The organism is Thiothrix winogradskyi (assembly GCF_021650935.1).
Taxonomy (GTDB): domain Bacteria; phylum Pseudomonadota; class Gammaproteobacteria; order Thiotrichales; family Thiotrichaceae; genus Thiothrix; species Thiothrix winogradskyi.
In genome coordinates, this window is sequence record NZ_CP091244.1 from 2,104,170 (window position 1) to 2,157,843 (window position 53,674).

General features: G+C 52.7%; 64 protein-coding genes (2 of these 64 only partly in view). 45 read left to right on the plus strand and 19 right to left on the minus strand.

Annotated features, from left to right (window positions below; translation table 11 throughout):
- A protein-coding gene (locus tag L2Y54_RS10735; protein WP_236501889.1) for a dienelactone hydrolase family protein crosses the window boundary here: on the plus strand, positions 1 to 728 show its 3' portion. The gene continues 52 nt to the left of window position 1, outside the view; the window shows 728 of its 780 coding nt (coding positions 53-780); the start codon falls outside the window, past its left edge; the stop codon is at positions 726 to 728.
- A gap of 3 nt (positions 729 to 731) precedes the next feature.
- Here the strand turns inward: L2Y54_RS10735 and L2Y54_RS10740 are convergent, their stop codons facing one another.
- Complete coding sequence (locus tag L2Y54_RS10740) at positions 732 to 1,466, minus strand: formylglycine-generating enzyme family protein (RefSeq protein WP_236501891.1); 735 nt, start codon at positions 1,464 to 1,466, stop codon at positions 732 to 734.
- Between the two features lie 95 nt (positions 1,467 to 1,561).
- Here L2Y54_RS10740 and L2Y54_RS10745 point away from each other — a divergent pair, with 95 nt between their 5' ends.
- On the plus strand, positions 1,562 to 2,200 hold the full coding sequence (locus L2Y54_RS10745) for a phosphoribosylanthranilate isomerase (protein ID WP_236501892.1): 639 nt from the start codon (positions 1,562 to 1,564) through the stop codon (positions 2,198 to 2,200).
- Here the strand turns inward: L2Y54_RS10745 and L2Y54_RS10750 are convergent.
- Positions 2,197 to 2,772, minus strand: coding sequence for a Uma2 family endonuclease (locus L2Y54_RS10750; RefSeq protein WP_236501893.1), 576 nt, complete (start codon positions 2,770 to 2,772; stop codon positions 2,197 to 2,199). The genes L2Y54_RS10745 and L2Y54_RS10750 overlap by 4 nt on opposite strands.
- A gap of 202 nt (positions 2,773 to 2,974) precedes the next feature.
- Here L2Y54_RS10750 and L2Y54_RS10755 point away from each other — a divergent pair, with 202 nt between their 5' ends.
- The 3 genes from L2Y54_RS10755 to L2Y54_RS10765 all read left to right on the plus strand — a co-directional run bounded on the left by L2Y54_RS10755 (position 2,975) and on the right by L2Y54_RS10765 (position 4,284).
- On the plus strand, positions 2,975 to 3,259 hold the full coding sequence (locus L2Y54_RS10755) for a hypothetical protein (RefSeq protein ID WP_236501894.1): 285 nt from the start codon (positions 2,975 to 2,977) through the stop codon (positions 3,257 to 3,259).
- 211 nt (positions 3,260 to 3,470) lie between these two features.
- Positions 3,471 to 3,746, plus strand: a complete 276-nt coding sequence (locus tag L2Y54_RS10760) for a hypothetical protein (protein WP_236501895.1) — start codon at positions 3,471 to 3,473, stop codon at positions 3,744 to 3,746.
- A gap of 1 nt (position 3,747) precedes the next feature.
- Complete coding sequence (locus L2Y54_RS10765) at positions 3,748 to 4,284, plus strand: GNAT family N-acetyltransferase (RefSeq protein WP_236501896.1); 537 nt, start codon at positions 3,748 to 3,750, stop codon at positions 4,282 to 4,284.
- An 18-nt stretch (positions 4,285 to 4,302) separates the two neighbouring features.
- On the opposite strand, the gene L2Y54_RS10770 is transcribed toward L2Y54_RS10765, so the two are convergent.
- Positions 4,303 to 5,307, minus strand: coding sequence for an SH3 domain-containing protein (locus L2Y54_RS10770; RefSeq protein WP_236501897.1), 1,005 nt, complete (start codon positions 5,305 to 5,307; stop codon positions 4,303 to 4,305).
- Between the two features lie 84 nt (positions 5,308 to 5,391).
- Positions 5,392 to 5,868, minus strand: a complete 477-nt coding sequence (locus L2Y54_RS10775) for a Uma2 family endonuclease (RefSeq protein ID WP_236501898.1) — start codon at positions 5,866 to 5,868, stop codon at positions 5,392 to 5,394.
- A gap of 134 nt (positions 5,869 to 6,002) precedes the next feature.
- Here L2Y54_RS10775 and trpB point away from each other — a divergent pair, with 134 nt between their 5' ends.
- From trpB to L2Y54_RS10820, 9 genes are all read left to right on the plus strand, one after another.
- Positions 6,003 to 7,187, plus strand: a complete 1,185-nt coding sequence (trpB, locus tag L2Y54_RS10780; protein ID WP_236502025.1) for a tryptophan synthase subunit beta — start codon at positions 6,003 to 6,005, stop codon at positions 7,185 to 7,187.
- Positions 7,184 to 7,987: a tryptophan synthase subunit alpha gene (trpA, locus tag L2Y54_RS10785; RefSeq protein ID WP_236501900.1), complete on the plus strand. Its 804-nt coding sequence runs from the start codon at positions 7,184 to 7,186 to the stop codon at positions 7,985 to 7,987. Before trpB ends, trpA begins: the two co-directional genes overlap by 4 nt.
- A gap of 21 nt (positions 7,988 to 8,008) precedes the next feature.
- Positions 8,009 to 8,905 carry an acetyl-CoA carboxylase, carboxyltransferase subunit beta gene (accD, locus tag L2Y54_RS10790; RefSeq protein WP_236501901.1) on the plus strand — a complete coding sequence of 299 codons (897 nt, stop codon included), beginning with the start codon at positions 8,009 to 8,011 and terminating at the stop codon, positions 8,903 to 8,905.
- Positions 8,902 to 10,131: a bifunctional tetrahydrofolate synthase/dihydrofolate synthase gene (folC, locus tag L2Y54_RS10795; protein WP_236501902.1), complete on the plus strand. Its 1,230-nt coding sequence runs from the start codon at positions 8,902 to 8,904 to the stop codon at positions 10,129 to 10,131. The genes accD and folC overlap by 4 nt, the downstream gene beginning before the upstream one ends.
- Positions 10,132 to 10,197: 66 nt before the next feature.
- A complete protein-coding gene (locus tag L2Y54_RS10800) occupies positions 10,198 to 11,355 on the plus strand; it encodes an SPOR domain-containing protein (RefSeq protein ID WP_236501903.1) in 1,158 nt (385 codons plus the stop codon).
- A 3-nt stretch (positions 11,356 to 11,358) separates the two neighbouring features.
- The gene (locus L2Y54_RS10805) at positions 11,359 to 11,874 is read left to right on the plus strand and encodes a CvpA family protein (RefSeq protein WP_236501904.1); all 516 of its coding nucleotides are present in this window, start codon (positions 11,359 to 11,361) and stop codon (positions 11,872 to 11,874) included.
- Between the two features lie 110 nt (positions 11,875 to 11,984).
- Entirely contained in the window at positions 11,985 to 13,490 is a 1,506-nt protein-coding gene (purF, locus tag L2Y54_RS10810; RefSeq protein WP_236501905.1) for an amidophosphoribosyltransferase, read from the plus strand.
- A 13-nt stretch (positions 13,491 to 13,503) separates the two neighbouring features.
- Positions 13,504 to 14,133, plus strand: a complete 630-nt coding sequence (locus L2Y54_RS10815; protein ID WP_236501906.1) for a L,D-transpeptidase — start codon at positions 13,504 to 13,506, stop codon at positions 14,131 to 14,133.
- Between the two features lie 3 nt (positions 14,134 to 14,136).
- Positions 14,137 to 15,318, plus strand: coding sequence for an O-succinylhomoserine sulfhydrylase (locus tag L2Y54_RS10820; protein WP_236501907.1), 1,182 nt, complete (start codon positions 14,137 to 14,139; stop codon positions 15,316 to 15,318).
- Here L2Y54_RS10820 and L2Y54_RS10825 read toward each other — a convergent pair.
- From L2Y54_RS10825 to fur, 5 genes are all read right to left on the minus strand, one after another.
- Positions 15,315 to 15,560 carry a hypothetical protein gene (locus L2Y54_RS10825; RefSeq protein ID WP_236501908.1) on the minus strand — a complete coding sequence of 82 codons (246 nt, stop codon included), beginning with the start codon at positions 15,558 to 15,560 and terminating at the stop codon, positions 15,315 to 15,317. The two genes, L2Y54_RS10820 and L2Y54_RS10825, sit on opposite strands and share 4 nt — an antisense overlap.
- Positions 15,557 to 16,621 (minus strand): uroporphyrinogen decarboxylase, encoded by a 1,065-nt coding sequence (gene hemE / locus L2Y54_RS10830; protein WP_236501909.1) that lies wholly within the window; start codon positions 16,619 to 16,621, stop codon positions 15,557 to 15,559. Before hemE ends, L2Y54_RS10825 begins: the two co-directional genes overlap by 4 nt.
- Before the next feature lie 41 nt (positions 16,622 to 16,662).
- A complete protein-coding gene (locus L2Y54_RS10835; protein WP_236501910.1) occupies positions 16,663 to 17,109 on the minus strand; it encodes a GatB/YqeY domain-containing protein in 447 nt (148 codons plus the stop codon).
- A gap of 2 nt (positions 17,110 to 17,111) precedes the next feature.
- On the minus strand, positions 17,112 to 17,327 hold the full coding sequence (rpsU, locus tag L2Y54_RS10840; protein ID WP_202718058.1) for a 30S ribosomal protein S21: 216 nt from the start codon (positions 17,325 to 17,327) through the stop codon (positions 17,112 to 17,114).
- 83 nt (positions 17,328 to 17,410) lie between these two features.
- Positions 17,411 to 17,830, minus strand: coding sequence for a ferric iron uptake transcriptional regulator (fur, locus tag L2Y54_RS10845; RefSeq protein WP_236501911.1), 420 nt, complete (start codon positions 17,828 to 17,830; stop codon positions 17,411 to 17,413).
- 67 nt (positions 17,831 to 17,897) lie between these two features.
- Between fur and L2Y54_RS10850 the strand changes: the two genes are divergently transcribed.
- Positions 17,898 to 18,227, plus strand: a complete 330-nt coding sequence (locus tag L2Y54_RS10850; RefSeq protein WP_236501912.1) for an outer membrane protein assembly factor BamE — start codon at positions 17,898 to 17,900, stop codon at positions 18,225 to 18,227.
- Positions 18,228 to 18,232: 5 nt separating this feature from the next.
- Here the strand turns inward: L2Y54_RS10850 and L2Y54_RS10855 are convergent, their stop codons facing one another.
- The 5 genes from L2Y54_RS10855 to L2Y54_RS10875 are packed head-to-tail and all read right to left on the minus strand — an operon-like array spanning position 18,233 to position 21,706.
- Complete coding sequence (locus L2Y54_RS10855; protein WP_236501913.1) at positions 18,233 to 18,481, minus strand: hypothetical protein; 249 nt, start codon at positions 18,479 to 18,481, stop codon at positions 18,233 to 18,235.
- Complete coding sequence (locus L2Y54_RS10860) at positions 18,481 to 18,792, minus strand: RnfH family protein (RefSeq protein WP_236501914.1); 312 nt, start codon at positions 18,790 to 18,792, stop codon at positions 18,481 to 18,483. Before L2Y54_RS10860 ends, L2Y54_RS10855 begins: the two co-directional genes overlap by 1 nt.
- Positions 18,779 to 19,216 (minus strand): type II toxin-antitoxin system RatA family toxin, encoded by a 438-nt coding sequence (locus L2Y54_RS10865; RefSeq protein ID WP_236501915.1) that lies wholly within the window; start codon positions 19,214 to 19,216, stop codon positions 18,779 to 18,781. Before L2Y54_RS10865 ends, L2Y54_RS10860 begins: the two co-directional genes overlap by 14 nt.
- Positions 19,217 to 19,224: 8 nt before the next feature.
- On the minus strand, positions 19,225 to 20,118 hold the full coding sequence (locus tag L2Y54_RS10870; protein ID WP_236501916.1) for a hypothetical protein: 894 nt from the start codon (positions 20,116 to 20,118) through the stop codon (positions 19,225 to 19,227).
- Complete coding sequence (locus L2Y54_RS10875) at positions 20,108 to 21,706, minus strand: bifunctional aminoglycoside phosphotransferase/ATP-binding protein (RefSeq protein WP_236501918.1); 1,599 nt, start codon at positions 21,704 to 21,706, stop codon at positions 20,108 to 20,110. Before L2Y54_RS10875 ends, L2Y54_RS10870 begins: the two co-directional genes overlap by 11 nt.
- 48 nt (positions 21,707 to 21,754) lie before the next feature.
- On the opposite strand from L2Y54_RS10875, the gene mrcB reads away from it, so the two are divergent.
- From mrcB to L2Y54_RS10900, 5 genes are read left to right on the plus strand one after another with little or no spacing between them, the layout of a single operon-like run.
- A complete protein-coding gene (gene mrcB / locus L2Y54_RS10880; protein WP_236501919.1) occupies positions 21,755 to 24,172 on the plus strand; it encodes a penicillin-binding protein 1B in 2,418 nt (805 codons plus the stop codon).
- Between the two features lie 8 nt (positions 24,173 to 24,180).
- Positions 24,181 to 24,711, plus strand: coding sequence for a tetratricopeptide repeat protein (locus tag L2Y54_RS10885; RefSeq protein ID WP_236501920.1), 531 nt, complete (start codon positions 24,181 to 24,183; stop codon positions 24,709 to 24,711).
- A gap of 19 nt (positions 24,712 to 24,730) precedes the next feature.
- Complete coding sequence (locus L2Y54_RS10890; protein WP_236501921.1) at positions 24,731 to 26,707, plus strand: DNA repair helicase YoaA; 1,977 nt, start codon at positions 24,731 to 24,733, stop codon at positions 26,705 to 26,707.
- Positions 26,688 to 27,386: a tRNA (adenosine(37)-N6)-threonylcarbamoyltransferase complex dimerization subunit type 1 TsaB gene (gene tsaB, locus L2Y54_RS10895; RefSeq protein WP_236501922.1), complete on the plus strand. Its 699-nt coding sequence runs from the start codon at positions 26,688 to 26,690 to the stop codon at positions 27,384 to 27,386. The genes L2Y54_RS10890 and tsaB overlap by 20 nt, the downstream gene beginning before the upstream one ends.
- 54 nt (positions 27,387 to 27,440) lie before the next feature.
- On the plus strand, positions 27,441 to 27,902 hold the full coding sequence (locus tag L2Y54_RS10900; protein WP_236501923.1) for a Uma2 family endonuclease: 462 nt from the start codon (positions 27,441 to 27,443) through the stop codon (positions 27,900 to 27,902).
- Here the strand turns inward: L2Y54_RS10900 and cysZ are convergent.
- Positions 27,888 to 28,616 (minus strand): sulfate transporter CysZ, encoded by a 729-nt coding sequence (cysZ, locus tag L2Y54_RS10905; protein ID WP_236501924.1) that lies wholly within the window; start codon positions 28,614 to 28,616, stop codon positions 27,888 to 27,890. The two genes, L2Y54_RS10900 and cysZ, sit on opposite strands and share 15 nt — an antisense overlap.
- 84 nt (positions 28,617 to 28,700) lie before the next feature.
- Between cysZ and L2Y54_RS10910 the strand changes: the two genes are divergently transcribed.
- The 9 genes from L2Y54_RS10910 to L2Y54_RS10950 all read left to right on the plus strand — a co-directional run bounded on the left by L2Y54_RS10910 (position 28,701) and on the right by L2Y54_RS10950 (position 37,406).
- Complete coding sequence (locus L2Y54_RS10910) at positions 28,701 to 29,324, plus strand: NAD(P)H-dependent oxidoreductase (RefSeq protein WP_236501925.1); 624 nt, start codon at positions 28,701 to 28,703, stop codon at positions 29,322 to 29,324.
- Between the two features lie 68 nt (positions 29,325 to 29,392).
- Positions 29,393 to 30,532, plus strand: coding sequence for a nickel-dependent hydrogenase large subunit (locus tag L2Y54_RS10915; RefSeq protein WP_236501926.1), 1,140 nt, complete (start codon positions 29,393 to 29,395; stop codon positions 30,530 to 30,532).
- Positions 30,525 to 30,866 carry a hydrogenase maturation nickel metallochaperone HypA gene (gene hypA, locus L2Y54_RS10920; protein WP_236501927.1) on the plus strand — a complete coding sequence of 114 codons (342 nt, stop codon included), beginning with the start codon at positions 30,525 to 30,527 and terminating at the stop codon, positions 30,864 to 30,866. The genes L2Y54_RS10915 and hypA overlap by 8 nt, the downstream gene beginning before the upstream one ends.
- On the plus strand, positions 30,866 to 31,693 hold the full coding sequence (gene hypB, locus L2Y54_RS10925) for a hydrogenase nickel incorporation protein HypB (protein WP_236501928.1): 828 nt from the start codon (positions 30,866 to 30,868) through the stop codon (positions 31,691 to 31,693). Before hypA ends, hypB begins: the two co-directional genes overlap by 1 nt.
- The gene (locus L2Y54_RS10930; protein WP_236501929.1) at positions 31,690 to 33,147 is read left to right on the plus strand and encodes a sigma-54-dependent transcriptional regulator; all 1,458 of its coding nucleotides are present in this window, start codon (positions 31,690 to 31,692) and stop codon (positions 33,145 to 33,147) included. Before hypB ends, L2Y54_RS10930 begins: the two co-directional genes overlap by 4 nt.
- Positions 33,122 to 34,561, plus strand: a complete 1,440-nt coding sequence (locus L2Y54_RS10935; protein WP_236501930.1) for a PAS domain-containing sensor histidine kinase — start codon at positions 33,122 to 33,124, stop codon at positions 34,559 to 34,561. The genes L2Y54_RS10930 and L2Y54_RS10935 overlap by 26 nt, the downstream gene beginning before the upstream one ends.
- Entirely contained in the window at positions 34,558 to 35,541 is a 984-nt protein-coding gene (locus tag L2Y54_RS10940) for an NADH-quinone oxidoreductase subunit B family protein (RefSeq protein WP_236501931.1), read from the plus strand. Before L2Y54_RS10935 ends, L2Y54_RS10940 begins: the two co-directional genes overlap by 4 nt.
- Positions 35,542 to 35,656: 115 nt before the next feature.
- Positions 35,657 to 35,872, plus strand: a complete 216-nt coding sequence (locus L2Y54_RS10945) for a hypothetical protein (protein WP_236501932.1) — start codon at positions 35,657 to 35,659, stop codon at positions 35,870 to 35,872.
- 19 nt (positions 35,873 to 35,891) lie between these two features.
- Positions 35,892 to 37,406 carry a nickel-dependent hydrogenase large subunit gene (locus tag L2Y54_RS10950; RefSeq protein WP_236501934.1) on the plus strand — a complete coding sequence of 505 codons (1,515 nt, stop codon included), beginning with the start codon at positions 35,892 to 35,894 and terminating at the stop codon, positions 37,404 to 37,406.
- Positions 37,407 to 37,484: 78 nt separating this feature from the next.
- On the opposite strand, the gene L2Y54_RS10955 is transcribed toward L2Y54_RS10950, so the two are convergent.
- From L2Y54_RS10955 to L2Y54_RS10970, 4 genes are read right to left on the minus strand one after another with little or no spacing between them, the layout of a single operon-like run.
- Positions 37,485 to 38,552 (minus strand): PDDEXK nuclease domain-containing protein, encoded by a 1,068-nt coding sequence (locus L2Y54_RS10955; RefSeq protein WP_236501935.1) that lies wholly within the window; start codon positions 38,550 to 38,552, stop codon positions 37,485 to 37,487.
- A gap of 55 nt (positions 38,553 to 38,607) precedes the next feature.
- A complete protein-coding gene (locus L2Y54_RS10960; protein ID WP_236501936.1) occupies positions 38,608 to 39,801 on the minus strand; it encodes a DUF4391 domain-containing protein in 1,194 nt (397 codons plus the stop codon).
- A gap of 2 nt (positions 39,802 to 39,803) precedes the next feature.
- Positions 39,804 to 41,000, minus strand: a complete 1,197-nt coding sequence (locus tag L2Y54_RS10965) for a nucleotidyltransferase domain-containing protein (protein ID WP_236501937.1) — start codon at positions 40,998 to 41,000, stop codon at positions 39,804 to 39,806.
- Positions 41,001 to 42,155 carry an SAVED domain-containing protein gene (locus L2Y54_RS10970; RefSeq protein ID WP_236501938.1) on the minus strand — a complete coding sequence of 385 codons (1,155 nt, stop codon included), beginning with the start codon at positions 42,153 to 42,155 and terminating at the stop codon, positions 41,001 to 41,003.
- Positions 42,156 to 42,447: 292 nt separating this feature from the next.
- Here L2Y54_RS10970 and L2Y54_RS10975 point away from each other — a divergent pair, with 292 nt between their 5' ends.
- From L2Y54_RS10975 to L2Y54_RS11050, 16 genes are all read left to right on the plus strand, one after another.
- Positions 42,448 to 42,960: a glycine cleavage system transcriptional repressor gene (locus tag L2Y54_RS10975; RefSeq protein WP_236501939.1), complete on the plus strand. Its 513-nt coding sequence runs from the start codon at positions 42,448 to 42,450 to the stop codon at positions 42,958 to 42,960.
- Between the two features lie 165 nt (positions 42,961 to 43,125).
- A complete protein-coding gene (locus L2Y54_RS10980; protein WP_236501940.1) occupies positions 43,126 to 44,208 on the plus strand; it encodes a hydrogenase small subunit in 1,083 nt (360 codons plus the stop codon).
- Positions 44,208 to 46,001: a nickel-dependent hydrogenase large subunit gene (locus L2Y54_RS10985; protein ID WP_236501941.1), complete on the plus strand. Its 1,794-nt coding sequence runs from the start codon at positions 44,208 to 44,210 to the stop codon at positions 45,999 to 46,001. Before L2Y54_RS10980 ends, L2Y54_RS10985 begins: the two co-directional genes overlap by 1 nt.
- A 21-nt stretch (positions 46,002 to 46,022) precedes the next feature.
- Positions 46,023 to 46,220, plus strand: a complete 198-nt coding sequence (locus L2Y54_RS10990; RefSeq protein ID WP_236501943.1) for a hypothetical protein — start codon at positions 46,023 to 46,025, stop codon at positions 46,218 to 46,220.
- 3 nt (positions 46,221 to 46,223) lie between these two features.
- Complete coding sequence (cybH, locus tag L2Y54_RS10995) at positions 46,224 to 46,898, plus strand: Ni/Fe-hydrogenase, b-type cytochrome subunit (protein WP_236501944.1); 675 nt, start codon at positions 46,224 to 46,226, stop codon at positions 46,896 to 46,898.
- Positions 46,895 to 47,515, plus strand: coding sequence for a HyaD/HybD family hydrogenase maturation endopeptidase (locus L2Y54_RS11000; RefSeq protein ID WP_236501945.1), 621 nt, complete (start codon positions 46,895 to 46,897; stop codon positions 47,513 to 47,515). Before cybH ends, L2Y54_RS11000 begins: the two co-directional genes overlap by 4 nt.
- Complete coding sequence (locus L2Y54_RS11005) at positions 47,515 to 47,823, plus strand: HypC/HybG/HupF family hydrogenase formation chaperone (protein ID WP_236501946.1); 309 nt, start codon at positions 47,515 to 47,517, stop codon at positions 47,821 to 47,823. Before L2Y54_RS11000 ends, L2Y54_RS11005 begins: the two co-directional genes overlap by 1 nt.
- A complete protein-coding gene (locus L2Y54_RS11010; RefSeq protein ID WP_236501947.1) occupies positions 47,820 to 48,236 on the plus strand; it encodes a thioredoxin domain-containing protein in 417 nt (138 codons plus the stop codon). Before L2Y54_RS11005 ends, L2Y54_RS11010 begins: the two co-directional genes overlap by 4 nt.
- On the plus strand, positions 48,233 to 49,075 hold the full coding sequence (locus L2Y54_RS11015) for a hydrogenase expression/formation protein (protein WP_236501948.1): 843 nt from the start codon (positions 48,233 to 48,235) through the stop codon (positions 49,073 to 49,075). The genes L2Y54_RS11010 and L2Y54_RS11015 overlap by 4 nt, the downstream gene beginning before the upstream one ends.
- The gene (locus L2Y54_RS11020) at positions 49,072 to 49,305 is read left to right on the plus strand and encodes a rubredoxin (protein WP_236501949.1); all 234 of its coding nucleotides are present in this window, start codon (positions 49,072 to 49,074) and stop codon (positions 49,303 to 49,305) included. Before L2Y54_RS11015 ends, L2Y54_RS11020 begins: the two co-directional genes overlap by 4 nt.
- The gene (hybE, locus tag L2Y54_RS11025) at positions 49,292 to 49,732 is read left to right on the plus strand and encodes a [NiFe]-hydrogenase assembly chaperone HybE (RefSeq protein WP_236501950.1); all 441 of its coding nucleotides are present in this window, start codon (positions 49,292 to 49,294) and stop codon (positions 49,730 to 49,732) included. Before L2Y54_RS11020 ends, hybE begins: the two co-directional genes overlap by 14 nt.
- 10 nt (positions 49,733 to 49,742) lie before the next feature.
- Positions 49,743 to 50,027 (plus strand): HypC/HybG/HupF family hydrogenase formation chaperone, encoded by a 285-nt coding sequence (locus L2Y54_RS11030; RefSeq protein ID WP_236501951.1) that lies wholly within the window; start codon positions 49,743 to 49,745, stop codon positions 50,025 to 50,027.
- A complete protein-coding gene (hypD, locus tag L2Y54_RS11035) occupies positions 50,024 to 51,157 on the plus strand; it encodes a hydrogenase formation protein HypD (RefSeq protein WP_236501953.1) in 1,134 nt (377 codons plus the stop codon). Before L2Y54_RS11030 ends, hypD begins: the two co-directional genes overlap by 4 nt.
- 47 nt (positions 51,158 to 51,204) lie before the next feature.
- Positions 51,205 to 52,179 (plus strand): hydrogenase expression/formation protein HypE, encoded by a 975-nt coding sequence (gene hypE / locus L2Y54_RS11040; protein ID WP_311196242.1) that lies wholly within the window; start codon positions 51,205 to 51,207, stop codon positions 52,177 to 52,179.
- A gap of 818 nt (positions 52,180 to 52,997) precedes the next feature.
- Entirely contained in the window at positions 52,998 to 53,519 is a 522-nt protein-coding gene (locus L2Y54_RS11045; protein ID WP_236501954.1) for a transposase, read from the plus strand.
- 115 nt (positions 53,520 to 53,634) lie between these two features.
- On the plus strand, positions 53,635 to 53,674 hold the beginning of the coding sequence (locus L2Y54_RS11050) for a YkgJ family cysteine cluster protein (RefSeq protein WP_236501955.1). It continues 584 nt past the right edge of the window; only the first 40 of its 624 coding nucleotides appear in the window; it begins with the start codon at positions 53,635 to 53,637; its stop codon lies beyond the right edge, outside the window.

A 53,674-nucleotide genomic window follows, 5' to 3' on the forward strand; every position in this document is an offset into this window, starting at 1 on the left:
ACGTCATGGCAGCCGTCAAGAGCGAAGCCGTATCTTATGAACTCGATGGCACAAAATTCGTCGGGCAAATGTATTACGACGATGCCGTAACGGAAAAACGCCCCGGCGTATTAGTCGTCCACGAATGGTGGGGTTTAAATGACCACGCGAAAAACCGTGCTGAAGAACTGGCGAAAATGGGCTACGTCGCATTCGCGGCGGATATGTACGGCGAAGGCAAATCCACCGACAAACCAGAGCAAGCCAAGGAATGGATGACAGAAATAGCCTCCGACGTTGAGGCATGGCGAGCAACAGCGAATGCAGGTCTGGAACAGCTCAAGAAAAGCGATAAAGTAGACGCGGAAAAACTCGCGGCGATTGGTTACTGCTTCGGCGGCGGTACGATGATGCAAATGGCTTACGGCGGCACAGACATTGACGGCGTGGTGAGCTTTCACGGTTCCTTGCCGTCAGCACCGGATGGCACCGAAATCAAAACCAAAATCCTCGCGTTCCACGGCAATGCTGACGGCATGGTTCCACCAGCCACGGTGAACAAGTTTACCGAGCAGATGGAAAAAACCGGCGCGGATTGGCAGTTTGTCGCCTACGGTGGCGATGTGCGCCACGGTTTCACCAACCCGAATGCAGGCAAATACGGCATTGACAACCTGAAGTACGATGAAAAAGCCGATCAGCGTTCATGGGCAGCGATGAAAGCGTTTTTTGACGAAATTTTCAAATAAGCCTCAAAGCGAACGTGCCACGCGGAAGCCACGGAAGATCTGGCGACCGCTGGCATAATCCTTGACCCGATAGGCGGCGCGTAAATAGCGCGGTCTGTCGTTCCACGAACCGCCACGTAGCACCCGCTCGTGGTGGTTGCCGCTATCTTCCCACGCTTGCCCATTCGCGGGCGCACCGTGATAGGAATCGTGCCAGCAGTCTTGCACCCACTCCCACACATTTCCACACAAGTCGTGTAAACCGAAGGCATTGGCGGGGTAACTGCCTACCGGCGTGGTCATGCCGTGCTGCATTTGGTGGTTGGCGTGGGCGCTGGTGATTTGCATTCCCCACGGGTAGGCGGTGTTGCTGCCGCTGCGGGTGGCGTATTCCCATTCGGCTTCGGATGGCAGGCGATACGTCACGCCATTCATGCTGCTGAGCCAGTGACAATAGGCTTGCGCGTCGTCCCAACTCACGTTGATCACCGGACGGTTGCCGCGTCCCCAGCCTTTGTCGTCGGGCAGTGGAAAACCGCTGGCTTCGCAAAAGGCATCGTATTCGTCGAAAGTCACGGGGTATTTACCGAGTGCAAACGCGGCAATGTAAACCTGACGGGCAGGGCGTTCATGGGCAGTGCAGCCGCCTTCCACGTCGTCGCGCTCATCTATACCGCCCATCAGGAAGCGCCCCGGTGGCAGGTGAACCATACGGGGCAAGGGCAGGGTGGTGCTGTAGTCGGGTAGTGTTGCGTACATGCGCTTATCGTAAAGCAACCGCATTGTGCTTTCCTGTTTGGCTGACAAGCTGTCTGTGGTAACTTGGCGGCTTTTATTGCTCAGGAATCACGGTTATGCGCTGTCGGGTAAAAGTGTGCGGAATCACCTCAGTCATGGATGCGGCAATGGTCAGCGCGGCGGGGGCGGATGCGATTGGTTTGGTGTTTTACCCCAAGAGCAAGCGCAATCTGAGCATTGCGCAAGCGGTGGAGATTTGCGCGGCGATGCCACCCTTTGTGACTACGGTGGGCTTGTTTTTGGATGCGGATGCGGATTTTGTGCGCGAAGTGTTGGCAGCCGTGCCGCTGGATATTTTGCAATTTCACGGTTCGGAAACGCCTGAGTATTGCCGCCAATTTTCGCGCCCGTATTTGAAAGCGGTGGGGATGAAAGGCTTGGCGGAATCGGGTGGCTTTGCGGCGTATGCGGCGCGTTTCCCCGATGCGCAAGGCTTTTTGGTGGATAGCCACGCACCGGGCGCGGCGGGCGGCACGGGCGAAACCTTTGATTGGACGCAAGTGCCGCAGGATTACCCCAAGCCGATTATTTTGGCAGGCGGATTGACGGCGAAAAATGTTGCAGAGGCGATTCGTATTAGTCGTGTGTATGCGGTGGATGTGAGCAGCGGGGTGGAGTCTGCGCCCGGTGTGAAGGATGCGGCGAAGGTGCAGGCGTTTATGGTGGGTGTGGCGCAGGCATCCGTAACGTTTTAAACCAGTTCAAAATCCACGTCTTCGTAAATGTCTTGCATTGAGCAGCGGAAGTTGATGCTGGCAAATTCGACTTCAGCATCAGCACCTTCAAAATTGAACAGTTCCCAGCGGTTTTGTGGGGTGCGGCGGAATACGTCGACGCGGTAAGTGCGCGGGTCAATCAGTACGTATTCTTGCAAGCTGGTCAATTGGCGGTAAAAGGCAAACTTTCCGCCTCGGTCGTAGGCTTCGGTGCTGGATGACAGAATCTCGATGATTAACAGTGGGGACTGTTTGATGTAGTTGCGTTTGTGGTCGGCGGGGTCGCAGGACACCAGCAGGTCGGGATAGTAGTAGGCATCATCTGTGCCGATACGCACTTTCATGTCGTTGATGTAGGGCTTGCAGCCCGAACCGCGCAGGTGGGGTTTGATCAGGGTGATCAAGTTTGCGTTTACGGTTACATGCCCGTCGCTTGCACCTGCCATTGCGTAGATTTCGCCTTGGACGTATTCGCTGCGGGTTGGCGCGTCGATTTCTGCGGCAAGGTAGTCTTCGGGGGTAATTTTCAGTTTTTCGGCGAGTGCTGGCATGGGAAGCTCCGTCGTGTGTCTTTGGGAATAGTAGACCGTTTCAGAGGGCTTGGCAAAATCGGGAGTGGTTTGCTACGCTGAGTTTGTGTAATACGGCTTCATGGGTGTGGGAATATGAGTGATTTGATGTTCTGCTGCGTGATTGCAGGCGCTGGGTTGCTATGCCAGAATCAAAGCACGTATTCACTGAAAGGTTCACACCATGCACATGCAGTTAAACGAGCAATTCATCGTCGATGAGCGCGGCAGCAAGCAGGCGGTGGTTATCCCTTTCGCCAATTATCTGAAAATGTTGGAAATGCTCAGACGGCAGGATGAGCCACCCAATGCCACCAACCTGATTTCGATCTGGCAAACTGATAAAGGCAGTGCGCAGGGAGTTAGGGCATGGCTGGCTGCTGATGACTACAACGATTACCCCGTAGGAAACCCTCAGCACCTTGAACAGACCGTGCAGGAAATCCGTGATGCATGGGGTGACGAGTGAGACATATCAGCGGGCATTGGCATCCTCGCGGTCAAAGCGGTAGCCGCACGTCTTTAAACGCAGTGCATTGAATTGTTTTACGCTGACTGCCATATCGTCACCATTAGTTACCAATGGTTTCTATATTACGTCTTTTTCGCCAGATTGTAAAAATCCCCGTTTAAGACTAGAATCCTCACGAGATTTCTACAAATCTGTAGAGGATAAAACCATGACAGCGACAGCCACCACCCAAATTTCCGCCTACATTTCCGAAGAGACTAAAGGACAAATCGAATCCTACGTCAAACGCCGAGGTGTGACCAAAGCATTCATGATTGAGAGTGCCCTGCAACATTTTTTGCAAGCCCTGCGTGAAATACCGGAGGATGTAATCATTCCCGCCCGTCTCATTATCACCGAAACGAGTATGTTACAACTGGCGGATCGGCTGGAATCTGCTGAAGAGCCAACCCCAGCGTTGCGTGCGTTGATGGCGGGGGCGTGAGATGCCAGATGCCTTAGTCGTGCAAGTTCGACGGCTGGAAAGCCACGATGACCGTTCCCACTTTTGCAGTGGCGATATTGAATTGGATCGTTTTTTCCAGCGTTTCGCAGGGCAAAACCAGTTCCGGCATTACGTTGGCTCTAGCTACATCGCCGAATGTGCCGCACAAATCGCCGGGTTCGCCACGGTCAGTAGCGGTGAAATTACTGCCGAACAACTGGCGAATGTCGTGCGCAAACGCCTTCCCGATTACCCCCTGCCCATTTTACGGATTGCCCGTCTCGCGGTTGATCAGCATTTTCAGCACCAAGGCATCGGCAAACTGTTATTGAAAGCTATGCTAGAACTCGCTTTGCAATTGCGTGATCAAGTGGGATGCGTGGGTGTGGTGGTGGATGCTAAACCCACAGCCGTTGCTTTCTATACCAAGCTGGGGTTTGAGCCATTAGTCTGTGTTGGCGGCGAATTGGGTAGCAGACCTGAGCCATTGCCGATGTTCCTGCCGATTCAGGTGATTGCGAAGGCAATCGTGCGTTGAGCAAATAAAACAAGCCGCTTATTTGCGTAATGCCTGCAACGCCTTCAGGTGTTGGCGGGCTTCTTTGGCGGCTTTGGAATCTGCTAACGGCGCGAGAATGCTTTGCCATGCTTTCAAATCCACGTCAGTACTTTCATCCGCTTGGTTTTTCCATTCCTGCCTGATGTATGCCAGACTCTGGTTCGCCTGTTGTAAGGCGCTTTCGACGTGCTTGCCCTTGGGGTAACGCTTCAGGTATTCGCCCTCCATCATCAGGCTGCGCCCTGACAGGCAACTGATGAAACCCTCACATTCACCGCCGATAAACGCATTAGCGGCTTGCCAAGCAATGGCATCACCGATGGTATCCCGCTTGTGGCGGTCGGCAAGTTCCCAATAATTATCGGGGTTGACGAGGTATTCAGCGCTTGGCTCCGTATAAAATACTTGCTTGCCGAGCTGTTTTAACCATGCGGCATAAGTGGCTTCAGTGGCTCCCTCCATTGGGATTTTGAATAGCGAAATTTGCACAGCCCGCCAGTAGGCTAATTTCAACTCACCTTGTGTTTCAGGGGTTTTGCTGGTGGCTGCGGCGCGGTTGGCAAACTGGCTGACTTCCACCGCATCGGCAAAACTGAGGGGGGATTGGTGTTCGTAGCTATCGTATAGTTTGTCTGCTGCACCGAGTTTGTCGCGTATTAGGGCAAGACGGGCAGTGTCGGCTTTGGCAGGGTCAAAGTTTCGCAATAAGCCGCCGAATACCCAGCCCTTGAGTGGTGCATCCAGCCGATACCAATAGTCAGACTGGCTGCCGACTGTGACTTTGGCAGCCGTGCGTTGGGTAGAGGTGAAATTTGTCCCCAGCGGGAGTTTGCCCGTTTCGGCTGCACTGGTAGAAGGCGTAGCGCGTACTCTGACGCCCGTACCAACCGTGATCTTCTCAGCTTTCTCCGCTACGTAAGCATCAGCCGCAGTGACGGTTCCCGCCCATAACAGCAGGGCAAACGTGGTAAGTAAGACGGGGATGCTTAGTTTGCGTAACATGGTGTTTCTCGCAGTTAGCTAAAAGCTGAGGATAACATAACTACGCCTACGCAGAAATTTGTAACATCTGGAACTATCGGAACATCAATATTCCACCTGCTGCGGAAACGTTGGAAACAACACCGACCGTTCTACCACTTCCGCCGGAATATGAAACGTCATATTACCTGCTGCATCGCACAGCCATACCTCTTTTGCGCCACGTGAAAAATACAGCATGATTTTATCTTCCATTTCGCGACCGGTATTAGCAGAAGAGAGGATTTCAACGCAAACTTCCGGCGCAACAGAGCATTCCGTTTCCAGCTTAATGCGGGTGAATATCTCAGGGGATGCCCACGCGACATCCGCGACTTTCGTCCCCTTGTGCGTGTAAATGGCGCATTCGGTCAAGACTTTGCCTTCTTGACGCAGGCTTTTTAGCAAGGCGGCGATTTCACCCTGCAAGATAGAGTGGTAAACCTTGGCGGGTGACATGACGATTTGCCCGTATTCGTTGAGTTCAAGTTTGAATGGCAAATTTTGCAGGTCAGGATGATTACAGACTTCTTGCCAGTTCATGGGCGTTTCTCCTGTTCAGATAGCTCGATTGTAACATAGCTAGGTTTTACCACTTATGCTAACTTACCGCGTTTTTACGATCGTCTACGTAGGAGCGCGGTAACGTGAAATTCAGCGAATACAACTGGAACGCCATGCCGGATAAAGCCGGGCATTTTGGCGCATACGGCGGGCGTTTCGTCGCAGAAACGCTGATGGAACCCATCTACGAACTCGAACAAGCCTACGAAAAGCTCAAAAACGACCCAGCCTTTCAAGCCGAATTCGACCGCGACCTCAAATACTATGTCGGTCGCCCCAGCCCTTTGTATCTGGCGGAACGCTGGACACGCGAACTCGGCGGCGCAAAAATCTACCTTAAGCGCGAAGACCTCAACCACACCGGCGCACACAAAATCAACAACACCATTGGTCAAGCCCTGCTCGCCAAATTCATGGGCAAGACGCGCATTATCGCTGAAACCGGCGCAGGTCAACACGGTGTTGCCTCTGCTACCATCGCGGCGCGTTTAGGGTTGGAATGCATCGTTTACATGGGTGCAGAAGATGTGCAACGCCAAGCCCCCAATGTGTTCCGCATGAAATTGCTGGGCGCAACTGTCGTCCCCGTCACCTCCGGCTCAACAACCCTCAAAGACGCACTCAACGAAGCGATGCGTGACTGGGTAACGAACGTCGATGACACCTTCTATATCATTGGCACGGTCGCAGGCCCCCACCCATACCCCGCAATGGTACGCGATTTCCAATCCGTGATCGGGCGTGAAGCGCGTGAGCAAATTCTGGAGCAGGAAGGGCGTTTGCCCGATGCGTTAGTCGCTTGCGTCGGTGGCGGCTCTAACGCCATCGGCTTGTTTCACCCCTTCCTCGCGGATGAATCCGTTGCCATTTACGGCGTGGAAGCAGGCGGCGACGGCATTGCAACCGGCAAACACGCTGCCCCTTTGTGCGCAGGCAAACCGGGCGTATTGCACGGCAACCGCACCTATTTAATGGAAGATACCAACGGGCAAATCATTGAAACCCATTCGATTTCTGCCGGTTTAGACTACCCCGGTGTCGGCCCCGAACACGCTTGGTTGAAAGACATCGGTCGCGCCAATTACGTAGCGGTGACAGATGCGGAAGCGATGCAAGGTTTCCATGCCTTAACCCGCATCGAAGGCATTATCCCCGCGCTGGAAAGCAGCCACGCACTGGCTTACGCGATGAAACTTGCGCCTACTATGTCTAAAGACCAAAGCATTATCGTCAACCTCTCCGGGCGTGGCGACAAAGACATCAACACCATTGCACGGCTGGAGGGCATTACGCTATGAGTCGCATCGCCGCTTGTTTCGCCGCCCTCAAAGCACAGGGCAAAACCGCATTGATTCCTTACGTGACGGCGGGCGATCCACACCCGTCGATCACTGTACCGTTGATGCACCGCATGGTGGCAGCCGGTGCAAATATCATCGAACTCGGTGTGCCGTTTTCCGACCCAATGGCGGATGGCCCAACGATCCAGCAAGCGCACGAACGCGCCCTGAAACACAATACCAGCCTGCACGACATCCTCGGCATGGTGGCAGAATTCCGCCAAACCGATGCCACCACGCCCGTGGTGCTAATGGGCTATTTGAATCCGATTGAAATCATGGGTTACGCCGAATTTGCCAAAGCGGCGGAAGCAGCAGGCGTTGACGGTGCGCTGACAGTAGACTTGCCGCCGGAAGAGGGCATGGGCGTATTACCGTTGTTCCGCGAACATGGCATCGACCCGATTTTCCTATTGTCACCGACTACACCAGAACGCCGCATTGCGACAGTGGCGGAAGCAGGAGGCGGCTTCATCTATTACGTTTCGCTGAAGGGTGTGACGGGCGCAAGCACATTGGATGTCGGGCAAGTCGCCGAGCATATCGCCAAAATTCGCCAGCATACTGACCTGCCATTAGGCGTAGGTTTCGGTATTAAAGATGCAGCAACCGCAGCGGCTGTGGCAAAAACAGCCGATGCCGTGGTAGTAGGCAGCGCGGTGATCAAGCAGATCGAAGCGACACCGAATGACCATGCTGCTATTATGGATAACATCAGTGACTTGCTGGCTTCCATGCGTACCGCGTTGGATGCTTGAACCTAGGGGTAAACAGAATACATGAGCTGGTTTGAAAAACTGCGTCTACCATCACGCATCCGTACCGACGCGACCAATACCGAAAAGAAATCCATTCCTGAAGGCTTGTGGCATCAATGCCCTGCCTGCCAAGCGGTGTTATACCGGGCGGAATTGGAACGCAATCTGGACGTTTGCCCCAAGTGCAATCACCACATGCGTTTATCCGGGCGGCGGCGTTTGGAGGTGTTTCTGGATGCGGCAGGGCGTGAGGAAATCGGCGCGAATGTTGCGCCGACGGATATGCTGAAATTCCGCGACACTAAAAAGTACAAAGACCGTTTGGTTGCCGCTCAGAAAGAAACCGGTGAGAAAGACGCGCTGATCGTGATGAAAGGCACGGTGTTGGGTGTGCCATTAGTGGCGGCAGCGTTCGATTTCCGTTTCATGGGCGGCTCGATGGGGTCGGTAGTAGGCGAACGTTTTGTGCGTGGTGCAGAAGCGGCAATGGCGAACAAGATACCTTACATTTGCTTTGCAGCGAGTGGCGGGGCGCGGATGCAGGAAGCACTGTTTTCCTTGATGCAAATGTCCAAAACCAGTGCGGTGTTGACGCGCTTGAGCGACAAAGGTGTGCCATTCATTTCGGTATTGACTGACCCGACGATGGGCGGGGTGTCGGCAAGTTTTGCGATGTTAGGTGATATTCACATTGGTGAGCCGAAAGCCTTGATCGGGTTTGCGGGGCCGCGTGTCATTGAACAAACCGTGCGCGAAAAGCTGCCAGAAGGGTTCCAGCGCAGTGAATTTCTGCAAGAAAAAGGCGCGATTGACATGATCGTGCATCGCCGTGACATGCGTGCAACCATTGCTGATTTGGTGTCGATTATGCAACACAAGACCTGCCCGCTGAATAGCACGGCATTGGATGCGGCTTGAAGACGCTCGATGATTGGTTGCGTTGGCAGGAAACGCAATTCCTGACCGAAATCAAGCTGGGATTGGAGCGGATTCGTTGCGTCGCTGGGCGCATGGGTTTGCTGTCTGTGCCCGTGCCGCTGATTACCGTGGGGGGGACGAATGGCAAGGGTTCTACCTGCGCCATGTTGACGCGGATTTTGCTGCTGCAAGGCTATAACGTTGGCACGTACACTTCCCCGCATTTATTGCGCTACAACGAACGCATTGCTGTGAATGGCGTGCCGGTGAGGAATGCGGATATTTGTGCCGCTTTCGCTGCCATTGATAAGGCGCGTGATGACATTGATCTGACTTACTTTGAGTTTGGCACACTGGCAGCGGTGTGGTGCTTCTTGCAAGCCAAGGTTGACGTGATTGTGTTGGAAGTCGGGCTGGGCGGGCGTTTGGATGCGTGTAATTTGTGGGATGCGGATGTCGCGATTATCACCAGCATTGGCATTGATCACGTGGAATGGCTAGGTGATACCCGTGAAGCCATCGGCTACGAAAAGTCCGGCATTATGCGAGCAGGCAGACCGGTGGTTTGCGGCGACCCGCAGCCCCCTGCCAGCATTGCCAGTGAAGCCGCGCGTATTGGTGCACATTTATTGCAATACGGGAAGGATTTCAACGCAGAGCATGTGCCACAACCTGCATTAGTGGGTGATGTGCAACGCCAAAATGCGGCTGTTGTTGTCACTGCCTTACAACAATTAGCGGATAAATTGCCCATCACTGCAACGGTGATTGCTGAAGGTTTGGGCAGTGTGAGCTTAATGGGGCGGATGCAGCGGATCCGGGCAGAGCCGGAAGTTATCCTTGATGTGGCGCATAATCCCCATGCGGCGACTGAATTAGCGGGATGGTTGAAAAAAAATTCAGTAACTGGCAAAACATTTGCAATTTTTTCTATACTTGCTGATAAGGATATTGCCGGAGTGCTGGATGTTATGGCTGAGCACGTGGATGCATGGCATCTGGTTGCCTTGCCTAGCAAGCGTGCGCTCAGTCAGGATGCGTTATCGCGGTTCATGCGGGAGCATGGGGTAAGTGCGCCGATTTGCACGCACGCGGATTTTCAAACCGCGTGGGATGCCGTGAGTTTACTGACAAAAAAACACGACAGAGTAGTGGCATTCGGCTCTTTTCTGGTAGTATCCGGTGTGCTGGAGATAATCGTTCCCCCGATGGAGCTGAAGGTATAAGCGTCACTAAACAGCGCCAGTCAATAGTTTTTGAGTGTCATGAATTTTAAAGGAGCAGTGAATTAAATGGATAACAAGGCTACAACCAAACGAATGATTGGCGCAGTCGTGCTGGTACTCGTTGCCGCATTGCTGTTGGCATGGTTGCTGAAAGGCAAAAACCGTGATGGTCAGCAAGATCTGGCAATGAATCAGGCGGCTGAAACCAAGCCTATTTTAGGCTTCCCTGGGGTTGGTGGTGCTGATCAGAAACCCACAATCGTCGGTGATGACCCGAATGCGGCAGCCCAGCAACAAGGTGCAGCGCAAGGTGCTGGCATTGATGTCACGCAACAAGCCGCAGGCACTACCCAGCAAGCCGGTGGCGCTAACCTGATTCCGGGTGTTGATGTCAAATTACCGGAGACTGTTCCTAATACCACTGGTTTTGATGTGCGCCCCGGTGCTGGTGGTGAAGTACGTGATTTGGTTGATACCGATGGTAAAGTAAAAGATGGTACGGGTAGCATGGGAACTGGCGATGCAAAAGCCAGTACTTCTCAGGCGGCTGGCGGCGCTCCTGCTGCTGGACAACCGGCGGCTGCACCAGTCGTTGATGCTAAAGCACCTGCGGCGGCTGATACTAAAAATAACCAAGCAGCGGCTCCTTCCGCCTCTCAGAAAGATAAGCCAGCGGCTCCGGCTGCTGAACCTGAAGAGAAAAAGCCTAGCTCGAAAGTTGTGTTAGTTAATGAAAAGCCAGTGCCTAGAGCTGCTTCAGAAGCTAGTGCCGCACAGGCTGCTGCTAAAAAGGCGGCGGAAGAGAAAGCGGCTGCTGCCAAAGCCGCAGCCGATAAGGCTGCCAAGGCTGCTGCTGATAAAGCCGCCGCTGCCAAAGTTGCCGCTGATAAAGCTGCTGCCGAGAAAGCCGCTGCTGCCAAATCTGTTGCTTTAGCCGGTGGTGGTGCAGCAGCAGGCAATGCGGCTGGTGGTGCAGGTAGCTTCTCTATCCAAGTCTTGGCCAGCTCTGATAAGGCGAAAGCGGATGCCGCTGCTGCACCTCTTAAAGCCGATGGTCACAATGTCTCAGTTGCATCGGTCAATGTCGGTGGCAAGACGGTTTATCGCGTTAGTGTCACGGGTTTTGCTGACCGCGCTGGGGCTGAAGCCTCTCAAGCGAAGATGAAATCGCGTTACAAACAAAACCAAGCCATTCAAGGCAGTTTCGTGACTAGTAGCAAGTAATCCATGACAGCAGATATTCTGGATATAAGCATTATTGTCCTGATTGTCCTGTCAGCAGTTATTGGGCTGATTCGCGGGTTTGTCAGGGAAGCCTTTTCCCTGATAACGTGGGTTGCGGCTTTAGGGTTTGCCTTTTTGTACTATGAGCAATTAGCGGTGCATGTGCCTTTTGAGGGGCAGGGCAAACTGGGACAAGTGGTGATAGCGTTTATTGTTATTTTCCTCGGTGTGTTGATAGTTGGTTCGATTATCAACCATTTGCTGAGCGCGGCGGTGTCTTCTGTCGGCTTGGGAGGGGTTGATTATCTGTTGGGTGGTGCATTTGGTATTTTGCGGGGTGGTTTGATTGTCACCCTGTTGGTACTGCTATTTAGTGCGGTGGGAAAATATTCCGAAGCAAATTGGTGGAAAGAGTCGCGGCTGATGCCGTGGTTTCAACACAACGCAATTATGCTGAAGGAAATGATCCCCAATAAGCTCCCGGAAGAACTTCCCGGTATTTTTTCCAACAAACCCTAAGGTTGGCAAGAATAGCGGATGAATCAAACAGCCATGCACTTAATCGTGCATGGCTGTTTTGTTTTGACGGGGTTAGAATATGACGTTTTCGTTTCACCGGAAGGGTTGGTATGTGCGGAATTATCGGGATTATCGGTCATGAACCTGTCAATCAGGCACTTTATGATGGTCTGACGGTTTTACAACACCGTGGACAGGATGCCGCAGGGATTGTGACCAGTGATGGCAGAAAATTGTACCTGCGCCGTGACAACGGTTTGGTGAAAGACGTTTTCAATGAACGTCACATGGCGATGCTGCAAGGCAATATGGGCATAGGGCATGTGCGTTACCCAACGGCGGGTTCATCGTCTTCGGCGGAGGCTCAGCCATTTTATGTGAATAGCCCTTATGGTATTTCCTTAGCACACAATGGCAACCTGACCAATGCGCATGTACTGAAAAAAGAGCTGTACCGGCAAGATCGCCGCCAGATCAATACCGAATCCGATTCTGAAATCCTTCTAAACGTGTTTGCGCAGGAATTGCTGGGTCAAGATGCGTTGCATGTAATGCCGGAAGATATTTTTGCGGCGGTGGAAGGGGTGCATCGGCGTTGCAAAGGTGCGTATGCAGTGGTGGCGATGTTGACCCGCGATGGTTTGGTAGGTTTCCGTGACCCGAATGGGATCCGCCCCTTAGTGTACGGCGTGCGTGAAACGCCGCATGGCAAAGAATTTATGCTGGCTTCCGAAAGCGTGGCATTGGATGTGCAAGGCTACCGCTTGGTGCGCGATATTGAGCCGGGTGAAGCCATTTTCATTCGCCCCGATGGTCAGGTATTCACTCGTCAGTGTGCCAAGAATCCCAGCTACAACACCTGTATTTTTGAATACGTATATTTTGCCCGACCCGACTCGATTATTGACAATGTGTTTGTGCATAAAGCGCGGATGCGTATGGGGCGCAAAATGGCGGAATACGTGATGCGTGAATGGCCGGATAATGACATTGACGTGGTGATTCCGATTCCTGATACCAGCCGTACCTCTGCGTTGGAAATGGCGTATACCCTCGGTGTGCCGTACCGCGAAGGCTTTATCAAAAACCGTTACATTGGGCGCACCTTTATTATGCCGGGGCAGGAGAAGCGTAAAAAATCGGTGCGTCAAAAACTCAACTCCTTGGCGTTAGAATTCAAGGGGAAAAATGTCATGCTGGTGGATGATTCCATTGTGCGCGGCACGACTTCCGGTGAAATTGTGCAGATGGCACGCGATGCGGGTGCGAAAAAAGTGTATTTTGCTTCGGCTTCACCACCGATCAAATTCCCGAATATTTACGGCATTGATATGCCAGCGGCGAAGGAACTTATTGCGCATGGGCGTACCGAAGAGGAGGTGGCGCAAGCCATCGGCGTGGATCGCTTGATCTATTTGCCCTTGCCCGATTTGATTGCAGCAGTGAGTAAGGGCAATCCGCGCTTGAAGGCTTTCGATTGCTCGGTATTCACCGGGCATTATGCCACCGGAGAAAACGGTGACTATTTTGCTGAATTAGAGGCTTTACGGAATGACGAACAACAAACAAAACGCGAAAAAAATATGGCTGCCATTGATATTTGCAACAGCGATTAGCAGCGGGGCATTGATGGCAGAGCCAAATGTGACTCCCTTACATTTGCCACCTTTGCCCGTGTCGGCAGCGGAGGCAGTACCCGCCAGTGATGAACGCTTTACTGCACTGCTCGCTAAGTTGGCACAGGATTTTCCGAGCTATTCAACCGCACAGGTATTGGTGGTGGACGCCACCGCACAAACGCTGATCTTAGTGGAAAACGGGCAGGCGGTGAATGAGTGGGTGATTTCCACTGCCACTAACGGTTTGGGGAGTGCCAAAGGGAGTCAGCAAACCCCGTTAGGTGTGCATCGGGTGGCAAAAAAATTCGGTGATGGTGCGCCGTTGGGAACCATCTTCAAAGCACGGCAAAATACTGGGCGTGTTGCGCAAATTCTGCTTGGTGCGGATGAGCGCAGTACCGCTGATAATGTCACCACTCGTATTCTGTGGTTGGATGGCTTAGAGCCGGGTGTGAATAAAGGCGGTAATGTGGATTCGTATGACCGCTATATTTACATTCACGGTACGGACGAAGAAGGCAGGCTGGGGAATCCGGCTTCGCACGGCTGCATTCGGATGCGCAATGCCGATGTGATCGACTTGTTCAACCGCGTGGATGAAGATACCTTGGTGGTGATTACTCAGAAACGCGAGGGATAAGCGTTGAACCATAACGAGTGGGATTTTGAAACGCTGGCAGTCCGTGCTGGTCATGTGCGCACCAACGAAGGCGAGCATTCGGAAGCCATTTTCCCAACCTCCAGCTTTGTGTTTGGCAGTGCAGCGGAAGCGGCAGCGCGGTTTGCTGGGACTAAGCCGGGGAATATCTATGCACGGTTTACTAACCCGACCGTGCGTTATTTTCAGGAACGTCTCGCCGCGTTAGAAGGCGGGGAGAGCTGTGTGGCTACCGCATCGGGGATGTCGGCGATTTTGGCGGTGATGTTGGGCTTGCTGAAAGCGGGGGATCATGTGGTGTGTTCCCGCGCTGTTTTCGGAACGACTACGCTATTGCTGCAAAATATTATCGGCAAATTCGGAGTGACCTTTAGCTTTGTCGAATTGACCGATATGAGCGCTTGGGAAGCGGCGTTGCAACCGAATACGCGCTTATTGTTCGTGGAAACACCGGCTAATCCGTTAACCGAAATTGTGGATATTCGTGAATTAGCCGATTTAGCTCACCGTCACGGTAGCTTACTGGTGGTCGATAACTGTTTCTGTACCCCGGCTTTGCAACGCCCGTTGGATTTGGGGGCGGATATTGTGGTGCATTCCGCCACCAAGTATTTGGATGGTCAGGGGCGGGCGCTAGGCGGTGCTGTAGTCGGTGATAAAGAACGTGTCGGTAAGGATGTCTACGGGGTGTTGCGCAATGGTGGCATGACCATGAGTCCGTTTAATGCGTGGATTTTCCTGAAGGGTTTGGAAACATTGTCGCTGCGGATGAAGGCGCATTGCGAGAATGCCATGCAACTGGCGCAATGGTTGGAAACACATCCGGCGATTGAGCGGGTGCATTATCCGGGGTTGGCATCGCACCCTCAACACGCGCTGGCGCAACAGCAGCAAAGCGGTTTCGGCGGTATTGTTTCCTTTATCGTGAAAGGTGGGCAGGAAGCCGCTTGGCAAGTGGTAGACGCGACTCAAATGCTCTCGATTACCGCGAATCTGGGGGATGCCAAAACCACGATTACGCACCCTGCGACCACGACGCATGGGCGCTTAAGCCCTGAGCAAAAGGCTCAAGCGGGGATTGCTGCCGGTTTATTGCGGGTATCCGTAGGGTTGGAAAGTGTGCGGGATATTCAACGTGATTTGGCTCGCGGCTTGGATGCGCTTTAAGGCAGTCGGAAGGCGGGTAGCTTGAATTCCCGCCGAATGTCGTTCAGTTCTAAAAACGTTTCTAATTCTTCAGGAATCAACTGGAAACGGTAGCCGCCGTCGCCGGGGTAAGGTTCGGTGTGGTCGCATTTGCCATCCATAATGGCTGCTGGTATTTCAGCAAAGGCTTGGCATTCTCGCTCAGGATTATTTTCCAGAAAATGCTGGCAGAATACGCAGACCGGAGGGAGGACACAGCTCAAGCGTGATACTGCTTACCCAGCTCATGCACGGCATCCACCAATACGCCGACATTTTCTGGGTTGATATGCTGGTGAATCCCATGCCCCAGATTAAACACATGCCCAGACCCTTGCCCGTAACTCGCCAAAATATCAGCGACTTGCTGACGAATTACCTCCGGTGACGCATACAGCACACAAGGATCCATATTGCCTTGCAACGCAACTCTGTCACCCACACGGGCGCGAGCGTCGGCAATATTAATCGTCCAATCCAGCCCCAAACCATCGCAACCCGTATCTGCCATCGGTTCGAGCCATTGCGCCCCGCCTTTGGTGAAGAGGATGACAGGAACTTTGCGACCGTCATTTTCACGGGTCACGCCATCGACGATTTTCTGCATGTAACGCAGGGAGAATTCACGGTAAGTGGCGGGTGTCAGTGAACCGCCCCAGGTATCAAAGATCATCGCCGCTTGCGCACCGGCTGCAATTTGCGCATTCAGGTAGAGGATAATGCTGTCAGCGAGTTTATCCAACAGCAGGTGCAGAGCTTTGGGGTTGTCGTACAACATGCCCTTCACCTTGGCGAATTCCTTGCTGGAACTGCCTTCCACCATGTACGTGGCAAGCGTCCACGGGCTGCCGGTGAAACCGATCAGGGGAACACGCCCGTCGAGTTCGCGGCGGATGGTGCGCACGGCATTCATCACGTACTGCAATTCGCCTTCGGGGTCGGGAATGCCGATCTTCTCTATATCCGCCATGCTTTGCACAGGGTTAGTGAAACGCGGACCTTCGCCTTCCGAGAAGTACAAGCCTAAGCCCATTGCATCGGGAATGGTGAGGATGTCGGAAAACAGGATTGCCGCATCCAGCGCGTAACGTTCTAGCGGTTGCAGGGTAACTTCGCAAGCAAGGTCGGCATTTTTGCACAAATCCATGAAGCTGCCAGCGCGGGCGCGGGTAGCACGGTATTCAGGCAAATAACGCCCGGCTTGACGCATAATCCAAATGGGCGTGGTATCGACTGGCTGTTTCAGGAGTGCACGTAAAAAACGGTCGTTTTTAAGATCGGTCATATCGACACCCCTGAACTAAATGCGTAGAAGATTGGCGGGTTTTAGCCGCCGAGACGGGCTTTGATCAGTCCGCTCACTTGTCCCATGTCAGTACGGCCTTGCGCTTTGGGTTTTAGCCATGTCATGACTTTGCCCATGTCGCGTACCGATACTGCGCCCGTTTCAGCCATCGCTTGCTGGATGAGGTCATCCAATTCGGCGGCACTGAGGGGTTGTGGAAGGTAGGTCTGGATAATACCCAGTTCATATTCTTCCTGAGCGACCAAATCGGTGCGGCCTGCATCGCTGTATTGGCGGATGGATTCGCGGCGCTGTTTGGTCATTTTGTCCAACACCACCAGCACGGCGGTATCGTCCATTTCGATGCGCGTATCGACTTCTTGCTGCTTAATCGCCGCGAGAATCAGACGAATCACGCCAAGTTGCGCCTTTTCATGCGCACGCATGGCGGTTTTCATGTCTTCAGTGATTTGTGCCTTGAGGCTCATAATCAGTACATACGCACGCGACGGTTGAGGTCACGGGAAATGCGCTTCAGGTTGCGCTTCACCGCCGCAGCACGCATACGCTTGCGTACAGAGGTAGGCTTTTCATAGAATTCACGGGCGCGAACGTCAGCTACAACGCCAGCTTTTTCACAGGTGCGCTTGAAACGGCGCAGAGCAACTTCAAAAGGCTCGGTATCACGTACTTTTACACTAGGCATACAAATCTGTCTCAAATCCACAATTGAGTAAAGCGCGAGATTATACCCGCCTGCCAGCCAAATGCAAAACATTCACGCGGTTTTCACGCGCTTTTGTCCGTTTCGTTGATAAATTCGCCGTAGAGAATCAAGGAATGATCCTTAATGCGGAAATTGTGTTGTTTTGCCAGCTCGCGTTGACGTTGCTCAATGATTTCGTCGTAAAACTCAATAACCTTGCCGGTTTTCATGCACACCATGTGGTCGTGATGCTCTTCGGTAGCGAGTTCAAATACCGCTTGCCCGCCTTCAAAATGGTGGCGGTTGACCAAGCCAGCGGCTTCAAATTGGGTAAGCACTCGATAAACGGTAGCAAGCCCAATTTCTTCACCATTTCCTAGCAACGATTTGTAAATGTCTTCGGCACTGAGGTGATGTTCGTGTGAATTGCTTAATAAATCGAGAATTTTGACTCGTGGCTGTGTGATTTTCAAACCAGCACGTTTAATATCCTTCTCTTCCACTCTGCACTCTCCATCCTGAATAGTCTATTATGATGCCCATGTTTACTTTGGACGATGCAAGACTAACATGATAAAGCCTATCATTTCACTCACCCTTTCTGCCGTTCTGTTATTGGGCGGCTGTACTTCTTACAAAATGGAAATTCAGCAGGGTAATTACATTACCCGCGAAGAGTTGGCGTTGGTACAGCCGGGCATGAGTGCGGCGCAAGTACAGGCTACCTTGGGGACACCACTTTTGGTGGATGATTTCCACAAAGACCGTTGGGATTATGTGTTTTACCTGAAATCACCGGATGGCACCGTACAACGTAGCAGTGTCACGGTATTTTTCCAGAATGGGGCAGTACGCGATATTCGCAATGAAGTCGTGCCGGTTAACGTTAAAGCCAAATAATACGCTTATAACCATTGCCGTAAATAAAAAATATATTGCCCTTCTGATGATTTGGAAGGGCCTTGTACGATGGCGGCGAAGCGTTTGGCATCGTCACGGGCAGCCTCAAGCGCTTCCTGTGGGGTGGCATACACCGTGATGCAACTTGCCGGAAAGCGGTTGCGGCTGGTTTTGAATTTGGGCATGTACACCGTGGCGTAAGCAGCTTGGGATATACCTTGACCCGAAGGATCGGGGGGAACCATGCCGTGCATTAGCTTTCACCTTTTTTCATGACTTTACCTTCAGCGGCACGTTGTTTGCGCACCGCTTTGGGGTCGGCGATCAAGGGGCGGTAAATTTCGATGCGATCCCGTTCCCGCAAGGGTGTGTCTAGCTTGGCAAGTTTACCGAAAATGCCCGCTTCCAAGGTATCAAGATTCAATTCGGGGTAATGTTTCAGAATGCCAGAGGCTTGGATGCCGTCACGGATAGTGCTGCCATCCGACACCTGCGCTTTCATGAGTAATTGCTCATGGGGTAGGGGGTAAACCACTTCGATGGTGAGGGTATCAGGGTTTGCCATAAACTTTTTTCGCTCTTTCGACAAACGAATCGACCAAGGTGTTGGCGACTTGGTTAAATACTGGACCAACCACGAGGCTCAAAATCTTGTTGGAAAACTCGAAATCCAGATCCAGCGACACCTTACATGCCCCGGCTTTGAGTTCATCAAAACGCCAAAAACCGTGCAAATGTTGAAACGGGCCGTCAATCAGGCGCATTTCAATGATTTTGTCCTTTTGCAGGCGGTTGAGCGTCGTGAAGCGTTTGTTCACTGCACCTTTGGCAATTTCGATACTGGCTTTGACTTGATCGGTATCACGCTGATGCTCCACCGCTGTCCTACACCAAGGCAGGAACTGCGGGTAGAGGTTGATATCGTCGACCAGTTGGTACATTTGTGCAGGGCTGTAAGGCACTAATGCACAGCGACTAATATGCGCCATATTGGACGTTACTTTGCAGCAGGTGTAGGCGCAGGAGCCGGTGCGGGAGCCGCAGCAGGTGCAGGTGTGGATGCAGCCGGTGCTGGCGCAGGCGCTGCTGTCGGTGGTGGTGCATTAGCCGGTTCAAACACGCTGAAATCAGCGGGAACACTGAAGTCCGCATCTGCCAAAGCATCTTTTGCCAAGCCACTCAACTCACTACGCGGACCTTCGGGTAGGGCTTGGATACGCAAGGCTAAACCGTCACGGTGTAAACTGGCGGAGCCTTCGGAAGGCGGGGTCATGCCTTGAGCTTTGGCGGATTCGACCGCAATGCTATCCATGTATTCAAACATGGTGACGAGCATTTTGTGGTCGGCAGCATCCATGCTTGCAGCGCTGGCAATGCACACATCACGCACGGCTTTGTCATCAATGTTGACGGTGGAAATCTTGCACTCCATGCCTTGAATGGTTTCTTTGCGCTCGGTTGGTTCCATCTTGATGGCGGGCGGTGGGGCTTTCATGGCCGCTTCGCTTTGCTGGATGCGTTCTTCAAGGGCTTTACGCTGGTCTTCCGGCATGGAAGCCATTTGCTTTTTCATTTCTTCCTTGAACTGGTTTTGCATCTCGACCACTTTGGTCATGCGGGTGCGGATTTTGTCCGGGTTGGTTTCGATGAATTGTTTGGTTTTGGTGTTGATGGTGTACAGCATTTTTTTGCTGTCATCATACAGCGAGTAAACGTCACTGCCGACTTCACCCATGCGCACTTTGTCACCGTTAATTTGAATCACGGTTTGGCGTTCTTGCGGGGCAAAGCCCGTGTCTGTGTAGGTCAATTTGGTGTCGGCGTGAGCCAGGCCGCTGATGCTAAGGGAGAGCGCAGTCATTAGGCAAAGTGACAGGGGATTAAGGTGCATTTTCGACTCCATGTTTTTCTGGGCAATCAAGCAGCGCTTGAAGCTTGGCTAACGGTAAACTTTCATTGCAACGAACTGTTACACAAGGTTCATTATCCTGCAATGGTTTGTAGTGGGTTAATTGTTGTTGCAACACCGCAAGATCGGCATCGGAGGCATCAGTGCCGATGTATTGGCGTTGCGTGATATTGGCTTGCAATTGTGCGGGTGTGCCGCTGAAATGCAAGATTAAAAATCTTACGTGCAATTGCTGTGCTAATGTTTGGAAACGCTGGCGTTGTGCAATATCTAGGAACGTGGCATCCACCACTACTGGATAATCGTGCTGTAGTGCTAGGGTTGTCAGCGTTGCGAGTCGGTCATACGTGCGGGCGTTCATGGCAGGGTTGTAAAGACTGTCGGCAGGCAGGGTGGTGAGGCGTTTGCGTTCCACATCCGAACGTAGTTGGATGTAACCCCATTGTTCCACCAGTGGGCGGCAGCCCCATGACTTGCCCGAACCACTCAAGCCGTGCGTAATCAGTAAAGCCGCTTGACGCGCTTGGGTGTAGCTTGCTGCCAAGTTCAAGTAGTTGACGCAGTGTTGTAAACATTCCGCACGGGTGACTTCATCTTCCACTTGACTGAGGCGCAGGGCGTGAACTTTGGCACGTACCATTGCCCGATACACTTTGTAAAAATTGAGTACTGGCAATGCATCATAATCACCACTGGCGCTTAGCCAAGCATTGAGCAGACGGTTAGCCCAAGATGGTTTGCCCCGGTCCTCCAAGTCCATCAGGAGGAATGCTGTGTCGCTGGCAGTGTCAATCCAACGTAACGCTTCGTTGAATTCAATGCCGTCGAAAAAAGTGATTTTGCTGTCAATCAGGGCTATATTCCCCAGATGTAAATCGCCATGACAGGCGCGGATATGCCCATTTTGCCGACGTTGCAGTAAGTTGGTATGGCAGCGGGAGTATTCCTGTTGTGTCCAAGCTTCCAGTACACTCAGGCGGGTCATGAGCGTTGGTTGAAGTACTACTAGGTCATGCAGGTGTTGGCGCAGCATAGCGAAATTTTGTTGCATCGGTGCGAGGATGCTGTCCGGTGTTCCCCATGCGCTGGCAGTTGGTGCAGATTCTGCTTGCTGATGAAACTGGGTTAGGCGTGTGGCAATTTCGTCCATGTATTCAATGGGCAAATGCTCGGCGGCTAATAGCCTATCTAATTGTTGCGCGGGATCGAATTGCCGCATTTTGACTGCATATTCAACCACGGTAGCATTAATGGCGGCAGCGGGTGTGGCGGCTGACCCTAGCTGGTAGGTGTTGCCTATTTGCAGGATAGGCACTACTTCTAAGTAAATTTGTGGCGCTAAACGCCGGTTGAGGCGGATTTCCTCCTCACAAAAATGCTGTCTGTCAGCCAGTTGCGAAAAGTCGAGGAAGCCGAAGTTGACTGGCTTTTTTACTTTGTAAGCGAACTCGCCGGTCAGGAAAATGGTCGATATATGGGTGTGAATTACTTGTATATTGTGCGTTGTATGGGGGTAGAATGCGGGGTTGCGCATCGCCTCCCACAGAATGTCGGATGTGTGTAAGGACATGCCATGTCTCTATGTGACCCGAAAATATAAGCATAGCAGGAAAATAGTTTGAGTCAGGAAGTAAAACAGGAATCGGCATTACGCCGTTTCTTCAATGGGCTATGGTTTAGCGTCAGTCTGTTTGGGCGGGTTTTCCGCATCTTGTTATTGGTTGCCATCGTCTTAGGGTTATTGCTAGGTATCGTCTATACCTTGGAGCTGGATGATAAAGTGCGCGAGCAGTTCGAGGGCAGGCGCTGGGAATTGCCTGCACGGGTATTTGCGCGTCCACTGGATTTATATGAAGGGCAACAGCTCTTCGCCGACCATCTTGAGCAAGAGCTGAAGTTGCTAAATTACCGTTCAGTTGAGAAGCCTATTGAAACCGGGCAATACCAACGCCAGGGCAGTAAATTTGTTATCAATACCCGTGGCTTCCAGTTTGCAGATGATAAAGAGCCTGCACGTAGCATTAAAGTGAGTGTTGCCAATGGCAAAGTGGCAACGTTGGGTTATACGGATGGTAAAAACCCTCTGGATTTAATGCGTTTAGAGCCGGTATTGATTGGTAATTTCTACCCGCGTCAGAATGAAGACCGCGTATTGGTGCGCCAGCAGGATGTACCGCCGTTACTCCTTGCGGGCTTGGTGGCGGTTGAAGATAAGAAGTTTTACGAGCACCAAGGCGTTAACCCGATGGCGATTGGGCGGGCATTGGTGGCTAACCTTAAAGCAGGTCATACCGTGCAAGGTGGCAGTACCCTGACGCAACAGTTGGTGAAAAACTTCTACCTGACCAATGAGCGTAGTTGGAACCGCAAACTGAAAGAAGCCACGATGGCTTTCCTGCTGGAAATGCGTTACACCAAGCAAGATATTATGGAGGCCTACCTGAATGAAATTCATTTGGGGCAGGATGGCGACCGCGCTATCCACGGGTTTGGTTTGGCAGCACAATTTTATTTCAATCGCCCCATCTGGGAGTTGAAGCCCGACCAAGTGGCGCTGTTGATTGGTCTGGCGAAAGGGGCTGGCTATTACGACCCACGCTTGCATCCTGACCGAGCGTTAACCCGGCGTAATTTGGTGTTGCAGGTAATGCTTAACGAAAAGGCGATTACCCCGGAAGTGTATGCGGAGGCCTTAGAGCAGCCATTGGGGGTTAGTGAGAAAAAACCGTCCGGCAACAGCCCCTTCCCAGCTTACTTGGATTTGGTACGTCAGCAATTGCAGCGTGATTACAAAGAAGAAGATGTGCGTAGCCAAGGATTGATGATTTTTACGGCGATGGATCCGATTGTGCAGTTGACCGCAGAAACGATCCTGCAAAACCGGGTCGGGCGTTTGGAACGTGCTGAACGCATTCCCAAGGGTAAGCTGAATGGTGCATTGATCATTAGCAGCGTGCAAGGTGGTGAAGTAATGGCCTTGGTGGGCAGCCGCGATGTGCGCTATGCCGGTTATAACCGTGCGTTGACGGCGCAACGTCAGATAGGCTCACTGGTCAAGCCCGCCATTTATTTAGCAGCGTTGGCAAATCCCCAAAAATACAATTTGGCAACCCGCCTCAGCGACGGCCCGGTGACAGTGAAGTTGGGCGCGAAGAAATTCTGGCAGCCGAAAAATTACGACAATTCCAGTATGGGTGCAGTGACCTTGTTGAAAGCCATCACACTGTCCCGCAATACCCCCGCCGTGCGGGTAGGCGTTGGTGTTGGGCTGGATAATGTTATACAAACGTTGCATGATTTGGGTATTCCTGGTGAGATTCCCGCTTACCCTTCGATTTTGCTGGGAGCGCTGGAGATGGCACCCATTGATGTGCAGCAAATGTACCAAACGCTGGCATCGGGCGGTTCGTATTCGCCTTTGAAAGCGATTCGTAGCGTGATGAATCCGCGTGGGCAAGTATTGACCCGCTACCCGTTGACGGTCAAACAGGTCGCCAGCCCTGAAGCAGCAGATTTATTAGCCTATGCCCTGCATCGGGTCACGATAGAGGGGACAGCCAAAGAACTTGCATCAACCTTGCCGGGGTGGAAAAAGGTAGCGGGTAAAACCGGCACAACCAACGACAAGAAAGATAGCTGGTTTGCCGGTTTTTCCGGGCAGCATGTGGTGACGGTCTGGGTGGGGCGTGATGACAATAAACCCACCAATATGACTGGCGGTACGGGTGCACTGAAAGTGTGGTCAGATTTATTCAAAGTGTTACCGACCAAACCACTTCAGGTCGCGAGTTCTTCGCGTTTGGTCTGGGTTGATGTTGACCAGTCTACCGGGCTGCGGTTTAATCCGGCCTGCGGTAAAGCGATACGTACCCCGTTTATTAAGGGTACACAACCGCAGCAAACCAGTTATTGTGCGCCACCCACGCCAGTCGAACCTGTTGCGCCTGCGCCCTCAGCACCTGCGGGTGCGCCTGCGCCAGCCCCAGCTCAGCAGCCTTCTGATCGTTCTGGCTGGATTGATAATTTGATGCGATGAGAGTAATCATGACCCCCAATTCTCGTTATTTCGTCGGTATACCTGTTTTATTGGCAGGATTGTTGTCAGCATGTTCCCCTAATCCGATGGTTTTGCAAGACCGGGTAGCCGCCGGGCGTAGTGTTGTGGTTTCGCCACGCGCTACAACACCTATCCCACCTGAAAAACCGGCGATGCCAGCACCCACATTGAACAGTAGCAGTGAAGTGGTTATCCCTAAGAAGCCCGCAGCATCTGTTGCGCCAACTGAGGTGGTTAGTACTGCCCCACCGCCTGCCCCTGAACCTGTGGAAGTGTTAACGCCTAAAGTGTATCCCAGTTCCCCGGCTGTCAAAGCCCTCATGAAAACGGCGGATGCCGAAGCCGCCAGTGGCAATCTCGACAAAGCGGCGGATACCCTTGAACGTGCCTTGCGTATTGAGTCCGACAATCCCGATATATGGTTAAAACTGGCGAAGATCAACGAACGCCAAGGCAACCGTGAGCAAGCTGCCAATATGCTCAGCAAAGCCAAAACCTATCAGGAGCAGCTCAATTAGCACTTCTGGCACGATACCAATGCCGTTGGAGCAAAGTGATTTATTGGGTGAGTCTGGCCTGTTTGCGCAATGGATTGACGGCTTCCAAGCCCGTCCGCAACAGCAAGCCATGTTGCAGGCGGTACAAGCAGCCCTGCAAACGCAAGGCACAGCGGTGATTGAAGCAGGCACTGGCGTAGGCAAAACCTTTGCTTACCTCGCCCCCGCCTTATTGTGCGACGAGCGGGTGATCATTTCCACCGGCAGCAAAACCCTGCAAGATCAGCTTTACCACAAAGATTTGCCCTTGGTGCGCAAAGCGCTAAAAAGTGCAGTCAAAACCGCCCTGCTCAAAGGGCGTGCTAATTACCTGTGTTCCCACCGTTTGAAAACGACCTTGGATGAAGGTCGTTTGCCGGATCGTAAAAGTGTGACATGGTTGCACCGGATTCGTGATTGGTCGGAATTAACCAGTCACGGCGATATTGCCGAGTTATCCGCCGTGCCGCACGATGCGGAAATTTGGGGGCGGGTGACATCCACCACCGAAAATTGCCTAGGTGCGGAATGCGGTGATTACCAAGAGTGCTTTGTGGTGAAAGCGCGGCGGGCAGCGCAGGAAGCCGACATTGTGGTGGTGAATCACCACCTGTTTTTTGCGGATATGGCGCTCAAAGAAGAAGGTTTTGGCGAATTGCTGCCACTGGCGAATGTGGTAGTGTTGGATGAGGCGCATCAATTGCCAGAAATCGCCTCGGCATTTTTCAGCGACACGTTTAGCAGCCGCCAATTGTTCGATTGGAAACGCGATACGCTGGTGGAGGCGTTGGAAAATGCTTCCGATATGCCGCAGATTCGTGAATTTCTGGATCATTTGGAAAAAGCGGTGATGGATTTACGCTTGGCAATGGATACGCCTGGGCAGCGAGCGCCGTGGATTCGCATCAGTAATAAACCCGCGATTGTGCAACATTTGCAAGCGCTTGACGTGAGTATGACCGATTTGGCGGCATTGCTGGAACACGCCGCCGAACGCAGCAAGGGGTTGCAGTCGTGCTACGAACGGTTGTTGGAACAACAAGCACGGCTAGCACGAGTACACGCGCCCGCGCCGGATACGGTGCAATGGTTTGAAACCTTTACCCGTGGTTTTGTGATTACTACTACCCCGTTGGACGTGTCGGTTCCTTTCAAAAAATGCATGGAAGAATTGCCGTGCAGTTGGGTAATGACCTCGGCGACGTTGGCGGTAGGGCAGTCATTTGAGCATTTTAATCAGCGCATGGGCTTGGATACCGCCACCACGTTGCAATTGGATAGCCCGTTTGATTATTGGCATAATTCCTTGCTGTATTTACCGCCTAACTTGCCAGAACCGCAAGATGCTGATTTTGTGTCAGCCTTGGTGGAGGCGGCGATTCCGGTGATTAAAGCCTGTGGCGGGCGCACGTTTATGTTGTTTACCAGTTATCGGGCCTTGCATGAGGCGGCCGAATTGCTGCAAGACCGTTTTGAGTATCCGTTGTTGATTCAAGGCGAATCACCGCAGCGCGATATGATTGAGCGCTTTCGGGAATTGGGCAATGCGGTATTGCTGGGTACGGCGAGTTTCTGGGAAGGCGTGGATGTGCGCGGTGAAGCCTTGAGTTGCGTGATTATTGATAAGCTGCCATTTGCTGCCCCTAACGATCCGGTGACGGAAGCACGGCTGGATAGCATCCGCAAGCGTGGCGGCAATCCGTTTGGTGAATACCAGATTCCGCAGGCGGTGATTACCTTGAAGCAAGGGGTCGGGCGCTTGATTCGGGATCAGCAGGATCGCGGGGTGCTGATGATTTGCGATATTCGTTTGCGTACCCGCAGTTATGGCAAAATTTTCCTCGATAGCTTGCCGCGTATGCCACGTACCCAAAAATTAGAAATTGTTGAACGGTTTTTTGCTAATAAAATACCCCCCATCCCCAACCCTTCCCCCGCAGGGGGCGTAAGAGATACCAATGAAATTACTAGCCCTTGATACCTCGACTGAAGCTTGTTCTGCTGCTGTGTATGCAGATGGTACAACGTTCTGCGAATTTGAATTGACCCCAAGAGCGCACACGCAATTGATTTTGCCGATGGTGGAAAGCGTGCTGGCGGCGGCGGGCTTGCGCTTGGCGGATGTGGATGCGCTTGCGGTCGGGTGCGGCCCCGGTGCGTTTACGGGGATTCGTATTGGTGTGGGTGTGGCGCAAGGCTTGGCGATGGCGGCGAATAAGCCGGTGATTGCGCTGTCTACTTTGGCGGCATTGGCGCAGCAGGCGTATGTGCAACACGGCGCAACACAAGTATTAGTGGCGTTGGATGCGCGGATGGGCGAAGTGTATTGGGGGCAATATGCGTTGCAGGATGGGTTGATGCACTTGCAGGGTGTCGAGCAAGTGTGCGCTCCGGTGGATGCGCCAGTGCCGGAAACGGCAGGCTGGTTTGCGATTGGGCATGGCTGGTCGGCTTACACTGATGTGTTGCAGGCGCGGTTTGGCGATAAATTGACTGGCGTGGATGCGGAATCGTTACCGGCGGCGGAATTTATGTTGCCCTTAGCCCTGGCTGGTTGGCAAGCAGGCAAAGCAGCCGCGCCAGAAGCTGCGCAGCCGGTTTACTTGCGGAATAAGATTGCGTTGACCACGCAAGAACGGTTGGCTGTTCAACGCTAAGAATTGGTGGCATAGTCAAGTCATCATCTGACCAATGCTAAGTGAGGAAATATCATGGAGTGGCAAGCTGTTATTGATAACCCGTTGTTGCAGGATCTGCCTTTCAAGATTGAACTGAACAAATGGGGAAAAATTCTGATGAGTCCAGCCAGTAATAATCACGGGCGGTTGCAATATTTGATTGGCTCGCGGCTGGAGCGCGGTAAGGGTGGTGGCACAGTGATTATGGAATGCTCTGTTCAAACCACAGATGGGGTGAAAGTGGCGGATGTGGCGTGGGCATCTGATGTGTTTATTGCTGAACACGGTTTCCAAACGCCGTACAAGGTTGCCCCCGAAATTTGTGTTGAAATCACCAGCCCTTCCAATTCCAAAGCGGAAATGGAAGAGAAAGTGCAGCTTTATCTGGCAAAAGGCGCGAAGGAAGTTTGGGTGTGTGATGACCGTGGACAAACGCGCTATTACGCCCCTATTGGTGAGATGGAACGTTCCCGTGAAGTGTTAGACGGGTTCTGAGAGTTTACGCACCCAAAACGCTGTGCCACCCGCTACGCCTACGGGCATGGCAAAGAAATTCACCACCGGAATCGCGGTCATCAACGATAGCAGCCAGCCAAATCCAAGCGCTTCGCTGCGATGCTTTTTCAACGCTATTAATTCATCCTTGAAAAATAGGTTGTGGTTGCCCATTGGGTAGTCGGCGTATTCAATCGCCAGCATCCATGCGCCAAACAACGTCCATGCGATGGGCGCGATGATATTGACGCCCGGAATCACCGTGATGATCAGCAGTAAAATTAACCATTTACCCATATACCACAGCTTGCCAAGTTCACTGCGGAAGGTGCGCACAATCAGTGCGGGCAGGCTTTTATAGCCCTCGAATTCAGGGATGGGCTGCCCATTGAGACGCGCTTCGACCCGTTCGGCGAGTACCGAATTGAATGGCGCGGCAAGAATATTGGCGACGATAGAAAACACGTAAAATACCGCGAAGAAAATCAGCACGGCGAACACAGGCCATAGCAGCCATTCCAGCCAAGTTAACCAGCTTGGTAATAGCCGTGCCATCCAAGCATCAAGTTGCGATGTTGCCAGCCAGATACCGCCGGAAAATATCACAATGTTGATCAGTAGCGGCACAACCACAAACGGGCGAATGCCTTGCTGCGTAATGAGTGACAGCCCGCTAAACACGTAGCTAAAGCCCTTGAACAATCCCGTTATCATTGTCTATTCCCTGTTCTCGATAGTGATGGTGTGGCTATACTGTAGCGCATTTAGCGCACTGTTTTAAGTTAAGGAGTTTTAACCATGCAATCATTCATGCAAGCAATGAATTTCCGCCATGCCTGTAAAAAATTTGATCCCGCCCGTCAGATTCCAGCGGATGAGTTCCAGCAGATTTTGGAATGTGGGCGTTTGTCGCCGTCGTCTTTCGGGATGGAGCATTGGCATTTTGTGGTGGTGCAAACCCCGGCATTGCGTGAGCAGTTGCGGGAGGCGTGCTGGAATCAGCCGCAAATTACCGAGAGTAGCCATGTGGTGGTGATTTTGGCGAAAACCGCAGCGGTTGAGCCGGGTAGTGATTATGTGCAGCGACTTTTCGGGCGGCGTGGTTTGCCAGCGGAAGCATCAGCGGTCTATCTGGAGCGTTATGCCGCGCACAATGCCAGCGAAATCAAGCCCTACATGAACACGTTTGCGTGGAGTGCCAAGCAGTGCTACCTCGCACTGGCAAACATGATGACGGGGGCTGCGAGTCTGGGGATTGATTCTTGCCCGATTGAGGGTTTTTCCAAAGCAGGGGTGGAGGCATTGCTGGGCATTGATGCTGAGCAATACGGTGTCGCGGTGTTGGTAACGTTTGGCTACCGTGCAGGCGAGCAGACGCCGCGTTTGCGCCAAGCGTTAGCGGATTTGGTGGAATACCGTTGAACTTGGGGTTTGCACAACGGTGTACGGTTTACGTGATGGCACACTATGTGCTTATATAGCTGGAATATGTGTTTCGGTTGGAAACCAAGTATTCAGTCATTATGCCGCAATTGAGTAATCTGGTGGGTCAATTATCGCTGTCTTTGGGTTATGCCAAGGAGGGTGATAGGTGTTGTGTCAGGACATTGCGTATCCACTCCAATCGTTTGCGCCTGAATTCCCGTTTTTTTGCAGGAAAATCTGTCGATACGGCTCCGCAAATCATCGGAATGCTGTTCAGCTTGTGTGGCACAGCGCAATCCGTCGCCTCGGTACGTGCTTGCGAACAGGCGTTAGGCAAACCGGCGGATGCGGCAACCGAGCAGCAACGTGATCTTCAAGTAAGTATCGAAACCCTGTTTGAACACCTGCTACGTCTTTCGCAAGATTGGCCTGCTGCACTTGGCAACGAGCCACCGGCTGCCCATGAACTGCAAGCCCTGTTCAAGCTTAAACGCGAAGTGTTGCAAGTCCCTAATCCGGCAGTAATGGACGACATCCAGCACTGGTTTGAAACCCGTTTGCTCGGTTTGCCGACCCAACGCTGGCTGGATTACTGCATTCGCCATGATGTTAAGAAACTTTCCATTCGTGGCAAAGTTGGCAACTTGATGACCAGAGTCTGCGCTAATGGCTGGCAAGAATTGGGCAATGTTACATTACATCTTCTGCCTGATTTGGAGACTGATTGGTGGCTGGCAAAGCTGGCTTCCCCTACTGCTGAGGATTTCTGTGCCGAACCTGATGTGGATGGGCAAGCCTGTGAAACCTCCTCCCTCACGCGGCAATGGGATAACCCAGCCTTGCAGGTTTGGCGTGAATATTACGGCAGCGGCTTGCTGACGCGCTTGATCGCACGGGTATTGGATATGCTGGAATGCTGGTGGGAGTTGGGGAGAGAAATTCCTCCCAACTTTTCCACTGGGCTTTCCCTGCAACAGACCGCTCGTGGTCTCCTCGTCCACCGCGTTGTGCAAGCCAATGGCTTGATCCAGCACTATCAGATCGTTGCCCCCACCGAATGGAATTTCCACCCGCAAGGCTCGCTGTACCAAATGCTATCCGGTCTGCAAGCACCCAATGAAGCGGAATTGCGCCGCCAAGCCCAAGCCCTGATTACCGCACTCGACCCTTGCGTTGCCTACCAATTGGAGATTCACCATGCATGAAATGTCCCTGTGCGAAGGCGTGCTACAAATCCTCGAAACCGAGGCCAAACGCCAGCATTTCACTAAGGTCAAAACCGTGTGGCTGGAAATCGGCACGATGTCAGGGGTAGAGATCGAAGCCATGCGTTTCTGTTTTGATGCCGTGATTCGCCATTCGTTGGCGGATGGGGCTAAACTGGAAATTATCGAAGTCCCCGCTCAAGCGTGGTGTTTAAACTGCTCCCAAAGCGTGACTGTGCAACAACGTTACGATGCCTGCCCGCACTGCGGCAGCTACCAGCTACAAGTCACCAGCGGGGAAGAAATGCGTATCAAGGAACTGGAGGTAGAGTAATGTGTACTGTCTGCGGCTGCGGTGAAGGCGAAGTCAAAATCGAAGGTCAACCTCAACGCCACGCATTGATTCGCGGGTTACAACCTGCGCATGACCATCCTCACGATCACCATCATCACGGGCATACCCACGATTACGGGCAAGGCGCTGCCCACGCCCATGCTCCCGGCATGACCCAAGCGCGGATGGTGCAAATCGAGCAAGACATCCTCGGCAAAAACAACCAATACGCCGCGCAAAACCGCCAATGGCTTGCCGAACGCGCCATCCTTGCACTCAATCTGGTGTCCAGCCCCGGTTCCGGCAAAACCACTTTGCTGACCGAAACTCTCACCCGTCTCAAGGGCAAAGTGCCAATGGCGGTGGTGGAAGGCGACCAGCAAACCAGCAACGATGCCGACCGCATCCGTGCTACCGGCGTGCCTGCGCTGCAAATCAATACCGGCAAAGGTTGTCATCTGGACGCGCACATGGTCGGGCACGCACTCGAATCCCTGCCCATCGAACAGGGCGGCATTCTGTTCATCGAAAACGTTGGCAATCTGGTTTGCCCCGCCGCTTTCGATCTGGGTGAGGCGCACAAGGTCGTGATCCTCTCCGTCACCGAAGGCGAAGACAAGCCGATCAAATACCCCGATATGTTCCACGCCGCTGATCTGATGATCCTCAACAAGGTCGACCTGTTGCCTTACTTGCGCTTTGATGTGGCGAAATGCGAGGAATATGCGCGGCGGGTTAAACCCGACATCCAAATCCTGCACGTTTCCGCCACCAGCGGCGAAGGCATGGATACGTGGATTGATTGGCTGCAACAGCAACGCCCATGAACGAGATCCGCGCTGCTGTATTGGTGTTGGATGACGAAATCCGTTCCGTCGAAAGCATGGCGCGGATTCTCAGCGAGGAGTTCGAGGTACACACCGCTTCGCGTGCCAGCCAAGCACTGGAGTTGCTGGAAGAACAGCACATTCAGGTGATTCTTGCGGATCAGCGGATGCCGGAAATGACCGGGGTGGAATTCCTCATCCGGGTGCGAGCCGACTACCCCGACATTGTGCGTATGATCATTTCTGGTTACACCGACCCAGAAGACATTATCGAAGGCGTGAACACGGCAGGTATTTACCAGTACATTTCTAAGCCGTGGCATCCCGATAATCTGTTGCTGACGGTGCGTAATGCGGCGCGTTTGTACCGCTTGCAGCGTGAAAACGCAGCCTTGGCGCTGGAACTCAAACTCAGTGAACAGCATTTGCTGGAACGTACCCAGCAACAGCGCCGCCGCCTGCAAAACACTTTCCACCTCGACAATATTGTTCGCGCTCCTGATAGCGGTCTGAATACGGCTTTGCAACTGGTGGAAAAAGTTGCCCCGTATGATGTGTCGGTGCTGATTAGCGGCGAATCCGGTACGGGCAAGGAACTGTTTGCGCGTGCTGTGCATTACAACAGCAATCGTGCCGACAAAGCTTTCATCGTCGAAAACTGCGGTGCGTTACCCGATGCTTTGCTGGAAAGCGAGCTGTTCGGGCACAAACGTGGTGCTTTTACGGGGGCGGTGGCTGACCACATCGGTCTGTTTGAACAAGCGCATCAGGGCACGATTTTTCTGGATGAAATTGGTGAAACCAGTTCGGCGTTCCAGATCAAATTGCTGCGGGTATTGCAGGATGGCAGTTTCAGACCTGTCGGCAGCAGCCAGCGGCGTTACGCGAATGTGCGGGTGATCGCGGCCACCAATCGCGACTTGCTGGAAGAAGTACGCTTGGGGCGTTTTCGCGAAGATTTGTATTACCGGCTGGCGGGTTTGACGGTCAGCTTGCCACCGTTACGGGAACGGCGCATGGATATTGTGCCGCTGGCGAATTATTTGCTGCAACGTGCCAGCCAGCACATGGGCAAACCGGCACGCGGCTTTACCCCGCAAGCTTTGCACGCGCTGCAAGCCTATGATTGGCCGGGCAATGTGCGCGAATTGCACAATGAAGTGCAGCGTATGTTGGTGATGGCAGTGGGTACGACGTTGGATATTGCCGCACTCAGCCCGCATATCCAGTTCAGCCATCGTGTTGAGTTACCGGAACAGGGCGTGCTTCACCCACTGTTCGACATTCCCGGCACACTCAAAGAGCGGGTCGAGGAACTGGAAATACACATTGTCCGCGCTGCACTGGATCGGCATCATGGCAATAAAAGCCGCGCCGCTGATGAGCTGGGGCTGTCGCGGGTAGGCTTGCGCAATAAACTGGAGCGCTATGGCATCGCTGGAACCGACGATTGATTTCAGCCTGACTGCCACGCAGGAACAGGCATGGATCGAAGTCATCCACAAAATGGACGAGACTTACGCCGACCTGTTGCACTATCAGGTGGAGTTGGAAAGCAAAAACACCGCACTGGAAGAAGCCCAGCAATTCATCACCAGCATCGAAGCCGCCATGACCGACGTGCTGATCGTGTGCGATTTCCAAGGGCGCATCCAGCGGGTGAATACCGCGCTGGAACGCATTGTCGGCAAGACTTCCGCCGAACTCCTCAACCAGCCATTTCAGTCCTTGTTTACCGCTGAATGTATGCCGTTGGTGAACAGTTTCCAGCAAAAAATCCGCGCTACCGCCATCCACGATTGCGAAATCACCTTGCAAGGCGTGCATGAAGCCGTGCCATTAGCAATGAATTGCACGTCACGCACCGATGCACGCGGGCGTATCGAAGGCATGGTGCTGATCGGTCGTCCGGTAGGGGAATTGCGCAAGGCGTTCAGTGCCTTGCATCAGGCGCATGAAGAACTGCAACACGCTCAGCAACAACTGATCAGTTCCGAAAAAATGGCGGCCTTGGGGCGGCTGGTGGCAGGGGTTGCGCACGAACTCAATAATCCGATCAGTTTTGTCTACGCCAATATGCACGCGATGCAGCGTTACGCCAGCCGTATCCGCGACTATCTGAACAATATCCACGCCGGAAAATCACCCGAACAATTGCAAAGCCTGCGCCAGCAATTACGCATCGACCACATCCTGCAAGACATGGATTCGCTGGTCGGCGGTACGCTGGAAGGTGCGGAACGGGTCAGTGATATTGTGCGTGATTTGCGCAGTTTTTCCTCCAACCAGACCGACAAGACGGTGCGTTTTGATTTGCTGCATGTGCTGAAAACCTCGGTGCGCTGGGTAGTGAAAGGCAGTCGTTTGGATCTGGAAATCGTCTACGACTTGCCTGACGAATTGTGGTTGGATGGCATTCCGGGGCAAATTCAGCAAGTCATTATCAATCTGGTGCAGAACGCGCTGGATGCGATGCAACATTCCCTCAAGCCGCATTTGTACATCGTCGGCAAGCAGGATGGTAATGAGGCGGTACTCAGCATTCATGATGAAGGGGCGGGGATTGCACCGGGTAATCTGGTGAGGGTGTTCGACCCGTTTTTCACCACCAAACCGATCGGACAGGGTACGGGGTTGGGGCTGTCGATCAGCTACGGGATTATTGCGGAACATGGCGGCAAGTTGCTGGTACGGAATCATCCGAATGGCGGGGCGGAGTTTACGGTGCGGTTGCCGGTGAATCTGGGGAAAGAAACCCCTCCTAACCTCCCCTTATCAGGGGAGGGACAAGAACGTGTTGCACCTCTTCGCTCCTCCCCTGATAAGGGGAGGCTGGGAGGGGTTTCTTCTGAGGGAGGCACATCATGAATATTCTGTGGTTGCAATCCGGTGGGTGTGGTGGTTGCACCATGTCGCTGCTGTGCGCGGAAAGCCCCGGTTTGTTGGATACGCTGGCGAATGCGGGGGTGGAATTGCTGTGGCATCCATCCTTGAGTGAGGCGAGTGGTGCGGAGGTTATCGCCTTGCTGGAACGGCTGGTGGAGGGTTCACAAACGTTGGATGTGTTGTGTGTGGAAGGTTCGATTCTGCGCGGCCCCAATGGTACGGGGGCATTCCATCGACTGGCGGGGACGGATACTGCGATGTTGCATTGGGTGCAACGGTTGGCGGATAAAGCAGAATACACGTTGGCGATTGGTACGTGCGCGGCGTTTGGGGGTATTACGGCGGCGGGTTGTAATCCTACGGATGCGTGCGGCTTGCAGTACGACGGGCATTTGTTGGGGGGTGCATTGGGTAAGGACTACCGCGCCCGTTCCGGTTTGCCGGTGATCAATGTGGCAGGTTGCCCGACGCATCCGGGTTGGATTACTGAAACCTTGATGCTGTTGGCATTGCAGGGAATGCAGCTTGACGAACTCGACGCTTTTGCTCGCCCGCGTTTTTACAGTGATCATTTGGCGCACCACGGCTGTTCGCGCAATGAGTATTACGAATACAAGGCGAGTGCGGAAAAGCCTTCCGACCTTGGTTGCATGATGGAACATCTGGGGTGTTTGGGCACGCAGGCACACGCCGATTGCAATTTGCGCCTATGGAATGGGCAGGGTTCGTGTACCCGCGCGGGTTACGCCTGCATCAATTGCACTGCGCCGGAATTTGAAGAGCCGGGGCATCCGTTTCTGCATACGCCGAACATCGCGGGGATTCCGATTGGTTTGCCGACCGATATGCCGAAAGCGTGGTTCGTGGCACTGGCTTCCTTGTCGAAAGCGGCAACTCCGAAGCGAGTGCGGGAAAATGCGCAGGCGGATCACATTGTGGTGCAACCGGGGCGTAAAAAATAGGCTAATTTGTGTCGTATCAGTAGATAAAGCATAATCTTCGTGCGGATGAGCACACGTGTTAGCCTTATCCGGTAACTAAAGCATTGAAAATCAAGCTAAAACAGGAGTATTTATCATGGCAGAATGGCGTAAAGTAGCGAAAGGCTTTGTATTAGCTGATGGACACATCAGCATCAAAGAAGTCAACATGCTGCGCGAACTGGTGCTGAAAGATGGCGCTGTGAGCAAAAGTGAGCTGGACTTCCTGAAAGAAATCAAAGCAGAAGCTAAAACCGCTGTTAAAGTATTGGATGATTTGATTACTGAATGCGAAGCGATGGTAGGCAAGTAAGCTATCCGCGCATGACGGATTGATACAGACGGCGGTGCGAGTGATTGTGCCGCCGTTTTTTTATGCGTTTGTGGCAGGCACATCAATGAACTCAACCCGCACCCTCATCGGCCCTTTCAACCGCGTTGAAGGCGACCTCGAAATCCAGCTCGATATGGACACAGATCGCGTGCGTGAAGCATGGGTGCGTGTGCCGATGTATCGTGGTTTCGAGCAAATTCTGCAAGGTAAAACACCCGACGATGCGCTGATTATTACCCCGCGCATTTGCGGCATTTGTTCCGTCTCGCAATCGGTGGCGGCGGCTTACGCGCTGGCGGATATGGCAAATGTCACCGCGCCACCCAACGGGCAGCATTGCCTCAACCTGCTGCTGGCGTGTGAAAATCTTGCCGACCACCTGACCCATTTCTACCTGTTTTTTATGCCGGATTTTGCCCGTGCTGTGTACGCAGGGGAAAGCTGGTATGCCGCGACTGCCGAGCGTTTCACCGCCATCAAAGGTACGGCAAGCCGCGACGTACTGCCTGCGCGTGCCGCCTTCCTGCACCTGATGGGAACGCTGGGCGGACACTGGCCGCATACCCTCAACCTGCAACTGGGGGGCGTGAGCAAGGGCGTCGACAGCCGCGAAAAAGTGCGCTTGTTGGCCATCGTGCAGCAATTTCGACGCTTTCTGGAAACCACGCTGTTTGGCGATACGTTGGAAGTTGTCGCAGCGCTCGATTCGGTTGCAGCCCTAGAAAATTGGCGGGGACAAGCCGCGCCACACAGCAGCGATTTCCGCCATTTCCTGCACATCGCTAACGCGCTGCAACTGGATAAGTTGGGGCGGGCAACAGATCGTTTCATGAGCTACGGCGCGTATCATCTGTTTGCGCAAGGCGTGTGGCAGCCAGAGACGGGCAGTGTGCAAGCCATTCCTTTCGAGCAAATCCGCGAAGATTTGCACGCAAGCTGGATGAGCGGCAGTGACGAACCGTTGCATCCCAGTCAAGGCGTGACCTTGCCAAACTACGACAAGACCGATGCGTATAGCTGGAACAAGGCTCCGCGTCTCGCCGGGGAAGTGGTTGAAACCGGCGCACTGGCTCGGCAAATGGTGGATGGGCATCCGCTGATTCGCGCTCTTGTCGCCCAATCCGGTGGCAATGTGCAAAACCGCGTGATTGCTCGCTTACTGGAACTGGCGCTAGTTGTGCCGCAAATGGAGCAATGGATTAAAAGCATCCAACCCGGTGAAGCGTTTTTCCAGCCTGCTCAATTGCCTGCTGATGCCAGCGGGGTGGGGTTGGTGGAAGCAGCGCGAGGTAGCCTTGGGCATTGGGTGACAGTGCGCAATAAGCATATCCTCAACTACCAGATTGTTGCGCCGACCAGTTGGAATTTTTCCCCGCGTGATCGGGAGGGGATGCCGGGGGCGTTGGAACAGGCGCTGGTGAATGTGCCGATTCGCGCGGGTGAGACGGAACCGGTGAGTGTGCAGCATATTGTGCGGTCGTTTGACCCGTGCATGGTTTGTACGGCGCACTGAGTCGAATGGGTGAAGTGCTTACTACTGCCCTACAAACTCCTCAAACCCATTAGTCAAATCTCACGTTATTTTGGTTTTTCATGGTTGTTGGTCTTCTGGTTGGGCTGAATCAGGTAGGTGACGTTGCCCAATTTGCGACTTGGCGCATTCGATGGAAAGAAGCAGGCGTTGTGCCAATAATTCACGGTCAGGTAATTCAGTCAGGTATTCGGCAACGTGGATTCCAGACTTATCTAATTCCAATAATTCAATTTGTTCAGCTTTTTTGCCTGTGCATAGGATGATGCCTAGAGGGGGCTTTTCATCCGGTTCGCGGTCAAACTTGTCCAGCCAGCGCAGGTAAAGCTCCATCTGCCCTTTGTATTCGGCTTTGAAGTCACCGATTTTGAGTTCAATGGCAACCAAGCGTTTGAGTTTGCGGTTATAGAACAACAGGTCTAGGTAGAAATCATCACCGTCCAACTGGATACGCTTTTGCCGTGCCAGAAAGCTGAAGCCTACTCCCAATTCCAGTAAGAATCGTTCCATTTCGCGGATGATGGCACTTTCGAGATCGGCCTCTAAAAAAGTGTCCTGTAAGCCGAGGAAGTCGAGCATATACGGGTCACGAAGTAGCAAATCGGGGGAAACCTTTTCGCTGTCACGCAGGGTTGCCAGTTCTTGTGAGATCAGTTCGTCCGGTTTGCGCGATAGCGCCGTGCGTTCATACAGCATAGAGTCAATCCGCTGACGTAGAGCGCGGACACTCCAGCGTTCCACCCGACACATTTCAGCGTAAAACTCACGTTGTAGTGGTTGTTTGAGTGGCAACAACAGCGTGAAGTGGCTCCAACTCAATTGTCGTGACAGTGTTGCGACAATCTGTTCATCCGTAAACACTTCAGCAAACTGCATCATTCGCCGTAAGTTTTTCTCGGCAAATCCCCTCCCGTATTCGTGGGTCAATTGGGTGGATAGTACTGGAATTAGGCGTTCACCGTACTCTGCTCGTTCGCCGCCAAGTATTTCAGTGTTGATACGTTGCCCGATACGCCAATACATTAGGGTCAGCTCGCTATTGACGGTGGCAATGGCTTGGTTTTTAGCAGATTCAATGAGCTGGCGAACTTCAGCAAGCAAGTCAGGATTGGTCAGCAAGTTTTCCATTACACGCTCCACAGCAGATTATTGGTAGCATAATGCCCGGTATGACGTGCCGTTTCTAGTCTGCAAGCTTGTCAATGAGGCATTGCCAGAATGCGTACAAGTGCTGCTGGTCACAAACATCAAAGCGGAGAGCTTGCAATAAACCTTGTGTGGCAGTATCCGGTTCTGTGACATTCAGCCAACCGCTGTCATGGATCGTTTCCACCATCAGGCGGGCAGTGTCAGCATGGTTGATGCGCTTATCCGCCATCTGGAGGCAAATCTGCCCTGCATATTCAAACACCAGTAGCAACGGGTACTGGATAGCATGTTGCAGCACTTCCCCCAACCGTTTAACGTGGGCGGGGGATTTGAGTACGACGTGGATCAGGTGCAGTTCGCTGTAATCGCGCTCCTCATCCTGATAGCACGGGATGTCGCACGTACCCGCTTTCAACACATGCCGCCACTCCAGGGTGTCGATGTCCTGCTGGATATGTTTGCGGTCAGTCGCTGAAAGGTCGGCATTTTCCAGCAACTGCTTTTTGTTGATGCGGACGGATTGCCGGGTGGCGGCGGGGAGGTTGAGGGTTTTGTAAGGTGGCGAATTACTCATTACTTCAGCATTTAGTCTCTTATGCAACGTCCTGAACTGCTGTCGAGAAAGCGTTTTCCTCAAACCATTCAATGTCAGGTGAAAACGGCATTTTCCCAGCAAATGACCACAAAGGCACGGGCATTGTCGCTTGTTAGCTACCCGTTTCCTTAAAGCGAGTAGTTCGAGTGCTTTCACCACTTGCTCATACGTGTTGACTCCCAGAATATCCCGGTAGTCGAGTAGCTCACCCTCACTGCCATGTGGTAGCTGCCCGAAAATGAAGTCTATCCCGTATTGTTGTTTCACTGATAGAGCATACAGAAACGGGATCAGGAACTTCTCCGAAAACGTATTGAAATCAGCCGACTCCCGCAATGCCAATTGGAGTCGTAGCGTAGACCCCAAGCAAAACGAACCATCTTCGTTTATGTGGAAGTCGCCATTCCGGGGAATTTGCCCACCAATTTCTTCCACGAGTGACAATGTTGTTGGGTATGCGGCTGGTATAGTGATTTTCAGCTCATAAAAGCCTTTGACTTCATATTGATCATCGTGCGTCCAGTGAAAATGCAGCTTACCCTCAAGCAAGGTAGCCTCTGTTTTTACCTGTGGCACAAGCGACATGAAAGGATGTTGATCTAAAAAGGCATCAAGCCCGATGACTCTCAACAAACTTACTCCTCATCAAGCCAAGGCTTTGCCTTTGGCTGTGGCACATTGCGCGGGGTCGATACATACGGAAATGATGCAACAGTATTGATGCCTAATACCTTCGATAAAGCATCTTTGGATGGTGTTACAGAAAGCCGCAGTTTTGCCATTTCAACAAGCTGATCAGGGTCAGTGTTGGTGGCAAGGAAACGAAAATCGCGTGTTGCTTCTTTAACCCAAAGTGCAAAGTTTTCTTTCAGGCGTAGTTCTGCACATTCTGGCATAGTCCAACGGTCGGCAAAGTTTTCTACCGGATTAACAGGATTCAATAACTCGGTTTTGCCAGAGTTGGCAAATGCATTCAAAGACTGAAGTGCTTCCGTCATGGTCTGTTTGATTGATTCACTACCAGTACAAGCATGTCCTGCAATCGTTGTAATAATGACAGAAATAGGCTTGCTATCCGAGTTTCTTTCAAACATTTTGTCCCGGTGGCGTTTCAGTAGCTGGATTACACGCTGTAGCGGTTTTTTTCGTTTATACAAAGGAAGATCGTCAACCTGTGCCTTGTCAAAAACAATCCGGCCATCTTTGGAGACTCGCATCCGACTAGCAAACCACTTTGCATAGCCCTCTGGATTGCTGATTAACCAGTCAAGACTTATTCTCTTGAAATCCTCCCGGCGATCATCCGTGATTCCTACAGCAAATGCCGCTACTTTTTCGGCAAGGTCTTTGTCCATACCAAAATTTCTGATTGAATCGAATATGGCGGTTATCTGAGTGGATGTTTCAGGTATACAAGGAACAATATCCATGTGGAAGCGTAAGCCATCTGCATATTCTAATCTCCAGCACCGATGTTTAGGCTCTAATGGCGCTTGGATATGTCTGGCATTACGATAGCCTTCTAGTTCACAGCCAATCAGGGTCTTTAAATATTCCTGAGTGTGTGTTGAAGCGGCAATGCCTTTTCGCAGATTACAAGCCAAGTCCAGATCATATTGCTCGTTATCGCTTAAGGGTTTGATTGCTGTTCCCAGTCTAAACGACCCTTGCGGAAAAACATGAACATCGTTGTTTGTTACTAAGGACGCATCACGTCCAAGCCATTCACCTAAATCTTCATAACGATCTTTCGCTTTTTCGTAGGCAGAATCGGGGAGTTCCAATAACTCAACCAAGTGAGTCAGAATCAGGTCTTCTTTGTTTGTCGGCATTTACTGTTCCTGTATGACAAGGGATGTGATGAATTTTCCTGCTGTATTGTTCTGGTCGTAGATCACCCAAGGCATATCTGCTTTCGGCATCCGTATTCGCCCCATTTCAATTGAACATGACACTGGCATGGCAGGGAAAACATGTAGTGGTGTTGAGTTTCCGGCATGGCTAGAAATCTTGCCAATGAGCTTGCGCATCTCTTGTCTGAACAAGGACAGTTGGTTAGCAGCACGAATAAAATCATTGTGTTGGTCTGCTGCTTCTGTCGCTATCTCCCAAATATCAATGTCTTCACCCATAATGGCTGTCACCCGGCTATGGTCGATCTTTGCGGTCAATGACATGATCAGCACGGGATTCTTATGATTGGTGGTAGGTTCAGTGACAATGAAGTGGAATAACTCCGGTTCTGCTTGCCATTCCCATGTTTTTGGTTCACGTATTGGTTGCCGAACATCTACTGAGATTTTGTCAGTAAACAATGCGCCAAGCTGGATCAGCAATGGCATGGGGGCTAAAGCAAAAACTGTAAAGTGAGCTGGGGAGTTCTCTTCAATCCTATGTTCAATGCGTTGCTGGAAGATACGTTGCAGATGCTGTTGTTCTGTTCCCCAGTAAGGCTCATCCTTGTCTTTATGAGAGCTAGACATGGATAACATGATGGGGTTTTCTTCGGCTGGGTAACGATGAGGAAAAATGGCCTGATAAGTCTCGTCTTTTTGAAGTGGTGATTTCTGATCACCGATATTTGCACCATAGAAAACCACATGGGTTTTATTTTTAGGGTCGATACCTGTGACAATCTTTATCCGCAGTTCATGCTCGGTTTTCCATCCCCTCAATAAGTCTGCGGAGTACTTAGAGCCATCTTTGTCCTGATCTATTGTTTTGTGGCAGTCATGACACATGAGCATCAGGTTATCAATATTGTTTAGCTGGTCTGGCTTGCGCCTTAGAATGTCACTCCATCCGCGAGGGCCATCTTCGGAGAAGGAGTAAATATGTGCTTTCTCTGAAATGTTCACAGCTTCCAGTGTGACAGCAGAGTGATACAAGAGGCGATTACAACCCTTGAACTGGCAGCGCCCGCCAGCCTTGGCCCAGAGAACGCGCTCAACTGTGGGGTTAATGTGACGTGTAACTTCTTTTGTCATAAGGCGAAGGATATAGATGGCTTATAACAATATCAAGTGTGATTTTTTGAAAAAAACACAACATATTGTGTTTTGTGATGGTTCTCATGCCAGGTCTACACCTGCATGACCGCTGTCTATTCTTAATGTCCACTCATGGATGGATGAAAAACAGGTAGGTTATCTGACGTATGACTAGGGATTTTTAGTGATGACCAACACAGTTCTGATCGGTAGATTTGACCCATGCATGGTTTGTACGGCGCACTGACCTGTTACAATCCTCCCATTACAACTGCAATAAGGAGTCCCCATGCAATCCTCACTGGTACTGACTGTTCTTGGCCCTGACCGTGCAGGTCTGGTTAATTCCATTGCCGAAGCCGTCAAAGCCCATCATGGCAACTGGCAGGAAAGCCGCATGGTTCACCTTGCCGGACAGTTCGCCGGGCTTGCTCATGTCACGCTGCCACAAGAACACCTTGTCGATCTGAAACAAGTGCTACAAACCTTGCAAACCGGCGGCTTACAAATTCTGGTAATACACAGCGACGCAGCCGTCCCTCGCACTATTACCCCGCTGACACTGGAACTGCTAGGTCACGACCGCCCCGGCATTATTCACGACATTACCCGCGAACTCGCCGCTCTCAACGTCAATATCGAAGAGCTGGAAAGCGAACAACGCGCTGCGCCCATGTCCAGCGAGCTGATGTTCTACGCCCACCTCAAACTGGGTTTGCCAGAAGGCGTGACGGCGGACGATGTGCAAGGCGCGTTTGAAGCGATGCCCGATCCGCTGACGGTTGATCTCAGCTTTAGCTAAAAGAAGGTTTCCAGCTAGCAATGGAAAGTTGTAAACCTTCTTTCCATTGTCAAACCACAAAAACAATAAAATCCCTTAAAAACAGTGCTTTGAGAAAGTGGCACGCCCCTTGCACACCGTTTGTCATTACCGCTGGTAAATACAAAACACAGGTGGGAGGAGCCAATGCCTGAACTAGAAACCTTTTACGACGTGATGCGCCGCCAAGGCATCACCCGTCGTAGCTTCCTGAAATTCTGTAGCCTGACTGCCGCCGCTCTGGGGCTGGGGCCAGCCTTTGCACCCAAAATTGCCGAAGCAATGGAAACCAAACCGCGCACTCCCGTCCTGTGGTTGCATGGCTTGGAATGTACCTGTTGCTCGGAATCCTTCATCCGTTCCGCACACCCGCTTGCCAAAGACGTGGTGCTGTCGATGATTTCCCTCGATTACGACGACACGCTGATGGCCGCCGCAGGGCATCAAGCCGAAGCCATTCTTGATGAAATTATGACCAAATACAAGGGCAATTACATCCTCGCGGTGGAAGGCAACCCGCCCTTGAACGAAGACGGCATGTTCTGCATCCAGTCCGGCAAGCCGTTTGTGGAAAAGCTGCGCCACGTTGCCAAGGACTGCAAGGCGATCATTTCCTGGGGTTCGTGTGCATCATGGGGCTGCGTGCAAGCCGCCGCGCCGAATCCGACCCGCGCTACGCCGGTACACAAGGTCATTTTCGACAAGCCGATCATCAAAGTGCCCGGTTGCCCGCCAATTGCCGAAGTCATGACCGGGGTGATTGCCTACATGCTCACCTTCGATCGTTTGCCGGAACTTGACCGTCAGGGTCGCCCGAAAATGTTCTACGGGCAACGCATCCACGACAAATGCTACCGCCGCCCGCACTTCGACGCGGGGCAGTTCGTGGAACAGTGGGACGACGAAGCCGCTCGCAAAGGGTATTGCCTCTACAAAGTTGGTTGCAAAGGTCCGACCACCTATAACGCTTGCTCGACGGTGCGCTGGAATGGCGGGGTGTCGTTCCCGATCCAGTCCGGGCATGGCTGCATTGGCTGTTCCGAAGACGGTTTCTGGGATAAAGGCAGCTTCTATGACCGCTTGACTGACATTAAACAATTCGGAGTGGAATCCAACGCTGACCAAATTGGCATGGGCGTGGCTGGCGTAGTCGGAGCAGCGATTGCCGCACATGCTGCGGTCAGTGCCGTCAAACATGCGCAGCGTAAAGACAAGGGAGGTGAGCAATAATGGGCGCAATCAATACACCCAACGGTTTCAATCTGGATAACAGCGGGCGGCGCGTGGTGGTCGACCCGGTAACGCGCATCGAAGGTCACATGCGTTGCGAGGTCAATCTTGACGACAACAATGTGATCCGCAATGCGGTTTCCACCGGCACGATGTGGCGCGGGCTGGAAGTGATTTTGCGGGGGCGTGACCCGCGTGATGCTTGGGCGTTTACTGAGCGGATATGCGGGGTTTGCACCGGCACTCATGCGCTGACTTCCTGCCGTGCGGTGGAAGATGCTTTGGGTATCCAGATTCCTGAAAATGCCAATTCCATCCGCAATATCATGCAGTTGTGTTTGCAGGTGCATGACCATCTGGTGCATTTCTACCATTTGCACGCACTCGACTGGGTGGATGTGGTGTCGGCACTGAATGCTGACCCCAAGGCAACCTCGGATTTGGCACAAAGCATTTCCAGTTGGCCGCGTTCTTCCCCCGGCTATTTCCGCGACATCCAGAACCGCATCAAGAAATTCGTGGAATCGGGGCAACTGGGGCCGTTCATGAACGGTTACTGGGGCAACCCGGCGTACAAGCTGCCGCCGGAAGCTAACCTGATGGCAGTCACGCATTATCTGGAGGCGCTGGATTTCCAGAAGGAAATCGTCAAGATCCACACCGTTTATGGTGGCAAGAACCCCCACCCGAACTGGCTGGTGGGCGGGATGCCGTGTGCGATCAATGTGCATGACACTGGTGCGGTGGGGGCGATCAATATTGAGCGCCTCAACCTGATTTCCAGCATTATCGACCAGACCATTGAGTTCGTTGATCAGGTCTATATCCCTGACCTGATTGCGATTGCCTCGTTCTACAAGAGTTGGCTGTATGGCGGAGGTTTGTCTTCCAAATCGGTGATGTCGTATGGCGATATTCCCGACCGTGCCAATGACTATTCTGCCAGTAACCTGCTGATGCCACGCGGTGCCATCATCAATGGCAACTTCAATGAAATCCACGAGATTGACCTGCGTGCACCTGACCAGATTCAGGAATTCGTTACCCACTCTTGGTACAAATACCCTGACGAAAGCAAAGGCTTGCACCCGTGGGATGGCATTACCGAGCCGAATTTCGCGCTGGGGGCCAACACCAAAGGTACACGCACCGCGATCGAATCTATTGACGAAGCCGCCAAATATTCGTGGATCAAAGCACCACGCTGGAAAGGTCATGCGATGGAAGTCGGCCCCTTGTCGCGTTACATCATCGGTTACGTGCAAGGCAATCCAGAGTTCAAAGAACCAGTGGATAAGCTGCTTTCCACGCTTGGCTTACCGTTTGATGCTTTGTTCTCTACGCTGGGACGCACGGCGGCACGGGGGTTGGAAGCGTCGTGGGCTGCGCACAAAATGCGTTACTTCCAAGACAAACTCATGGCGAATATCAAAGCGGGTGATTCTTCCACTGCCAATATCGACAAGTGGGAACCCTCCACTTGGCCGAAATCTACCAAAGGTGTGGGTTTTACCGAAGCACCGCGTGGCGCACTGGGTCACTGGATCGTCATCGAGGACACCAAGATCAAGAACTACCAATGCGTGGTTCCAACCACTTGGAACGGTTCGCCGCGTGACCCGGCGGGCAATATCGGGGCGTTTGAAGCCGCGCTGATGAATACCAAAGTGGAAGTCGCCGATCAGCCGCTGGAAATCCTGCGTACCCTGCACAGTTTCGACCCGTGCTTGGCGTGTTCAACCCACGTGATGAGTCCTGACGGTCAGGAAATGGCGACTGTCAAAGTCCGTTAAGCAAGCAGAGGAAAAGACATAATGAAACGTAACTGGATGGTATTGGGTGTGATGTTTGCCAGCACAACGGTCATGGCGCATCCGGGAGAGCACGCTGATTTCCACGCATGGGAAGCCTTCGTGCATTTTGTCAGCAATCCCGATCATGTCGGCATTCTGATCGGGGCAGCTTTGATAGTAGCAGCGGCGATTGTTTGGAGTGCTGCTCGCGGGAGGTAAGTTATGGCTACGCAACAGGCGGTTTACGTCTATGAAACACCAGTGCGCCTGTGGCACTGGCTCAACGCTTTCTCGATCCTCGTGCTGGCGGTAACAGGCTATTTTATCGGTAGCCCCTTGCCCACCATGCCGGGGGAGGCGAGTGAGCATTTCCTGATGGGTTATATCCGTTTTGCGCATTTTGCGGCGGCGTATGTGTTTGCCATCGGTTTTCTGGCAAGGTTTTACTGGTCGTTTGTGGGTAATCACCATGCCCGCCAGTTGTTTCGTTTGCCGATTTTCCACGCTAGATTCTGGAAAGAAGCCTTGTTTGAATTGCGTTGGTATTTCTTTCTGGAAAAAGAGCCGCGCAAGTACGCGGGGCATAACCCGCTGGCACAGGTGGCAATGTTCCTGTTCCTGACGCTGGGCAGTGTATTCATGATCTTCACTGGCTTTGCGCTGTATAGCGAAGGGCAGGGCGAAGGTAGCTGGTTTGATACCTTCTTCGGCTGGGTGATTCCACTGTTTGGGCAAAGTCAGGATGTGCATACCTGGCATCATCTGGGTATGTGGTACATCCTGATTTTTGTGATGATCCATGTGTATGTGGCGATCCGCGAAGACATTATGTCGCGCCAAAGTTTGGTCAGTACCATGATCAGCGGCTGGCGCATGTTCAAGGATAACCGCCCATGAGTACACCGAATGTGCTGATTCTGGGGATTGGCAACCTGTTGTGGGCTGATGAAGGTTTTGGGGTGCGGGCGTTGGAATACCTGCACGCTCATTACAGCTTTCCGCCCAATGTGACCGTGCTGGATGGCGGTACGCAAGGCATTTATCTGGTGCAATATGTCGAGGAAGCCGATATTTTGGTGGTCTTCGATGCGGTGGATTACGGTTTGCCGCCCGGTACGCTCAAGCAAGTGCTGGATAATGAAGTGCCGCGTTTCATGGGCGCGAAGAAAATGAGCTTGCACCAGACCGGCTTTCAGGAAGTGCTGGCAATGGCGCAATTGCTGGATCGTTACCCCGATAACCTGCTGCTGATTGGGGTGCAACCGGTGGAGCTGGACGATTTCGGGGGTAGCTTGCGTCCGCAAGTCAAAGTACAAATCGAACCGGCCATACAGATTGCGTTGGATTATCTGGCTCGGTTTGGCATTGCTGCGACACCCCGCACGACTGAATCCAGCGCCGAACCGCTTGCACCGACAGCATTACACCTGCACGACTACGAAACTTACCGCCCTAGCGAAACCGAAGCCTGCCGTATTGGTGATGAGCGTTGGCTGCAAAGGCTGGTGAGCTGATGTGTATTGGCATTCCCATGCAGGTCATCGCTGTCCACGAATACGTCGCCATGTGTGAGCAAGCGGCCGGTAGTTTGCCGGAAACGGTGGATACCATGCTGGTTGGCTCAGTCAGTGTGGGCGATTGGTTGCTGGTGTACAAAGGTGCGGCACGAGAGCACTTGACGCCGGATCGAGCGCAACAGATTACCCAAGCATTGCAAGCCTTGGATGCGGTTCGGCATGGGCATGATTTCGAGGGATTTTTTACGGATTTGATTGAGCGCGAACCGCCATTACCTGCACATTTGAGGAGTACTTCGTCATGAATTTAGTCGAGCGTCTTACCCACGATTTAGGCTACCCGTTACTGGCGGATCATGTCGCGCTGGCGGCGTTTGCGGAACAGCAGGACAACAGCGTAATTTTTTTGCCTGCCAATCCGCAGCATTACCCGGAAACTTTGGATGTTGCCATTGTGTTGCCAGAACTGATGCGAATTTTCAGCGGGCGGATGCAGGCTGGGGTGGCTGATGTAAATTTTGCGCGGGAATTGGCGGGTAAATACAACATTACCGAATGGCCTGCATTGCTGTTTTTGCGCCACGGTGCTTACCTCGGCAGCATTGCACGGATGCGTGATTGGGGTGTGTATCTGAGCAAGATTAATGCGCTGCTTGCAGCACCCGTTCCCGTAAAAGCGCCCGGTATTGGTATTCCTGTGGTGGGGGTGATGTCATGATGAATATGCACTTATTGGGAATTCCCGTCGTCGGCATGGGATCGCAGCCGGAAGAAGACGATGAATTAAACTACATGCAGATGCCGCAGGGTATGGCGACTTACCGCCCCACGATTTTGCCGGAACAAGAGGATTTAGCGGATTACCCGCAGGTGTTTACCTTGCTGCAACAGGCTCAGGATTTGTTGGATGTGGGGGCAGGGCATCTTGATTTGTCCGCCGCGCAGCCTGCTGAAAAACGCTTGCTTAACCAGATTCTGGGTGAGGGCGAAGTCAGCATTCTGTTTGATACCGGCAATGGCGGGCACATCGAAATTCAGGAAACCAGCCTGCCCGGTGTGTGGTGGCATCGTACCTTGGACGCGCTCAAAACCTGTGTGGATGAAAGCGTGGAAGTGGCGGGGATTCCCGATTTGATTCGCAACACGACCTTTGCGAATGCTGCGCCGGTGCTAGCATTGCCTGATGTGCAGCATTTGCCGGAAGGTGTGATCAATGCGCCGGGTTTGCTGGCGGAATTGCAGGAGCAAGTGCAACAGCAATACGTGGGGCATGTAATCAACCTGACCTTGCTACCGCTGTCGCCTGAAGACCTTGAGTGCATTACGCAAACTTTGAGTGTGGGCAAAGCGGCGATTCTGTCGCGGGGTTATGGCAATTGCCGGATTACCGCCACCGCTATCCGCCATGTGTGGTGGGTGCAGTATTTTAATTCTAGCGATACCCTGATTTTGAACACGCTGGAAGTGGTTGTCGTGCCATTGGTGGCGTGTGCCTCCAGCGAAGACTTGGCGGATAGCCGCGAGCGTTTGCAGGAAATCCGTGAGGCATTGCAATGAGCGCACCCCTCAATACGTTTGAAGGTTCGTACCTCGGTCATGCCGACCGGATTGCGGATAATGCCCGGTTGGAATGCAAGATTTGCTGGCACGTTTACGACCCCGCTGTGGGGGATGATTACTGGCAAATTTCCGCCGGAACGCCGTTTAGCGCATTGCCTGATCACTGGCGCTGCCCAGAATGTGATGGCGATAAACATCAATTCATGTTGTTGCATGAGTCTGCCTGATCCACGCATTGCGTTACTGGAAGCGCATTTCCGCGAAGTGGAAATGACGCGGATGCGGGATGTGCCGATCCTTAACCCGGCATTACAGGTGGAAGCGGTGGGTTTTCAATCCATTGAGTCAGGTTGTTTGGGGGTGTTGATTACCCCGTGGTTTATGAATCTGGTGTGGTTGCCGTCAGTTGAGAGGGGGGCAGACATGCCGGATTCGCCTTTGCTGGCCTTGCCATCGGGTGAGTATGAATGCCAGCCTAATCATGCGTTGAGCGTCGGCAAGTTTTATACCTGTTCCTTGTTTTCTCCGGTGTTACAATTTGAGGATCAGGCGACGGCGGTACTGACAGCGCAGGAAGTGATGAAACTGCTGCTCGGCGTACCCCCCTCTGCCAATGTCTCGCGGCGCGACTTTTTGCGCGGCAAATTTTCGTAAGGAGAGCAGCATGTGCCTCGGCATCCCCGGACAAATTACCGAACTGGTTGACCTTGAATTTCTCGTGGCTAAAGTGGACATCGGCGGGGTGAAACGCGATGTCATTATCACTTGTGTGGTCGATGATGAACACCCGGCTGAAAGTTGCGTGGGCGATTGGGTGCTGGTACACGCCGGTTTCGCGATGAGCCGGTTGGATGAGGAAGAAGCCGCACGCACGCTAGCCTTGCTGGCAGAACTCGGTGATATGCAGGCTGAGATCGACCTGATGCGGCAAGTGGAGACTTCCGCATGAAATACATGGATGAATTCCGTGACCCGGCTACCGCCAAAAAACTGGTGGAGGAAATCAAACGCCTTGCACCCATCGCTCGCGGTCAACGCGATATGCCGCTGCAAATCATGGAATTCTGCGGTGGGCATACCCACACCTTATTCAAATACGGCATTGAGTCAATGTTGCCTGCTGACATTGAAATGGTGCATGGCCCCGGCTGTCCGGTATGCGTCTTACCAATGGCACGGGTCGACGATTGCGTAGCCATTGCGGAACAGCCCGGCGTGATTTTTACTACGTTTGGCGATGCCATGCGTGTACCCGGTACGCGCAAAAGTTTGCTGCAAGCCAAGGCGGATGGTTGCGATGTGCGCATGGTGTATTCGCCGATGGATGCGCTCGCCATTGCCCGCAAAAATCCTGAGCGCGACATAGTGTTTTTTGCGTTGGGGTTTGAAACGACTATGCCGAGTACGGCGCTGACGCTGTTGCAGGCACACCGCGAAGGGCTGAAAAACTTTTCGCTGTTCTGCAATCACATTACCACGCCTGCGACGATGCGGGCGATTCTCACCGACCCCGATTTGCGGCTGGACGGTTTCCTCGCACCCGGTCACGTCAGCATGGTGATCGGCGCACATCCGTATGATTTCGTGACCCGCGATTATCACAAGCCGTTGGTGATTACCGGGTTTGAGCCGCTGGATATTTTGCAAGCCTTGTGGATGCTGGTGAAACAGTTTGCCGAAGGGCGTTGCGAAGTCGAGAATCAATATGCGCGGATTGTGCCGGAAGCGGGCAATGTCGCGGGGTTGAAAGCCATTGCCGAGGTGTACGAAACGCGGGAACACAGCGAGTTTCGGGGCTTGGGCAATATTGGCGATGCGGGTATCCAGATTCGGGAAGCGTATGCGGCTTACGATGCGGAGAGGAAGTTTAAGCTCCAAGCGGCGGCGAGTACGCATGATCCCGAACACCTCAAGTGCGCGGATGTATTGCGCGGGGTCATGAAGCCGTGGGAATGCCCAGCGTTTGCGAAGACGTGCAATCCGCAGAATCCGTTGGGGGCGTTGATGGTGTCGCCGGAAGGTTCGTGCGCGGCGTATTACGCTTATGGCAAGCTGGCGAAACGCAAGGAAACCGCATGAACCTCACCGGCACTATCACCCTCGCCCACGGCAGTGGCGGACGCGCCATGCACCAACTGGTCGACGACCTAATCCGTAGCACCTTCAGCAATCCGCTACTAGAAGAAGGCGAAGACCAAGCCCGCATCCCACTTGCAGAACTGGTTGCGCAAGGCGACCGCTTGGCATTCACCACCGATTCTTACGTTGTCACCCCGTTGGAGTTCCCCGGTGGCAATATCGGTACACTCGCCATCAATGGCACGGTTAACGATCTCGCTGTCGGGGGCGCGAAACCGCTGTACCTGAGTTGCGGTTTCATTATTGAAGAAGGTTTGCCGTTGGAAATCTTTGCTCGCATTTTACAAGCGATGCGCTTGGCGGCGGATGAGGCAGGTGTGCAAATCGTCACGGGTGATACCAAAGTGGTGCAACGCGGCGGCGCGGATAAGTTGTTTATCAATACCGCTGGCGTGGGCGTGATTCCAGCAGGTTTCAACCCGTCCGCTGGCGGTGCGCAAGTGGGTGATGTGGTGATTGTCAACGGCTGGTTGGGTGATCATGGTGCAGCAATCCTGAATGCGCGGGGTGATTTGGCGTTGGAAGCGGATATTGAATCCGATTGCGCCCCGTTGAATGCCTTGGTGGAAGCGATGTTTGCGGTTTGCCCCGACATTCATTGCTTGCGCGATGCAACCCGTGGCGGGTTGGCGACGGTGCTGAATGAATTTGCGGAACGTTCCGGCGTGGATATGGTGCTGAAGGAAGATACGTTGCCGATTCGTACCCCGGTGCGCGGTATGTGCGAAATTCTGGGGCTAGACCCGCTGTATTTGGCGAATGAAGGCAAGCTGGTCGCCGTTGTTCCGGCAGCGGCAGCGTTGGCGGTAGTGGCGGCGATGCAGCGCATCCCCGCAGGCTATCACGCTTGTATTATCGGCGAAGTGCAGGAAGGCGACGGGCATGTGATCTTGCAAACCGCTTTCGGTGGGGAACGGATTGTTGATATGCTGCCGGGAGAGCAGTTACCGCGCATTTGCTGATATAGCGGTTGTCGGTGGTAGTTGTAGGGGCGGTTCGCGAACCGCCCCTACGGGTGATCGTATAACCGGTTGAACCGTGCGGTTGTCGGTGGGGTTGTAAGGGCGGTTCGCGAACCGCCCCTACGGATGATCGTATAACCCGTTGGACCATGCGATTGTCTGTTGGGGTTGTAAGGGCGGTTCGCGAACCGCCCCTACGGGTGATCGTATAACCTGTTGAACCATGCGACTGTCTGTCGGTGTTGTAAGGGCGGTTCGCGAACCGCCCCTACGGGTGATCGTATAACCTGTTGAATCATGCGATTGTTTGTTGGGGTTGTAAGGGCGGTTCGCGAACCGCCCCTACGGGTGATCGTATAACCCGTTGGACCATGCGATTGTCTGTTGGGGTTGCAAGGGCGGTTCGCGAACCGCCCTACGGTGATCGTATAACCTGTTGAATCATGCGATTGTTTGTTGGGGTTGTAAGGGCGGTTCGCGAACCGCCCCTACGGGTGATCGTATAACCCGTTGGATCATGCGATTGTCTGTTGGGGTTGTAAGGGCGGTTCGCGAACCGCCCCTACGGGTGATCGTATAACCTGTTGAATCATGCGACTGTCTGTCGGTATTGTAAGGGCGGTTCGCGAACCGCCCCTACGGATGATCGTGTAACCCGTTGGACCATACGATTGTCGGTGGGGTTGTAAGGGCGGTTCGCGAACCGCCCCTACGGATGATCGTGTAACCCGTTGGACCATGCGATTGTCTGTTGGGGTTGTAAGGGCGGTTCGCGAACCGCCCCTACGGATTACTCACATTTCACATTAGAGGGCGTGATGAAATATAATCCTGACATCCATCACCGTAGATCCATCAGATTGAAAAATTATGATTATTCCTGTGCTGGGATGTATTTCGTTACTATTTGCATTGAAAACCGCGAATGTCTTTTGGGTGAAGTTATTGAGGGACAAATGCACATGAGCGATGCCGGGCGGATTGTTGCTGAGACATGGCAATGGCTGGCATCTCAACATGATTACATCGTACTGGATGAGTGGGTGATTATGCCTAACCATATTCACGGAATTATCGCGATCGTTGATGCCGGTAGGGACGGTTCGCGAACCGCCCCTACGGAAAAACAAAAACCATTAGGGCGTTTGATTGGCGCATTTAAGACCGTATCAAGCAAACGTATCAATATCATGCGAGATTCCCCCGGTAGTAAGCTATGGCAACGCAATTATTGGGAGCATATCGTGCGTAATGAGCAATCACTGCAACAAATACGCCAATACATTGTTCACAACCCACAAACGTGGATAGATGACCAATTAAATCCGGTATTAGCATGACTTTGGAATATGCATGAAACAATCGTGCCTAATCGTAGGGGCGGTTCGCGAATCGTCCGCCTATTACAATCACCCTTACGACCATGCTTGCCGATACCATCACAAGGAATGATTGATGACTAAAAAAGCCGCTTACGGCAAACCCCAACGCCTAA

What these genes read in the sequence shown, in the direction of transcription:
- L2Y54_RS10740 (WP_236501891.1), bottom strand. Translation starts at nt 1,466, where the DNA reads ATGTACGCAACACTACCCGACTACAGCACCACCCTGCCCTTGCCCCGT.
- L2Y54_RS10745 (WP_236501892.1), top strand. Translation starts at nt 1,562, where the DNA reads ATGCGCTGTCGGGTAAAAGTGTGCGGAATCACCTCAGTCATGGATGCG.
- L2Y54_RS10750 (WP_236501893.1), bottom strand. Translation starts at nt 2,772, where the DNA reads ATGCCAGCACTCGCCGAAAAACTGAAAATTACCCCCGAAGACTACCTT.
- L2Y54_RS10755 (WP_236501894.1), top strand. Translation starts at nt 2,975, where the DNA reads ATGCACATGCAGTTAAACGAGCAATTCATCGTCGATGAGCGCGGCAGC.
- L2Y54_RS10760 (WP_236501895.1), top strand. Translation starts at nt 3,471, where the DNA reads ATGACAGCGACAGCCACCACCCAAATTTCCGCCTACATTTCCGAAGAG.
- L2Y54_RS10765 (WP_236501896.1), top strand. Translation starts at nt 3,748, where the DNA reads ATGCCAGATGCCTTAGTCGTGCAAGTTCGACGGCTGGAAAGCCACGAT.
- L2Y54_RS10770 (WP_236501897.1), bottom strand. Translation starts at nt 5,307, where the DNA reads ATGTTACGCAAACTAAGCATCCCCGTCTTACTTACCACGTTTGCCCTG.
- L2Y54_RS10775 (WP_236501898.1), bottom strand. Translation starts at nt 5,868, where the DNA reads ATGAACTGGCAAGAAGTCTGTAATCATCCTGACCTGCAAAATTTGCCA.
- trpB (WP_236502025.1), top strand. Translation starts at nt 6,003, where the DNA reads ATGCCGGATAAAGCCGGGCATTTTGGCGCATACGGCGGGCGTTTCGTC.
- trpA (WP_236501900.1), top strand. Translation starts at nt 7,184, where the DNA reads ATGAGTCGCATCGCCGCTTGTTTCGCCGCCCTCAAAGCACAGGGCAAA.
- accD (WP_236501901.1), top strand. Translation starts at nt 8,009, where the DNA reads ATGAGCTGGTTTGAAAAACTGCGTCTACCATCACGCATCCGTACCGAC.
- L2Y54_RS10800 (WP_236501903.1), top strand. Translation starts at nt 10,198, where the DNA reads ATGGATAACAAGGCTACAACCAAACGAATGATTGGCGCAGTCGTGCTG.
- L2Y54_RS10805 (WP_236501904.1), top strand. Translation starts at nt 11,359, where the DNA reads ATGACAGCAGATATTCTGGATATAAGCATTATTGTCCTGATTGTCCTG.
- purF (WP_236501905.1), top strand. Translation starts at nt 11,985, where the DNA reads ATGTGCGGAATTATCGGGATTATCGGTCATGAACCTGTCAATCAGGCA.
- L2Y54_RS10815 (WP_236501906.1), top strand. Translation starts at nt 13,504, where the DNA reads ATGGCAGAGCCAAATGTGACTCCCTTACATTTGCCACCTTTGCCCGTG.
- hemE (WP_236501909.1), bottom strand. Translation starts at nt 16,621, where the DNA reads ATGACCGATCTTAAAAACGACCGTTTTTTACGTGCACTCCTGAAACAG.
- L2Y54_RS10835 (WP_236501910.1), bottom strand. Translation starts at nt 17,109, where the DNA reads ATGAGCCTCAAGGCACAAATCACTGAAGACATGAAAACCGCCATGCGT.
- rpsU (WP_202718058.1), bottom strand. Translation starts at nt 17,327, where the DNA reads ATGCCTAGTGTAAAAGTACGTGATACCGAGCCTTTTGAAGTTGCTCTG.
- L2Y54_RS10850 (WP_236501912.1), top strand. Translation starts at nt 17,898, where the DNA reads ATGATAAAGCCTATCATTTCACTCACCCTTTCTGCCGTTCTGTTATTG.
- L2Y54_RS10855 (WP_236501913.1), bottom strand. Translation starts at nt 18,481, where the DNA reads ATGCACGGCATGGTTCCCCCCGATCCTTCGGGTCAAGGTATATCCCAA.
- L2Y54_RS10860 (WP_236501914.1), bottom strand. Translation starts at nt 18,792, where the DNA reads ATGGCAAACCCTGATACCCTCACCATCGAAGTGGTTTACCCCCTACCC.
- L2Y54_RS10865 (WP_236501915.1), bottom strand. Translation starts at nt 19,216, where the DNA reads ATGGCGCATATTAGTCGCTGTGCATTAGTGCCTTACAGCCCTGCACAA.
- L2Y54_RS10870 (WP_236501916.1), bottom strand. Translation starts at nt 20,118, where the DNA reads ATGCACCTTAATCCCCTGTCACTTTGCCTAATGACTGCGCTCTCCCTT.
- L2Y54_RS10875 (WP_236501918.1), bottom strand. Translation starts at nt 21,706, where the DNA reads ATGTCCTTACACACATCCGACATTCTGTGGGAGGCGATGCGCAACCCC.
- L2Y54_RS10885 (WP_236501920.1), top strand. Translation starts at nt 24,181, where the DNA reads ATGACCCCCAATTCTCGTTATTTCGTCGGTATACCTGTTTTATTGGCA.
- L2Y54_RS10890 (WP_236501921.1), top strand. Translation starts at nt 24,731, where the DNA reads ATGCCGTTGGAGCAAAGTGATTTATTGGGTGAGTCTGGCCTGTTTGCG.
- tsaB (WP_236501922.1), top strand. Translation starts at nt 26,688, where the DNA reads ATGAAATTACTAGCCCTTGATACCTCGACTGAAGCTTGTTCTGCTGCT.
- L2Y54_RS10900 (WP_236501923.1), top strand. Translation starts at nt 27,441, where the DNA reads ATGGAGTGGCAAGCTGTTATTGATAACCCGTTGTTGCAGGATCTGCCT.
- cysZ (WP_236501924.1), bottom strand. Translation starts at nt 28,616, where the DNA reads ATGATAACGGGATTGTTCAAGGGCTTTAGCTACGTGTTTAGCGGGCTG.
- L2Y54_RS10910 (WP_236501925.1), top strand. Translation starts at nt 28,701, where the DNA reads ATGCAATCATTCATGCAAGCAATGAATTTCCGCCATGCCTGTAAAAAA.
- hypA (WP_236501927.1), top strand. Translation starts at nt 30,525, where the DNA reads ATGCATGAAATGTCCCTGTGCGAAGGCGTGCTACAAATCCTCGAAACC.
- hypB (WP_236501928.1), top strand. Translation starts at nt 30,866, where the DNA reads ATGTGTACTGTCTGCGGCTGCGGTGAAGGCGAAGTCAAAATCGAAGGT.
- L2Y54_RS10930 (WP_236501929.1), top strand. Translation starts at nt 31,690, where the DNA reads ATGAACGAGATCCGCGCTGCTGTATTGGTGTTGGATGACGAAATCCGT.
- L2Y54_RS10935 (WP_236501930.1), top strand. Translation starts at nt 33,122, where the DNA reads ATGGCATCGCTGGAACCGACGATTGATTTCAGCCTGACTGCCACGCAG.
- L2Y54_RS10940 (WP_236501931.1), top strand. Translation starts at nt 34,558, where the DNA reads ATGAATATTCTGTGGTTGCAATCCGGTGGGTGTGGTGGTTGCACCATG.
- L2Y54_RS10945 (WP_236501932.1), top strand. Translation starts at nt 35,657, where the DNA reads ATGGCAGAATGGCGTAAAGTAGCGAAAGGCTTTGTATTAGCTGATGGA.
- L2Y54_RS10955 (WP_236501935.1), bottom strand. Translation starts at nt 38,552, where the DNA reads ATGGAAAACTTGCTGACCAATCCTGACTTGCTTGCTGAAGTTCGCCAG.
- L2Y54_RS10965 (WP_236501937.1), bottom strand. Translation starts at nt 41,000, where the DNA reads ATGCCGACAAACAAAGAAGACCTGATTCTGACTCACTTGGTTGAGTTA.
- L2Y54_RS10970 (WP_236501938.1), bottom strand. Translation starts at nt 42,155, where the DNA reads ATGACAAAAGAAGTTACACGTCACATTAACCCCACAGTTGAGCGCGTT.
- L2Y54_RS10975 (WP_236501939.1), top strand. Translation starts at nt 42,448, where the DNA reads ATGCAATCCTCACTGGTACTGACTGTTCTTGGCCCTGACCGTGCAGGT.
- L2Y54_RS10980 (WP_236501940.1), top strand. Translation starts at nt 43,126, where the DNA reads ATGCCTGAACTAGAAACCTTTTACGACGTGATGCGCCGCCAAGGCATC.
- L2Y54_RS10985 (WP_236501941.1), top strand. Translation starts at nt 44,208, where the DNA reads ATGGGCGCAATCAATACACCCAACGGTTTCAATCTGGATAACAGCGGG.
- L2Y54_RS10990 (WP_236501943.1), top strand. Translation starts at nt 46,023, where the DNA reads ATGAAACGTAACTGGATGGTATTGGGTGTGATGTTTGCCAGCACAACG.
- cybH (WP_236501944.1), top strand. Translation starts at nt 46,224, where the DNA reads ATGGCTACGCAACAGGCGGTTTACGTCTATGAAACACCAGTGCGCCTG.
- L2Y54_RS11000 (WP_236501945.1), top strand. Translation starts at nt 46,895, where the DNA reads ATGAGTACACCGAATGTGCTGATTCTGGGGATTGGCAACCTGTTGTGG.
- L2Y54_RS11005 (WP_236501946.1), top strand. Translation starts at nt 47,515, where the DNA reads ATGTGTATTGGCATTCCCATGCAGGTCATCGCTGTCCACGAATACGTC.
- L2Y54_RS11010 (WP_236501947.1), top strand. Translation starts at nt 47,820, where the DNA reads ATGAATTTAGTCGAGCGTCTTACCCACGATTTAGGCTACCCGTTACTG.
- L2Y54_RS11015 (WP_236501948.1), top strand. Translation starts at nt 48,233, where the DNA reads ATGATGAATATGCACTTATTGGGAATTCCCGTCGTCGGCATGGGATCG.
- L2Y54_RS11020 (WP_236501949.1), top strand. Translation starts at nt 49,072, where the DNA reads ATGAGCGCACCCCTCAATACGTTTGAAGGTTCGTACCTCGGTCATGCC.
- hybE (WP_236501950.1), top strand. Translation starts at nt 49,292, where the DNA reads ATGAGTCTGCCTGATCCACGCATTGCGTTACTGGAAGCGCATTTCCGC.
- L2Y54_RS11030 (WP_236501951.1), top strand. Translation starts at nt 49,743, where the DNA reads ATGTGCCTCGGCATCCCCGGACAAATTACCGAACTGGTTGACCTTGAA.
- hypD (WP_236501953.1), top strand. Translation starts at nt 50,024, where the DNA reads ATGAAATACATGGATGAATTCCGTGACCCGGCTACCGCCAAAAAACTG.
- hypE (WP_311196242.1), top strand. Translation starts at nt 51,205, where the DNA reads ATGCACCAACTGGTCGACGACCTAATCCGTAGCACCTTCAGCAATCCG.
- L2Y54_RS11045 (WP_236501954.1), top strand. Translation starts at nt 52,998, where the DNA reads ATGAAATATAATCCTGACATCCATCACCGTAGATCCATCAGATTGAAA.